Annotated in this window: 56 protein-coding genes, 1 tRNA gene and 2 pseudogenes (2 of these 59 running past the window's edge); 33 read left to right on the top strand and 26 right to left on the bottom strand. The window is 61.2% G+C overall.

What is annotated here, in order from left to right; all coding sequences use genetic code 11:
* Together X744_RS152665 and X744_RS152660 are read right to left on the bottom strand one after the other, a co-directional pair.
* A protein-coding gene (locus X744_RS152665) for a DUF6504 family protein (protein WP_031260518.1) crosses the window boundary here: on the bottom strand, nt 1-730 show its 5' end (the start). Its footprint begins 794 nt before the window's first position; only the first 730 of its 1,524 coding nucleotides appear in the window; the start codon lies at nt 728-730; the stop codon falls past the left edge of the window.
* Nucleotides 645-1,406, bottom strand: coding sequence for an ImuA family protein (locus tag X744_RS152660; RefSeq protein WP_023760209.1), 762 nt, complete (start codon nt 1,404-1,406; stop codon nt 645-647). The genes X744_RS152665 and X744_RS152660 overlap by 86 nt, the downstream gene beginning before the upstream one ends.
* Before the next feature lie 211 nt (nt 1,407-1,617).
* Here X744_RS152660 and X744_RS1000000171050 point away from each other — a divergent pair, with 211 nt between their 5' ends.
* Both X744_RS1000000171050 and dinB read left to right on the top strand, forming a co-directional pair.
* Nucleotides 1,618-2,232: a hypothetical protein gene (locus tag X744_RS1000000171050; RefSeq protein WP_050589550.1), complete on the top strand. Its 615-nt coding sequence runs from the start codon at nt 1,618-1,620 to the stop codon at nt 2,230-2,232.
* Nucleotides 2,233-2,357: 125 nt separating this feature from the next.
* Nucleotides 2,358-3,449, top strand: coding sequence for a DNA polymerase IV (gene dinB, locus X744_RS152655; RefSeq protein WP_031260522.1), 1,092 nt, complete (start codon nt 2,358-2,360; stop codon nt 3,447-3,449).
* Nucleotides 3,450-3,462: 13 nt separating this feature from the next.
* Here the strand turns inward: dinB and ligD are convergent, their stop codons facing one another.
* The gene (gene ligD / locus X744_RS152650) at nt 3,463-5,541 is read right to left on the bottom strand and encodes a DNA ligase D (RefSeq protein WP_245266692.1); all 2,079 of its coding nucleotides are present in this window, start codon (nt 5,539-5,541) and stop codon (nt 3,463-3,465) included.
* A gap of 222 nt (nt 5,542-5,763) precedes the next feature.
* On the opposite strand from ligD, the gene X744_RS152645 reads away from it, so the two are divergent.
* On the top strand, nt 5,764-6,744 hold the full coding sequence (locus X744_RS152645; protein WP_031260525.1) for a hypothetical protein: 981 nt from the start codon (nt 5,764-5,766) through the stop codon (nt 6,742-6,744).
* A 29-nt stretch (nt 6,745-6,773) separates the two neighbouring features.
* Here the strand turns inward: X744_RS152645 and brxL are convergent, their stop codons facing one another.
* The 12 genes from brxL to X744_RS0137325 all read right to left on the bottom strand — a co-directional run bounded on the left by brxL (nt 6,774) and on the right by X744_RS0137325 (nt 23,141).
* Nucleotides 6,774-8,816: a protease Lon-related BREX system protein BrxL gene (brxL, locus tag X744_RS152640; protein ID WP_023760214.1), complete on the bottom strand. Its 2,043-nt coding sequence runs from the start codon at nt 8,814-8,816 to the stop codon at nt 6,774-6,776.
* A 2-nt stretch (nt 8,817-8,818) separates the two neighbouring features.
* Complete coding sequence (locus X744_RS152635; protein ID WP_198032238.1) at nt 8,819-11,221, bottom strand: PglZ domain-containing protein; 2,403 nt, start codon at nt 11,219-11,221, stop codon at nt 8,819-8,821.
* Nucleotides 11,222-11,370: 149 nt separating this feature from the next.
* Complete coding sequence (locus tag X744_RS152630; protein ID WP_023760216.1) at nt 11,371-12,444, bottom strand: RelA/SpoT domain-containing protein; 1,074 nt, start codon at nt 12,442-12,444, stop codon at nt 11,371-11,373.
* Nucleotides 12,444-14,450, bottom strand: coding sequence for a hypothetical protein (locus X744_RS0137315; protein WP_050589552.1), 2,007 nt, complete (start codon nt 14,448-14,450; stop codon nt 12,444-12,446). Before X744_RS0137315 ends, X744_RS152630 begins: the two co-directional genes overlap by 1 nt.
* Nucleotides 14,447-16,369, bottom strand: a complete 1,923-nt coding sequence (locus X744_RS152625) for an SAM-dependent methyltransferase (protein WP_023760218.1) — start codon at nt 16,367-16,369, stop codon at nt 14,447-14,449. The genes X744_RS0137315 and X744_RS152625 overlap by 4 nt, the downstream gene beginning before the upstream one ends.
* Before the next feature lie 12 nt (nt 16,370-16,381).
* On the bottom strand, nt 16,382-19,924 hold the full coding sequence (brxC, locus tag X744_RS152620; RefSeq protein ID WP_023760219.1) for a BREX system P-loop protein BrxC: 3,543 nt from the start codon (nt 19,922-19,924) through the stop codon (nt 16,382-16,384).
* 13 nt (nt 19,925-19,937) lie between these two features.
* Nucleotides 19,938-20,513: a BREX protein BrxB domain-containing protein gene (locus tag X744_RS0137320; protein ID WP_031260531.1), complete on the bottom strand. Its 576-nt coding sequence runs from the start codon at nt 20,511-20,513 to the stop codon at nt 19,938-19,940.
* Complete coding sequence (locus tag X744_RS152615; RefSeq protein ID WP_023760221.1) at nt 20,510-21,295, bottom strand: BrxA family protein; 786 nt, start codon at nt 21,293-21,295, stop codon at nt 20,510-20,512. The genes X744_RS0137320 and X744_RS152615 overlap by 4 nt, the downstream gene beginning before the upstream one ends.
* A complete protein-coding gene (locus tag X744_RS152610) occupies nt 21,292-21,858 on the bottom strand; it encodes a BrxE family protein (protein WP_023760222.1) in 567 nt (188 codons plus the stop codon). Before X744_RS152610 ends, X744_RS152615 begins: the two co-directional genes overlap by 4 nt.
* A gap of 93 nt (nt 21,859-21,951) precedes the next feature.
* The gene (locus X744_RS152605; protein WP_023760223.1) at nt 21,952-22,146 is read right to left on the bottom strand and encodes a helix-turn-helix domain-containing protein; all 195 of its coding nucleotides are present in this window, start codon (nt 22,144-22,146) and stop codon (nt 21,952-21,954) included.
* A gap of 313 nt (nt 22,147-22,459) precedes the next feature.
* A tRNA-Arg gene (locus tag X744_RS152600) sits at nt 22,460-22,536 on the bottom strand.
* A 236-nt stretch (nt 22,537-22,772) separates the two neighbouring features.
* Nucleotides 22,773-23,141 (bottom strand): hypothetical protein, encoded by a 369-nt coding sequence (locus X744_RS0137325; RefSeq protein ID WP_156938572.1) that lies wholly within the window; start codon nt 23,139-23,141, stop codon nt 22,773-22,775.
* Nucleotides 23,142-23,280: 139 nt separating this feature from the next.
* Between X744_RS0137325 and X744_RS1000000175245 the strand changes: the two genes are divergently transcribed.
* The 3 genes and pseudogenes from X744_RS1000000175245 to X744_RS1000000175255 all read left to right on the top strand — a co-directional run bounded on the left by X744_RS1000000175245 (nt 23,281) and on the right by X744_RS1000000175255 (nt 25,479).
* Nucleotides 23,281-23,733: a DEAD/DEAH box helicase family protein gene (locus X744_RS1000000175245; RefSeq protein WP_023760225.1), complete on the top strand. Its 453-nt coding sequence runs from the start codon at nt 23,281-23,283 to the stop codon at nt 23,731-23,733.
* 167 nt (nt 23,734-23,900) lie between these two features.
* Nucleotides 23,901-24,143: pseudogene (locus X744_RS1000000175250) on the top strand (hypothetical protein); the annotation flags it as partial.
* 391 nt (nt 24,144-24,534) lie between these two features.
* Entirely contained in the window at nt 24,535-25,479 is a 945-nt protein-coding gene (locus X744_RS1000000175255; RefSeq protein WP_245266694.1) for a type I restriction-modification enzyme R subunit C-terminal domain-containing protein, read from the top strand.
* A 4-nt stretch (nt 25,480-25,483) separates the two neighbouring features.
* Here the strand turns inward: X744_RS1000000175255 and X744_RS152595 are convergent, their stop codons facing one another.
* From X744_RS152595 to X744_RS152585, 4 genes and pseudogenes are all read right to left on the bottom strand, one after another.
* Complete coding sequence (locus X744_RS152595) at nt 25,484-26,407, bottom strand: DUF1003 domain-containing protein (protein ID WP_023760228.1); 924 nt, start codon at nt 26,405-26,407, stop codon at nt 25,484-25,486.
* Between the two features lie 448 nt (nt 26,408-26,855).
* Nucleotides 26,856-27,650, bottom strand: coding sequence for an ISAs1 family transposase (locus X744_RS1000000175260; RefSeq protein WP_023760229.1), 795 nt, complete (start codon nt 27,648-27,650; stop codon nt 26,856-26,858).
* Nucleotides 27,627-28,241 (bottom strand): annotated as a pseudogene (locus X744_RS1000000175265) (ISAs1 family transposase); the annotation flags it as partial. The gene X744_RS1000000175260 and the pseudogene X744_RS1000000175265, both read right to left, overlap by 24 nt.
* A gap of 428 nt (nt 28,242-28,669) precedes the next feature.
* Complete coding sequence (locus X744_RS152585) at nt 28,670-29,560, bottom strand: D-alanyl-D-alanine carboxypeptidase family protein (protein ID WP_023760230.1); 891 nt, start codon at nt 29,558-29,560, stop codon at nt 28,670-28,672.
* 224 nt (nt 29,561-29,784) lie between these two features.
* On the opposite strand from X744_RS152585, the gene X744_RS1000000175270 reads away from it, so the two are divergent.
* From X744_RS1000000175270 to X744_RS152570, 5 genes are all read left to right on the top strand, one after another.
* Nucleotides 29,785-30,882 (top strand): hypothetical protein, encoded by a 1,098-nt coding sequence (locus X744_RS1000000175270; RefSeq protein ID WP_032907623.1) that lies wholly within the window; start codon nt 29,785-29,787, stop codon nt 30,880-30,882.
* Nucleotides 30,883-30,927: 45 nt separating this feature from the next.
* Nucleotides 30,928-31,599: a hypothetical protein gene (locus tag X744_RS1000000175275; protein ID WP_245266696.1), complete on the top strand. Its 672-nt coding sequence runs from the start codon at nt 30,928-30,930 to the stop codon at nt 31,597-31,599.
* A 286-nt stretch (nt 31,600-31,885) separates the two neighbouring features.
* Nucleotides 31,886-32,986, top strand: a complete 1,101-nt coding sequence (locus X744_RS152580; protein WP_023760231.1) for a hypothetical protein — start codon at nt 31,886-31,888, stop codon at nt 32,984-32,986.
* 130 nt (nt 32,987-33,116) lie between these two features.
* Complete coding sequence (locus tag X744_RS152575) at nt 33,117-33,737, top strand: nucleoside triphosphate hydrolase (RefSeq protein WP_023760232.1); 621 nt, start codon at nt 33,117-33,119, stop codon at nt 33,735-33,737.
* Between the two features lie 85 nt (nt 33,738-33,822).
* Nucleotides 33,823-34,164, top strand: a complete 342-nt coding sequence (locus X744_RS152570) for a hypothetical protein (protein ID WP_023760233.1) — start codon at nt 33,823-33,825, stop codon at nt 34,162-34,164.
* A gap of 30 nt (nt 34,165-34,194) precedes the next feature.
* Here the strand turns inward: X744_RS152570 and X744_RS152565 are convergent, their stop codons facing one another.
* From X744_RS152565 to X744_RS152555, 3 genes are all read right to left on the bottom strand, one after another.
* Complete coding sequence (locus X744_RS152565; protein WP_023760234.1) at nt 34,195-34,899, bottom strand: glutathione S-transferase N-terminal domain-containing protein; 705 nt, start codon at nt 34,897-34,899, stop codon at nt 34,195-34,197.
* 172 nt (nt 34,900-35,071) lie between these two features.
* Nucleotides 35,072-36,280 carry a beta-ketoacyl-[acyl-carrier-protein] synthase family protein gene (locus X744_RS152560; RefSeq protein WP_023760235.1) on the bottom strand — a complete coding sequence of 403 codons (1,209 nt, stop codon included), beginning with the start codon at nt 36,278-36,280 and terminating at the stop codon, nt 35,072-35,074.
* 5 nt (nt 36,281-36,285) lie between these two features.
* Complete coding sequence (locus tag X744_RS152555; protein ID WP_023760236.1) at nt 36,286-36,540, bottom strand: acyl carrier protein; 255 nt, start codon at nt 36,538-36,540, stop codon at nt 36,286-36,288.
* Nucleotides 36,541-36,754: 214 nt separating this feature from the next.
* On the opposite strand from X744_RS152555, the gene X744_RS152550 reads away from it, so the two are divergent.
* From X744_RS152550 to X744_RS152530, 5 genes are read left to right on the top strand one after another with little or no spacing between them, the layout of a single operon-like run.
* Entirely contained in the window at nt 36,755-37,588 is an 834-nt protein-coding gene (locus tag X744_RS152550) for an urease accessory protein UreD (protein ID WP_023760237.1), read from the top strand.
* 28 nt (nt 37,589-37,616) lie between these two features.
* Nucleotides 37,617-37,919 (top strand): urease subunit gamma, encoded by a 303-nt coding sequence (locus X744_RS152545; RefSeq protein ID WP_023760238.1) that lies wholly within the window; start codon nt 37,617-37,619, stop codon nt 37,917-37,919.
* 10 nt (nt 37,920-37,929) lie between these two features.
* Nucleotides 37,930-38,184: a DUF1272 domain-containing protein gene (locus X744_RS152540; RefSeq protein WP_023760239.1), complete on the top strand. Its 255-nt coding sequence runs from the start codon at nt 37,930-37,932 to the stop codon at nt 38,182-38,184.
* A gap of 31 nt (nt 38,185-38,215) precedes the next feature.
* Nucleotides 38,216-38,809, top strand: coding sequence for a HupE/UreJ family protein (locus X744_RS152535; protein WP_031260534.1), 594 nt, complete (start codon nt 38,216-38,218; stop codon nt 38,807-38,809).
* Nucleotides 38,810-38,811: 2 nt separating this feature from the next.
* Nucleotides 38,812-39,117: an urease subunit beta gene (locus X744_RS152530; protein ID WP_023760241.1), complete on the top strand. Its 306-nt coding sequence runs from the start codon at nt 38,812-38,814 to the stop codon at nt 39,115-39,117.
* 20 nt (nt 39,118-39,137) lie between these two features.
* On the opposite strand, the gene X744_RS152525 is transcribed toward X744_RS152530, so the two are convergent.
* Together X744_RS152525 and X744_RS152520 are read right to left on the bottom strand one after the other, a co-directional pair.
* Nucleotides 39,138-39,632 (bottom strand): hypothetical protein, encoded by a 495-nt coding sequence (locus tag X744_RS152525; RefSeq protein WP_023760242.1) that lies wholly within the window; start codon nt 39,630-39,632, stop codon nt 39,138-39,140.
* A gap of 126 nt (nt 39,633-39,758) precedes the next feature.
* On the bottom strand, nt 39,759-40,136 hold the full coding sequence (locus X744_RS152520) for a hypothetical protein (protein WP_023760243.1): 378 nt from the start codon (nt 40,134-40,136) through the stop codon (nt 39,759-39,761).
* Nucleotides 40,137-40,342: 206 nt separating this feature from the next.
* On the opposite strand from X744_RS152520, the gene ureC reads away from it, so the two are divergent.
* The 9 genes from ureC (at nt 40,343) to X744_RS152475 (ending at nt 46,972) form a co-directional block, all read left to right on the top strand.
* The gene (gene ureC / locus X744_RS152515) at nt 40,343-42,058 is read left to right on the top strand and encodes an urease subunit alpha (protein ID WP_023760244.1); all 1,716 of its coding nucleotides are present in this window, start codon (nt 40,343-40,345) and stop codon (nt 42,056-42,058) included.
* A 33-nt stretch (nt 42,059-42,091) separates the two neighbouring features.
* Nucleotides 42,092-42,526 carry a hypothetical protein gene (locus X744_RS152510; RefSeq protein WP_023760245.1) on the top strand — a complete coding sequence of 145 codons (435 nt, stop codon included), beginning with the start codon at nt 42,092-42,094 and terminating at the stop codon, nt 42,524-42,526.
* Nucleotides 42,527-42,557: 31 nt separating this feature from the next.
* Nucleotides 42,558-43,151: a hypothetical protein gene (locus X744_RS152505; RefSeq protein ID WP_023760246.1), complete on the top strand. Its 594-nt coding sequence runs from the start codon at nt 42,558-42,560 to the stop codon at nt 43,149-43,151.
* Between the two features lie 45 nt (nt 43,152-43,196).
* Nucleotides 43,197-43,802: a glutathione S-transferase family protein gene (locus tag X744_RS152500; RefSeq protein WP_023760247.1), complete on the top strand. Its 606-nt coding sequence runs from the start codon at nt 43,197-43,199 to the stop codon at nt 43,800-43,802.
* A complete protein-coding gene (gene ureE / locus X744_RS152495) occupies nt 43,799-44,383 on the top strand; it encodes an urease accessory protein UreE (protein ID WP_023760248.1) in 585 nt (194 codons plus the stop codon). Before X744_RS152500 ends, ureE begins: the two co-directional genes overlap by 4 nt.
* Nucleotides 44,376-45,047, top strand: coding sequence for an urease accessory protein UreF (locus X744_RS152490; protein ID WP_023760249.1), 672 nt, complete (start codon nt 44,376-44,378; stop codon nt 45,045-45,047). The genes ureE and X744_RS152490 overlap by 8 nt, the downstream gene beginning before the upstream one ends.
* Complete coding sequence (locus X744_RS152485) at nt 45,044-45,484, top strand: DUF3995 domain-containing protein (RefSeq protein ID WP_023760250.1); 441 nt, start codon at nt 45,044-45,046, stop codon at nt 45,482-45,484. The genes X744_RS152490 and X744_RS152485 overlap by 4 nt, the downstream gene beginning before the upstream one ends.
* Nucleotides 45,481-46,122, top strand: a complete 642-nt coding sequence (gene ureG / locus X744_RS152480) for an urease accessory protein UreG (RefSeq protein ID WP_023760251.1) — start codon at nt 45,481-45,483, stop codon at nt 46,120-46,122. Before X744_RS152485 ends, ureG begins: the two co-directional genes overlap by 4 nt.
* Before the next feature lie 82 nt (nt 46,123-46,204).
* Nucleotides 46,205-46,972, top strand: coding sequence for a class II aldolase and adducin N-terminal domain-containing protein (locus tag X744_RS152475; protein WP_023760252.1), 768 nt, complete (start codon nt 46,205-46,207; stop codon nt 46,970-46,972).
* Between the two features lie 4 nt (nt 46,973-46,976).
* Here X744_RS152475 and X744_RS152470 read toward each other — a convergent pair whose 3' ends face one another.
* Nucleotides 46,977-47,609 carry an HAD family phosphatase gene (locus X744_RS152470; RefSeq protein WP_023760253.1) on the bottom strand — a complete coding sequence of 211 codons (633 nt, stop codon included), beginning with the start codon at nt 47,607-47,609 and terminating at the stop codon, nt 46,977-46,979.
* 255 nt (nt 47,610-47,864) lie between these two features.
* Here X744_RS152470 and X744_RS152465 point away from each other — a divergent pair, with 255 nt between their 5' ends.
* Nucleotides 47,865-48,824, top strand: a complete 960-nt coding sequence (locus X744_RS152465; protein ID WP_023760254.1) for a sugar-binding transcriptional regulator — start codon at nt 47,865-47,867, stop codon at nt 48,822-48,824.
* 41 nt (nt 48,825-48,865) lie between these two features.
* Here X744_RS152465 and X744_RS152460 read toward each other — a convergent pair whose 3' ends face one another.
* Nucleotides 48,866-49,051: a hypothetical protein gene (locus tag X744_RS152460; RefSeq protein WP_023760255.1), complete on the bottom strand. Its 186-nt coding sequence runs from the start codon at nt 49,049-49,051 to the stop codon at nt 48,866-48,868.
* Nucleotides 49,052-49,161: 110 nt separating this feature from the next.
* Here X744_RS152460 and gcvA point away from each other — a divergent pair, with 110 nt between their 5' ends.
* The 7 genes from gcvA to X744_RS152425 all read left to right on the top strand — a co-directional run.
* Entirely contained in the window at nt 49,162-50,067 is a 906-nt protein-coding gene (gene gcvA, locus X744_RS152455; protein ID WP_023760256.1) for a transcriptional regulator GcvA, read from the top strand.
* A gap of 224 nt (nt 50,068-50,291) precedes the next feature.
* Complete coding sequence (locus tag X744_RS152450) at nt 50,292-51,602, top strand: sugar ABC transporter substrate-binding protein (RefSeq protein ID WP_023760257.1); 1,311 nt, start codon at nt 50,292-50,294, stop codon at nt 51,600-51,602.
* A 124-nt stretch (nt 51,603-51,726) separates the two neighbouring features.
* The gene (locus tag X744_RS152445; RefSeq protein ID WP_023760258.1) at nt 51,727-52,599 is read left to right on the top strand and encodes a sugar ABC transporter permease; all 873 of its coding nucleotides are present in this window, start codon (nt 51,727-51,729) and stop codon (nt 52,597-52,599) included.
* Nucleotides 52,600-52,610: 11 nt separating this feature from the next.
* Nucleotides 52,611-53,435, top strand: a complete 825-nt coding sequence (locus X744_RS152440) for a carbohydrate ABC transporter permease (RefSeq protein ID WP_023760259.1) — start codon at nt 52,611-52,613, stop codon at nt 53,433-53,435.
* A gap of 50 nt (nt 53,436-53,485) precedes the next feature.
* Entirely contained in the window at nt 53,486-54,484 is a 999-nt protein-coding gene (locus tag X744_RS152435) for an ABC transporter ATP-binding protein (RefSeq protein WP_023760260.1), read from the top strand.
* 2 nt (nt 54,485-54,486) lie between these two features.
* Nucleotides 54,487-55,257 (top strand): L-iditol 2-dehydrogenase, encoded by a 771-nt coding sequence (locus X744_RS152430; protein WP_023760261.1) that lies wholly within the window; start codon nt 54,487-54,489, stop codon nt 55,255-55,257.
* 158 nt (nt 55,258-55,415) lie between these two features.
* Nucleotides 55,416-56,577 carry the 5' portion of a mannitol dehydrogenase family protein gene (locus X744_RS152425; RefSeq protein ID WP_023760262.1) on the top strand. It continues 317 nt past the right edge of the window, so the window shows 1,162 of its 1,479 coding nt (coding positions 1-1,162); the start codon lies at nt 55,416-55,418; its stop codon lies beyond the right edge, outside the window.

The raw sequence follows: 56,577 nt of genomic DNA on the forward strand, positions 1-56,577 counted from the left end.
TGATGTCCGGCGGGCGGATGGGATCGATCGGTTCGCTGAGCCGGCCCATCGCCTGGTCGAGACGACGACCCAGTTCGGGTCCGAATCTCAAAGCGAGCGGTGCGCGCGGCTTGGCGACGAGGTCTAAGATGCGGTCCAGGCCCAGCTTGCGGAGGCTATCTACCATGTCGGCCGGCAGCCGGAGCGCTGCGATCGGCAGCCTCATGATCGCGTTGGCGTTTCCGGCAGGGGGAACGACAATCACCGGCCCGGCGACAAAACGTGCCAATGCATGGGCGGCGCCCCAACTGTCGGCGATTGCCGCACGCGCGGCAAAGCCGGCCGCAGCAAGGCGCTTTACCATATCGGTAAGCATTGCGCTTTCACCCCCATGCAAATGGTCGGCGCCGGTCGTATCGACGACCAGACCATCGGGCGGATCCGGGGCAACGATCGGCGCATAGCGCCGGAGCGCCCATAGCGCGAGACGATCGAGTGCCTCGGCGTCGCCTTGTGGATCCGCGTCGTTGACGATGAGATCCTTCACCAGGGCCTGCGCCTTGGTCGCCGGCATGCCGATGCGCAGGCCCGCAGCAATTGCTGCGGTATCGGCGGCACGCACAACACGCCGCCTACCGTCTCGGCCAGTCAGGACGAGCGGGGTCTCAAGCGGAGGTGCGGCGTCGCCCAATTTCCTTCTGAGACGATCGGTAGACCACATTGGAAGGAAGAGCGAGACGACCCTCGTCATCGCAACCCTCCACTTCGAAATCGGCGCTTTCGGCCCCGCGGCACCTGATCAGTTCCAGCTGCCACCGGGCGCGTCCAATGCCCGGAACTGGCAGGGGAGTTGAGGGAAGTACCGACACGCGCCATCGGGTGACCGATGCCGTCGGCTGTCCGAAATCGACGGCTTCTGTCTGCCTTCGCCAGCGGCGGATGGCGATCCCGATCGATCCGGAGGTTTCTGCGGCAAGCTGGAGACGGCGCGAAGCCGTCATGGAGAGCCGGGCGACCTCGGCGACAACGGCACCCAGCCCTGGATGCCGAAGCCCCTCCTCGAAACACGCAAGGATCGATTTCTCGTCGCCGGCCTCGACATAGATCACCCGATCGGGCGGCAGCCCGGCTTGGGCGATTGCCGGCGCAAAAAGATCCGGCTTGGTCACACACCAGAGCACCTTCCCGCGTGTTCGAGCAGCGATTCCAGCCGCGAACAGCGCCGCGGCCGCGCCATCGATCGCTCCATTGCCGCCTCCGGCCACCTCATGCAGGCTTCCAACAGCCAGTCCTCCTCCAGGCAAAACCCGGTCGATCTCTCGGATTCCGAACGGCAAAACCGTGCGCCGGCGCGCGATTGAGCCTTCCAGACGCTGAATGCGCTCTCGGAGATCGGAAATGACAGCAGGTGGCGCCGGTGCACTCATCTGTCCCTTGAAACACTGAAAGCCTGTGATATGTTCTACATTTGTTCTCATGGCGACAAAGAGTCAATCAGGATGATGTGAGTGCCGTAGCGNAGCCTGTGATATGTTCTACATTTGTTCTCATGGCGACAAAGAGTCAATCAGGATGATGTGAGTGCCGTAGCGGAAAGGACCTGATGGGCTCGGAGCACCACGAAGCAAGGAGACGAAGATGACGATTACGATCCGAGTGGAAGGAGCACAGCCGGAAGACATAATCCGTGGTTTGCTGGCCGCGCAGGAGGTGTTCGACAAAGCCGGCGTAACGCCTGACGAAGCGGCGACGGCGCGTTTCGTTGTCGAAGGCTGGGATATCCGTGGTTTCGTCGGTAAGGTTCCGGAGGCAGAGCTTGCCATTTGCACCGTTTGGGACGAAGCCGACCAAGCGGCGGTCCAAGCGTGTTGTGCCGGCTGGGCCACCGACAAAGTGCCTAACTCGGCCGAACTCGAACTTGTTCAGGAGCCACAGCGGTTTAGGTTCACATCGGAGAAAGAGCGCAGTGAATGGCTTTTCCAAACTGCTAATGCCGGCATTCTCGAAGAGATGTGCGAGGAAGGCTACTTCGACGATGGCCGGCCCGAAGATAAGGTGGCCTTCCTGCTCGACGATTGGGACTTTGATCGGCTAACCGAAGAACAGCGGCGGCTCTATGACGAGCGCATTTATCCCTTGATGCGCGTGTGGTTTTTCGAGCGCGAACGCTTCGAGGGCGAATACGTTCGACACCGCGCCGAATGGCCGTGCGATAAACCTGACGACCGCCAGCTCAATCTTTTCGCGGCGTAGACGCCATCTAGTGATTCATTCGCTCTTTCGTTTCTCCAACCGATTCGCAGCCGATGTCAGTCGCCAATCTCTTGAATAACGTCGACACTGGCGCACGCGTGCGGGCATGTGGCGTTAGGGCGGCCGTGGAGAACGCAGAGCAATCCACCGGCCAGCGCAAGATCATTCATATCGACATGGATGCGTTCTACGCTTCAGTCGAGCAGCGCGATAACCCCGACTTGCGTGGCAAGCCTGTCGCCGTTGGTAGCGCGCGCGAGCGCGGCGTTGTGGCCGCTGCGAGCTATGAAGCCCGCAAATTCGGGGTGCGATCGGCCATGCCCTCGATCAGCGCGAAACGCAGATGCCCTGAACTGATCTTCGTGCCGCCGCGCTTCGACGCCTATCGGGCCGTCTCGCAGGAGATCCACGCGATCTTCGCCGAGCACACGCCTTTGATCGAGCCGCTGGCGCTCGACGAAGCCTATCTCGACGTCACCGATAATCTGCAGGGCATCCCCATCGCCACGACGATCGCCGAGATGATCCGCGCGAAGATCAAGGCTGAGACCAGTCTGACCGCTTCAGCCGGGATCAGCTACAACAAATTTCTCGCCAAGCTCGCCTCCGGCCAGAACAAGCCTGATGGGCTTTTCGTCATCACCCCGAGGATGGGGCCAGCCTTTGTCGAGGCTTTGCCCGTGCGGAAGTTTCACGGCGTCGGCCCCGCGACGGCCGAGAAAATGGCCCGGCTCGGCATCGAGACCGGGGCAGACCTGCGCGCACAGAGCCTGGCCTATCTGCAGGAGAAGTTCGGCAAGTCGGGCCCGTACTATTACTGGATTGCCCGCGGTATCGACGAACGCCCGGTCCGGGCAGACCGCGAACGCAAGTCGGTCGGCGCCGAGGACACTTTCGCCACCGATCTGTTCGACGTCGAAAGCGCTCGCGGCGAACTGCGGCCACTGATCGAAAAGGTCTGGCGCTATTGCGATGAACGCTCGATCCGGGGCCGCACCGTGACTCTCAAGGTGAAATTCGCCGACTTCCAGCAGATCACGCGCAGCCGCACGGTCGAAGGCGTCATAGAAGCCGAGGAGGACCTGGTGACCGTCAGCGGCGCGCTCCTCGATCAGGTATTCCCCGTCACCAAGGGGATACGCCTGCTCGGAGTGACAATCTCGAATTTGAGCGAAATGCGATCCGAGCCAGATCGGCAAATGTCGCTGACGATCTAGGACGGCAGCGTCTCTACTGGACTGCTTTGCGGATACGGTCAGTGAGCGTTTGTTCGACGTCGAAATAGCCCTTCCAAGCGTCGGGCCGCTGAGCCCGGGCTGCGGCCGCGAAAACATCGAAACCGTTGGCGCTTTCGAGCGTAGGCAACTCGTCCCAAGTGACGGGCACGGCGCACGACGCACCCGCGCGCGCTCGAGTCGACCAGGGACAGATTGCAGTAGAGCCCTGGCCGTTGCGCAAATAGTCGAGGAACATCCGGCCCTTGCGCTTCGCCTTGCTCATGTTGGCGACGAACCGCGACGGATCGGTGCGGGCCAATAGTTCGGCAAAGTCCTGGCAGAAGCTCTTGACCTCTTCCCAGTCTGCCGCAGGGACGAGCGGCACGACCACATGAACGCCCTTGCCGCCGGATAGCAACGGCCAGGACTGCAGCCCGAGGGCTTCCAAAATATCCCGGATATCGAGCGCTGCCTGCTTCACGTCACTGAAGCCCAGGCCCTCGTCGGGATCGATGTCGAAGATCATGCGGTGCGGCAGGGTCGGCTGCTGGCGCAAACTGCCCCAGACGTGGAACTCGAGCACGTTCATCTGGACGCCGCTGATCAGTCCCGCGAGGTTGTCGACCCACAAGATTCGACTTTCCTTGCCGGACATCTTCTCCAACTGGCCGTCATGGATGGCCTTGGGCATGCCTGGCAGCTTGTGCTTCTGAAAGAAGGTCTGCTGTAGGTCGCCATCGGTGTCCCGCACTAGAGAAAGAGGCCGATCCTGGATGTGGGGCAGCATCTTCTCGGCGACCGCCGCGTAATAAGCGGCGAGCGTGGCCTTTGTCACCTTGGTGCCGGGGTACATGATCTTGTCCGGATGCGTCAGCTTGACGCCGACAGCAGCGGCAATCTCCATGCCGATCCCCGGATCGAGATCGGCGGAGCCAGGTGCCGCGGGCGTCTTCGGCATTTCCATCACGACCTGGTCGGCTCGCTTGTCTTCGCGCATGCCCTCAAAACTTGGATGCCGCAGGCTGCCGTCCGGTGTCACCTCGGCATACGTAACCTCGGCAACAAGCTCGGGCTTCACCCACCGGGCACGGCGCGCGATGTCTCTCGGGACGGAGGCGAAGGGAGGTTTCTCCAGGGGCCGCTTCTCGAGCTGCTCGAGAATGTTCCTGCGCATCGCCTCGGTGAAGCCGGTGCCAACGCGGCCCCGGTAGATCAGCTTGCCATTCTCATAGGTGCCAAGGATCAGCGAGGCCATACCACGGCCGCTGTCGCTTGGGCGGTAGCCGCCGACTACGAATTCCTGTCGTTTCGTGCACTTGATCTTGAGCCAGTTGGCGGTGCGGTCGCCGACATACCGACTGTCTGCACGCTTGGCGATGATGCCCTCGTGGCCGCTGGCGCACATGGTATCGAAGACCTTCTTGCCATGGTCGGCGATATGGCTGGAGAACTGCAGACTGTCTTCGGGATCCCGCTCGCCCAGAAGGTCCGCAAGCCGTTCCTTACGCTCGAGGAGTGACTGGTTCGAAAGATCGTTGCCATTCAACTCGAGCAGGTCGAACGCATAGAACTTGAGCGGCATGCCTGCCGCAATGCCGGTCTTCAGCATGGAGAAGTTGGCGCGGCCTTGGCTGTCGATGGCGACAATCTCGCCGTCGATCAGCGCCGAGCCCTTGGTCAGCGCTTGAAGCGGCGCAAGGATGACCTTGAACTGGCGGGTCCAGTCGTGGCCATTGCGGGTGTAGACTCTGACCTCCGAACCGGAGATCGCGACTTGGGCGCGATAGCCGTCGAACTTCATCTCGAAGAGCCAATTGCTACCCGCCGGTATGTCGTCCGTCAGCGTACAGAGCTGAAAAGGACGAAACTCCGGCAGCGGATATGTAGGGATAGATTCTGAGTCTCTGCGCCGTGTGCGCCTTTTGCTGAGGGCAGCCTCTACGGCCGACATGCGGAACTCGGATACATGGTCGGAATCAATACCCTGTCTGGGATTCGGTTCCATACCTTTTGTGTGGAAGGATCGAACCGGACGAGTCCGGCCGCGTTGTTGGGGACTGGAACGGCAATTCTTGGAGGACGAAATGGCCAATACGGAACAACGCGTGGACGCAACCAGGACCGCCCAAAGGTCGCGTGAACGGCGTCAATGATCGGAGAGTTCTGGGCTTCGGATGGACCATCTTCTCGTGAGCCCCTCCCTTAAGCCCCGGCTCCGCGGGGTCGGGGTGGATCCCGAGTTACGAGGGTGGGACAAGCCGAGTACCATGCGCAGGCCTGGATCGGGTTCGAGTAGCCACCAACTGGGGGACGCGTGAAAGCGAAGGAACGAAAACGGCTGCACGCGGCTTGCCGGGCCATGGCAGCGGGCAATCCTGAATTGCAACGAAATCAAGGTGAGTCGCCGGAGGAAAGCGCTCGCTCGATCGAGACCGAGATGGCGGGGTTCCTCGGTGCGGTGCTCAAGGATCGCGAGAGCATGTACCGGTCTGCTGGCGAAGCGCTGCAGCCGCTCATGCTGCTGTTCGACGTCGCGCTACTGCAAGTCTGCGACATGTCGCATTTCAGCTTCCAACACGCTGGAGGTCGAGCAAGGATAATCTGGCCCGGTGTGCATCTCCCAAAGCGGCCGCGGCCGAATGACGTATTCTACGTTTTGACGTCTAATCTTGCCCAAGCCATGCAGGCGTTTCGGCTGCTGATCCTGCATGGGTTCGAAAGCCAGGCGCGGGCCGCTTTCCGCGGTGTGGTCGAGATCGCCGACCTAGTGATCATGGTTCTGGCTGACGAGGTCACCTACCGCGCTTACGTGAAATCGTTCGAAGATGGCAAAGCCAGCTACCAGCATTGGAAGAAGCATCTGTCGCCGGGGGTCATCCGGGCATCGCTCTCAAAGTTTGAGGCCGACGATCGCATTGCCATTCCGATTGACATGACGCCGGAGGAGCTACGCAAGGACAACTATGCGTGGTTATCGAGGTTCGTTCATGTCGATTACGCCGCTCATGTGGTGGCGGCGCATCCGTCGCATCCGGATGGCCAATGGCAACGGTTGGCGATGCTGGGCAACGTCGGGGAGATTTCTAAGGCTACCCTTGCGCATTCGTTGATCTATCTATGGATTAGCCTGCTCAGATTGGAGAAGCTGCTTTTCGCGAAGCACGGTTGGGATCGGCTGCGAGGGGATCGCAACCGCACATGGTTCCGCTATCGGGCGCGTGCGCTCGACGAGCTTTTCCTCGCATATTTGCCGACGTTCTGGGAAGAGGATCCGCCGCTGGGTCTTGATGGCTGATCATCCTCCTTCGGTACGATAGGGAATGCCTACGGGCTTCCGAGCACCTTCAAGGCGGCTGTCTTGGGGTCGCCGTAGAAGATCGGGTCGACCTGTTCCATGATATCAGCGCTCACATCTACGAAATTTCGCTTGTTCTCGATCGGAATGAGCGCGCGCTTTGCACCGTTGTCCTTCGCCATTTGAAGCGGCTCTGTCAGGGATCGTAGAGGTTTGATGTTTCCTTGGACGCTCATGTCTCCCAACACAAGTAATGCCGGGCTGACAGGCGCCTTCCTGAGTGCGGAATAGCATGCCACAAAGAAGGCGACGCCAACTTCAGCCTCGACTCGGTTGCCAAGCAGGTCAATTACCTCGACATGTATGTCTGAGGTATCCAACTCGCGCCCGATTCCGAACTCGGTTTTTTTCGCTTGGACATAGCTGAAAGCTCGTTGGACCGATTCCTTCATCGCTCCCGAAACGCCACCAGCCATCTTCAGCTTTCCAGCTCCGTTCGAAACTGAAACCTCCAAGCGGTAGAGGCCGACTGTTCCGTCGGACGTTACGCCTGCCGTGTATACTGTCCCCGGCGAAAGGGGATCCGCGGAGATTAGGTCGCGTCCCCCTTGTTCGGGTACACCTACGAACCTTTCCTCTCCAGTCTCTTGGAGAGTGTAGCTGAACGATGTCTGATAATATTCAAAGGAGCCCATCTTCTTGAGCTGCTCCTTCACGCGGCGGCGTCCTTCAAGAGCCAGTTCCAGGATTTCCGAGAGTTCTTCCTGGGTTACGTCGCCATGCGGGAATAGGATCTTCATCAGACCCGAAACTGTCTTCCGGACGGCTTTACGATCGCGGGCGTTGAGGTGAGCGCCCATCGAGAAGTATCTGTCGATGATCTCCGTGAAATTGTGTTTGCGCATCTCGCGCAGTGCTTCAGCGAGATAATCAACGACAAACCCATAGTGGTCTGTGAACAGTTCGTTCCGCATCTGCGGAATTTCCCAGCCCGGAAGATAAAAATGTAGTCGATCGATGAACGCCATATCGTCGCGAATGGTGTCGGGCATCGGCGCGAAAAGGTGGCCGGTCTGAACCATGACGTCGATAGGCTGATTGGTGTTGCCGAACATCGCAATACTGGCGTCCCCTGCGACGGCCTCCTGTCCCCGCTGAAACGTGCCGGACTCGCAGTAGGTTTTCATCGTCGTGATGACTTCTTTCGGCATCTTCTGGAGGTCAGCAACCTCGTCGAAACCCACAACGTCCCAGATCTGCACCATGCCCTTCTGTCGGCCCGACATGTGACCAAACAGATTGGCGACCGTGGTCCCACCCGTCAGAAGCGCGGTGTAAGGCGAAACTTCCTGGACGACATAGCTCTTGCCGGTGCCGCGGGGTCCGAGTTCCACGAGATTGTAGTTTCGCTCCGCCAAGGGGATCAGCCGCACTAAGAATAACAGCTTCAGCCGTCGAGACATCTCGCCAGGCTCATACCCCATGCTTCGGACGATGAGATCGATCCACTCGTCTGTCGTAAACTGCTTACGGACATTGCGGTACTCATCAAGGTCGAAGGTTGCGATCTGGATAGGGACCAGTTTATCGATCCAGAACGGATTCTTCCCTCTCGTCTCCTCGTCGGATTCAAACCGCATGTCGACTTGAGCCCAGACACCGCCCATTAGCAGGCGTTCATAGTCACGCACGTACTGACTGGGGATATGAAGAAACTTGTTGTTGAAATTAACACCCTCGCCCCAGTAGTCAGAATCCACCAAGCGAACCTTCACCTTGTCGATGAAGGAGTACTTTCCGTTCTCTTTGACCTTGCTTTGCGCCTTTGCAGACTCATCTGGTCGAATGTAATTGTTGGCCAACGTGTCGTTGACAACCTGCAATCCCATCTGAATCGCAATTTCATCTGACGAAGCGCAGTATTTTCCTAGCAGGAACTCAAGGACGAACACGGGAACGTTCGCTCCGACCTTGACCTTCCGGACGAGATCCTTGCGGACGACCTTTCCAGCGAAGAGTTGGTTCGCCTTGTTGTCGAGTGCGTCGCGGGTCGGCGGTGATCCGTTGCTCATGCTCAAACTCCGAGGCGAACCGGGATGTCGACGGGCGAGCGGTACAGTTCGGCATCTGTTGTCGGATCTTGAATGACTACGCGCAGCGACGGTGAACTCTCATCACTCAACAGGAACGCGACGGTGACGCGCTTCCCAGCCTGAAGCTTCACGCAGCCTGTCGCGCGATCAAAGTCGCCATCGACTGCCATGCCTACACCGCCAACTTGCTTTCCGGCTGAAACCAACAGGGGTCGAACCACCAGCTCGTTCGAAAAGAGCGAGAGGTTTCTCCCGTCGAGTTGGATCGTCACGCTGAAAATGCGGTTCGTCACTGCGTCGGGCAGACCTGTCGCTGTCACTGGCCCCGCAGTCGATTTCTCTGCCTCTCGCGCCTTCATACGGACTGTGACCACTGGTATGATCATTTCTTGCAATGATGGGCCGCCGTGGTGAAAGGCGAGATCCCCGCCCGCTTTGAAGACCCCGCTCCCGAAAGGAAATACGAAGTCCAAGTCAGATTCATACCCGAGTGCCGAGGCGGTGACCCGGACGCAACCTGGCGGCGTCGCTCCGCCGCGCCCGATCCAACACCTGCGATGAAGGTCGATCTCGTCGCCCCCCGGTGCCTCGATCCGCATCGACTCGTCGCGGTCCGATGGGAAGAACAGATGCCCGTGATCAGCGGTTAGCACGCAATGCTCGACGCCGGCCGCGGCGAGCTTGCGGATAGCCCGGGCCAGATTGTCGATAACCGTATCCATTACTTGGCGAGCCTGGAATGTAAACCCGCGCTCACCGGCATGGTCGATCTCCTGGGACCGCACGATGATCACCTGCGCGCCCTCGATCCTCTTGGCGAGTTTCGACGGCTGAAGACTCAGCAGCTCATCCAGAGCGACGTCGGCCAATCTGGGCACGCGTGAGGCTGCAAATTTCTTCCGTGCCGCCAAATCGGGAAGGAATGCATCGTCGATTCGTACTCCGAGCGTGCCTGTCTGTTCGGTGACGCTGAAGCTGGAAGATGCACCGGGCTGTAGCGCGGCCATGCCAATCGGAGTGATGCTGGGTAGCGCGCAGACAGCAGGGCGCACGCTCACCTCGGCCGACTTGGGAAGCCGCTCCGTGAGTTCGACGCCCATCTCGAAACGCATCGCGTCAACGAAGAAGTACGCCACTGGCTTGGGCTGCTCTGAGACGACCTCGCTGTAGATACGCGTCTGGTGCAGGAAGGCAGAGACGGTCCACTTGGCCGCGACGAGGGCCTTGGTAAAGCCATCAGCCATAGCGCGGCATGCGTCTTCGTAAACGCCCCGAACGACGCCCAGCGGGCGCTCCTCTGGTTCATCGTCGAGGTTGGCGACCCACGCCTCAAGACGGCGTTGAGCCTGGTCCAATCGGAACCACCCATCTTTGGTGGCGTAGGCGTCAATCCAAGCATTGGCGTCGCCGCCGGCTTTCCCGACCGCTGCTCGCACAGCCATTCCGAGGCTTCCCAACTCCGCCATGCGGCGGCAGGCCTCCCACTGGGCCTTACGTCCCACATCACGATCAAGCCAAAAGCTATGCTCCCGCCCACTGATGACATCGAGGGCCTCGTCGAACTTCTTCGCCGCGACCAGATCCCCGCAATGCGCCAGCAGCACGCGCTCCTCAAAACGGAAAGTGTCGATCGACCCGAGAGTCCCGGCTGGGACGGCGACGTCGCGAAGCCCCAGCTCGGCTTCCACGCGATCCGCCATCGCGGGATAGCCGTCGGAGAACTTGGTGCGAAGCTGGTGCGCGAGTTCCCGAACCGCCGCTTCCTCATCCTTCGTCTTCGGAGCTGGTATTGCGTCAAGAGCCGAAGGTGGGGCACTACCGAGGTCGCTGCGGAACTCACCCGCCAGGACGTAACGAAGCGTGATGGATCGAAGCTTTGGCGACGCCGCATCCTCTGGCAGCTCCAGGCCGAGCTTCGAGCGTACGAGCTTCACCAGCTCACGAATCGCCTCTTTCACCTTGATTTCGGCATCGCGCTCGTCGCTTGCGAGCCAGGACGCGATGATGCCATCGTTCCCTGATGTGCTGTGGAAGATTGACTTCAGAACCGATGGCGGCTCGGTTGACGATGTGTCCGACGATGCGCGCGCAAGGTCCTCATAGGACACGCGCTCTGGCGATAGCATGTCATCGATGACGCCGTCAGTGTAACGTTGACGGAGGACGTTGCGCGCGAGCCGCTTCAGCTGCGGCTCATAGCAATCTCCAGCCTTTTCGAGTTCCATCAGCACCGAGCCATGGCGATCGCGTTCGCAGCCTGGCAGGTAAACGATCATGCACTCCGCCGGCGCATCCCCGCATACAAAGGGTTCCGCCACCGCGCGAAGCTCGAACATCGAGCCGTCATATTCGGTCAGCCGCGCCGCCATGCCGCCGACGGTCACGGGCACAGCCTCATCGCTGGTCCGCGCGCTACCCCGTAATTCAGTGACGAAGGACGCGAACTCGCGACGAGCGTCGTACCAAACGACCACCTTCCTGGCCTTAAGCCTCTCAGCAAGCTGCTTCGAAATATAGTCATGCAAGGGGTGCATCAGCTGAGACCTCCGCTTTCCACCTTGGATAATTCTTGAAAGCGGGCCGCGAACCAGCGAAGGCGCGAGACGCCGTCGGAGACGGCATCGCCCGACGACGACACAACGTAATTTGCGACCTTGGGTAAAAGCAGAATGAGCAGAAGGTCGGAGGAATTTCGGTCCAGCGTGAACCGCGCATCACCTTTGGCCGTCAGTTTCCCTGCGAACTCATCGAGCGCGTTCTGAGCGGCTGCCGTCATCGGCTCGGCAACGGTGATCAACTTTCTGATGCTTTCGGGCGATACGAGTCGAACTGGTTGTAGGGCTTCGTAGAGCGGGCCGGCGTTTCGTCCAAAATCAATACCGGGAAACCAGCCACGGACCCGTGCCACAAAGTCATAGACGTCTGTAAACACGCCACCATGTTCGCGCTGCCGCCGCTCGGTCTCGGAGAAGAGGCTTCCTATTGTCATGTCGCCCTGCCGAACTGCATGGCCCAGCATGACAAGCAGATTGCGCTCCTGGTCTGAAAGTGACCCGGTGAGAGGCTTGTAGCCAAGATCGTGCTCAACCTCGTTCCAGACATGGGCCATCATACTGCACACCTGGACCTCGCAAGGGACGTCCGAGACGTTCGCGTAGGTGCCGATCACATCGCCTTCCGGCAGAAATGCCTCGATATGGGTAGCGCGATAGAAGTTGTTGTTATCCGCCGCGTTCTTGTCCTTCCGCTCGTTGCTCGGCGGAGCGCCACGCAAATCCACGAACCGGTTGCAGACCAGCTGAACGACCTGGTCCTCATGCCTTTGTTCGTAGGTCGCTATTCGAACAGCGGCGAGATCCCGCACCGCCTCAAACACCGACTGCACATTCGGCAGGTCCTTCTTCCCAGAAGCAGCGAAGCGACGGAGCTTTCCCTCAAGGCTCTTGGGACTCTTTGCACGAAATGTGACTTGCGCTCTGATAGCGTTACCTTCGACAATTTCAAACCTGCAGATCTCGGCGACGCGCGCAGAGAGTTTCAGATACCGGTCGTATTCGCGGTGATAGCGAAGAACGGCGTTTTTGATCGTGTCTTCGGAGATCGTCACTATGATAATCTCCGTGGCGCCCTGAGGCCGCTCGATGCTGAGGCTTCGGTAAGATCCTTCAATGCCGATTTGACTGCAACTGAGGTCCGTTCGCGGACAAGCTCATCGATAGGGCGCTTCGGAGTTGGTTGCGGCTTCCACCTCCCATCATCCGAATCGTCCCATAGAACATCTTGAAGTCCGTGAGCGATGGCGAGGCTGCGGTCTGCCGCGCATTTCGGCACCACACGCTCAGGCCACAGGTGCATGGCGATGTGCGACCAGTCGAATTTTCCGGCCGCCAGATCTTCCCATTTTGCCTTCAGCTCCTTCTGCCAAGGCTTGTGCTGAGGCGTGAGCCGCCAGAGTGGAGACATTGTCAGCATGATGCCATCGTCAAGCATCGGGTTCCAAAGCGGAGCCACACGCTTTAGCTCCTCCAGGAGGCTCTGCAATTCCCCAATGAAGCTTTGTTGCGCTTCGATGACCTTGCGCTGTGCCGCATTCGGATGCTGCCCCGCGTCACTCAAGAGGCTCTCAAGCTGGCGATGCTCGTGGACGAGCTTTGGCGCCACATAGTCGGTCTGGACCCGAAAAAAAGTGTCCTTATTTAGGTCCTGAAGGTAAAGCCAAACGGAGTAGCCGCCTGAGGGCGTGGAAAGTTGGCAGTAGATAGGCGCCTTCCGGCCGCTCTTAGTGTACATCTTGAGATGCGAAGGGAAGAATTCGCGAGCGAGGCTGCGTCGTAGGGTAGCCGCCTCCGACGCTGGCTGGCCGACACGTTCATAGATCGCGAGGACTCGCGCTGTGAGGTCGTCTGCGTGTCCGGGATCGTCCACCAGCACACCCATGCATGGCATGAACGGACCTTCGCCGTTCGGCAACATTCCCGGACTCGTGTTCGGTAAGGGATCAAACGGCTCCGGCTCAGCTGGAATTGCGCGTTCACCTGTCGCAAGCCGAATATCGAACCTTCCGAATGCGACGCCGACAGACCAAGATTGCAGAAAGAATGGGTCATTCCCGGCGCTTGTGTTTTTATCTTCGTCCTCGCTTGCTTCGATACCTTCAACAATTTCCGCTGAAGCAAAAACCGATGCTCCCTCAATCTCGGACCTGTCACTCTCGTCCAGTCCAAACAGGTCAAAGGCAATTGCGTCAATCTTTGATTGCAGGTGGACCAAGGCAGGCCCAGTGGCGGCATTAGCGTCAGCGTTAAGCGGCTTTGGCAACGTGAAAGCGAGAGATGTCTCAACGCTGGTGTCGGCCGTCCGTGCCGCGCTCCAGGCACTTCGGGCAAGAGATGACAAAGCTTCGGCTTGTTCGACAGACGGTTCGGGCCAGGGAAGCTTCTGTAGAACTCCCACAATGAACTCGGGATAACCGAATCGGCCGAGCAAGGCCTTGAAAAGGTAATCAAATGGTTTGCTATTAAAGAGCGCGAGACCGGCCAGCAGCATGGCCTCTGGTAGGAAGACCGAATATCCCCGCACCGAAAATATACAACCTGAGGGCAACGGCTGCGGGGCGAAACGGCTGGCTCTAAGAGGCCATGTCATTCCCGGTTGAAAATAGTATTCCGAGCTAGCAATCCTCCGAGACCAATGTGCAGTTCGTGGGTCCGTAGGATTTGACACCACCCAACCCTTCAGCTCTTCACCTTCTTGGTCCCAATTGATGACAAGATGGATCGAGGCGTAGAACGGGGATAGCTCACCTCCTTTGGCAAAAGGGAACCATTTCTTTCCTCTCGTTTTCGGATCGACTTCCCACTGTGCTCGCAAGAAACGAAAGTCGTCGGAAGTCGCCAAACCCTGCCTTACGGCTCTCCCATTGCCCTCGACTGAGGGGAAACGCTGGAAGGCGGCGCGCACACCAGTTCCAATCCAGTACGCGAATGGAGTTCCGGGTAATTCCTTGAATTGAGAAAGATTCGGTGTGAACCTGTCGGTCGGCTCACCAGCGATCGCTCGTTTAATGGCAGAGGCTTTATCCTCAACAGCAACGGCCCGGATAAAGAGCGTCATGGGACTGCCTCCAAGCAATAGGCCGCAGTCTCAACCATAGCACCATCAAGTACTCCGACTCCCAAATCCGCAACGACTGCGGGCGGAGCCTTAGGTATCAGGATTTCCTCGCGCCATTTTCGGAAGCTCGACAGAAAGAAGCCAGTTCTTGAGGTGATGGCTCCGAGCCGACCGCGTGGGTGAAGAAGCTCGATGCCGCGCTCAACGAACGCGGCATAAACGTCATTCTTTGTCCGAGGGTAGCTGCTCTCGAATTCCTTCTTGGCGGGAAGGCTGCATGCGCCAAAGGGCGGATTCATCAAAACTACGTCGAACCGTGTCCGAACTATGTCGATCAGGGCAATCCCTTGGGCAGCATCGCCCGAAAACAACCGCCGTTTTACGCTGGAATTGCCGGATGCCGTCTCAGCGAATGCGCGTAGAGCCTCGACGATAATAGCTTCAGCATCGTGGAAAAAAAGGTCGTCGTCGATGCCCGAAAGGTTCAGAGTCCCTGGTTGCGCCTCAGGCTCCATGCCTGGCAAGAATCCGGTGGTCTGGCGCTGCTTCACGAATTGCTCGCGAGCGCGAAGGAGCTCAGCGGCGACGCCATCCTCAACTCGAAGGAGGGTGCCAAGCTCTCCGGCTAGGCGACTTTCGCCGACCATCTTCTTGAACAGGTCGCGCAGTAGCGGAGGATCGAGACGAGCGGCGAATTCGTCAACCAGCACCGCATCGCCGGGCATCGGTTCCGCCACCACGATATGCGTGCGCTGGATGCGCGGCCTATCGGCTGCGGCAATGCCAAGGTCTTTCCAAGCCCGCTGCGCCCGCAGCCAGAGCGCTAAGGCCGCGATCTGCGTACAGCGTGGGTCGATGTCCACGCCATGGAGATTAAACTCAACGATGAGCCTCGGCACTGCTCGGCATAGGTCAGTGAGGTTTGGGTAGTCGTCGCGGAGCGAGCGGCCCGTTGCCTCGCCGATCGGAGCGGGTCCGTCCGCTGACCATGCCTCCTGGTAGATCAGTAGAAGAAGATCAAAGCTGTAAAGCAGGAAGTGTCCCGAACCGCAGGCGGGATCTAGAATGCGAAGGTCTCGTGGATCCTTCCGCGAACGTGGTTGGATGGGCTCATCACCAACGCGTACGAGGTATTCGCACAGCGCAGATAGATGTCCCCCTTCGCCGTGCATCTCCAGCCAGAGGCGGCCGAGCGTGTTGTCGACGAGAAACTGGACGACATATCGCGGCGTGAAGAACTGGTTGCGCACTGCCAATTCGCGGCTGTTGCGCGGTGCTTGGCTTTCGTCGCGCATCTTTCGGCGCTCTTCGCCGCTATTGAAGAACTGATATACCCAGCCGATCGTCTCATCCTCGCCCCAAATCTCCAACAAATCGGGCGCATTGAGGATGTTTAGCAGCGCCTCGAACGTCTGCCGTTTGGGCCACAGCACAGAGGCGGCATCGCGGCGGTCAAACAGGACCTTTATCTCTGTTGAGAACTCGTCGAACAGGCTCTCAATATACAGGCGATAGCCTGCGGCATCGGGGAGCAGCGCTACCCCAGGCGCCATGCCGCAGAATTCTCGGTAGCCACCGGACTGTTCGCCCTTCGTAATGCACTCCTGCACCAGTTGTCGCGCTTCGAGCATTTTGAGCGCCACAAAGCGGTTCAGTGTCGTGAAGGCGGCATCCCGCACATAATCCGTGACCGCCTCTACGGGAGTCGTTCCAGCGGCACGCTTATGTTGTATGGTGGCAACAACTTTGTCGCGCTGAAACTGCTGGCGGGGCGACAGATGGACGCCACCCTTTGGGGCAATGACACCACTTCTCAGTACGTCGAATGTCCCTTCGAGCTGCGATGAGAAATCCTCATCGAGCAGCTTCCGCGCCTGCTGGGTCGCGCGTTCAATGGCGTTGCGCGTCGTCTTATCCATGGAGCGCGCCGATCACTGGACTATCACCTTTTTCCCGGTGCCGATCAGGCGCGAACATTCCTCCCGGATCCCGGCGAGGGCGGCATCGAGCTGTTCCTCGGTCTCAACCCCTCCAGAGAAATATCCGCCCAGCCTCACCGTAGCGACACGATCACCGTCGACAATGCGGTGAAGCTCCGCGATCGCGTCCTGAAGACGAGTCTCGCAGGCATCCAACTCCGAGCGGAGCTGAGGAACCGGCACCCGCTCCTGGTCTCGCGTCTTTCCGCGCTCCAAGGGCGCCGCCAGCCTCTGCTGCTGGTCCGGATCGATGCCGTCCCAGCCGGGAGTATTTGCAAGTCGGTCGAGCGCTTGAGTGTAGGCCGCAATCCGAACTTCCAACGCTTCGTCAAACCGACGGGTGTACTCGGCGTCGATGGCCGACGCGTTTTGCTCGATCGTCGGCAGGTCCCGATAGAAAGTCTCACGGGCCAGGAGGTCTTCGAGCTCCGCCGCCCTTGCTCGGAGATATTCGCTCACGTCAGGCTCGCCGCTTAGGAAGGGCCAAGCCGTCTTTAGTGCCTCTCGTGCACGGTCTAGATCCCGCAGGCGTGGTTCCGACAGTGCTTGGTCAAGCTCTGTGGCGCGCTTGATGGCCTCCTTGATCGAGCGATGCGACGCATTGAAGGTTGCGATCGCGTTGTCCTCTGAACCGCGAAGGACGGCTTTCATTTGACCGATCGCACCCTCGAGGACCGCAGCGCCTGGAAGTCGATATGCAATGAGCTGGCCGTGTGCTGAGGCAACCGGGTCCTCGTGCCGCGCGACTTCCTTGCGAAGCTCAGACACGATGGCTCCCGCGTTGAGCTCCCGGACTTCGCTTCCAAACGTGTCCCGAAAGGCCTCGGATGCCTTTACAAGCTCCTCGAACTCGATGCCCTTCTTGGGTCGGAACGAGGCTTGACGGAAGAAATTGTTGTTCGAGAAAGTGTCACGTGCTTCGATCCCTGTCGCGGAGTCTATTGTCTGACCTTTGCTGGTCGCCTGAATCTTCCCGGCGCGCAGCAGCGAAAGCACAAGCAACCGAACGATTTCGAAGTCCCAGCCGAATGGCTCCTTCGCTAACTCGTCGGCCAGAAATCGGCCGCTGGCGGTCTCACCGTAGTTGGCGCGCTCCTCAATGCGGGACAAGACCTCAGCTAAGATGCCGCTTTCAACACGAAAGACAGTCTTCCCTTTTTCGTCACGCAAGAGGCCAAGGCCACTGAACACTGGCGGAAGGCCTTGAAGGTTCTCGGCGATGAACAGCGCATCGACGCCCTTCTTTACGTCGGCCAGCCGGGCGGCGGCTTCCTTGAAGCGATCAAACACCTCTGGCAGTACATCGTTTAGAATGTCGGCAGCGCTCTTGCCCATGTCGACGGCCCGATCGTCTGGACTGCGATCATTGCCACGGAAACTGACGCTACCCGCCAAGCAAGCCGCCCGAATGAGCCGGCGCAGTTCATCCTGGTGTCGCCTCTGCCGGATTTTCTCTTCGCCGATGAGCGCGGTTTCGTCAGCCGTCTTGGCTTCGCGTTCCTTTCTTGCCAGCATCTCCTTGGACCGGAAGAGCTCGACGGTCTCGCGATCTATGGCCTCGTTGAGAGCGACAGCCCAAAAGACGCTCTTGCGTTCCTGCTGACTACGGGCACGGAGCTCAGTTGCGACTGCCTGAAAGGACGCCCCAACTTCGGCGAGATGTACGTGAAACATCAGGTCGCCGTCCACGATCTCACGACCATGGATGGAGAGGCCTGCTTTGAACGTCTTGGTGTCAAAGAGAGTATGGCTAGGCTGCGGCTGCCAGAACGAGGCCAGCACCTCGGAGTAGATCCGATGCGCGTCGCCCGGCTTTGGACTGATCCCATTGCGAACGCGTTCCCAGTCGTCTTCCGCCGGCGTCGGAATTCGGTATCCGTCGTCGCCCAGGCGAACCTTGTTAGCTGCCTCAAGCTGACGCAGAGCGTCTTTCACCGCAGCGAGCTGTGAATCCCCGACGACACTGGGATGCAGCGCGGCGGTAATGTTCTCTGTCGTGCGGTGAACGCTCTTCACGTACTGCAGCAGGCAGATCACCTTCGCGACTGGCTGTGCCAGGGGGTGTTCAAGTTCCTTGGAAATGGCTGAGATTTTCGCCCGCACCTCAGAGCCAATGTTGCCTTCGACGAGATCGTAGACCTGATCGAGTCGGGCCACGGCGCCGATTGGCTGGTCGGCAAGGTTGACGGCAGGGTTGATCAGCAGCTGCTGCGCGAGCTTGATGATGGTGCGGTTTGCGCCGCCCACGTGCTTACTCGCTCCACCTTGCGTGCGGAGCCCTGAGACGACCTGGATAATTAGATCAATCTGATAGGGCAGAAGCGGATAGAGATCGACGAAACTGTCGCGAGTCAGTTCTGGCAGCCTGATGTCGGCAGTGAGGCGGGTATGCTCAGTGAATCTTCCTCGGTGCTGGTCGAAGAGCTCACCTAACGCTTTCTCAGCGGGAGCGTTCTTGGATAGAACGCGCCGGCTGGTGACCTCCGAAATGTCTGAAGGTTCTAGGTGAACCTGCAGAGGGAAGCGGTCCATCAGGCGCGCAAGCTCGATCTTCTTGTCATCGAGGCCGCTGACGAGCTCGCCAAGCTTCTCTTGCGAGGTGACAACGATCCAGTGTTTGCCGCGGCCTTTGACGCCGAGGCTCTGAACAACCGCCTGGAGATCGAGCATCTTTTGTATGTCGCGAGCGACGAACTGGCCGACTTCGTCGATGACGAACATAAGGGCCTGGCCAGGTCGCCGGCGCTTCATCAATTCATTCGCACGTTCCGCTAGCTTTCCAGGTGAGATGTCAGCCTTGTTCTTAACAGCCTTTACCCATGAATCGGCCATCGGATATGTCTCGGGATCAAGGTTGTGGAGAACCCGGCTAGCCTCGCTGAGAGCGAACGCAACTTTTCCCTTCTCGCGAGACCATTGCTTCTTGAAGATGCGCTCGTACTCAGCTTCAAACTCCTCAAGCTGTCCCTTCTCCTCGATGGCGATTTCCAATTCGGAGAGGTCGAGATCTTTGGCATAGCCGAGGCTCTGTAGGAAAAGCCCATACATAATCTCGGTGAGAGACTGGTTTCCGCTTCTAATCCCCCGGTCAGTCGAGACATCGAAGATCACGGCGTGTGTTGGAATTTGTTCGTTTATCGCCTTCAGCAGCACCTGAAGCTTGTTGTCACCGGCTCTCTGGGCGAACCGGTCACCGGCGGGAATTCCGGCCACGACGCGGTTCTCGATCGATAGACCCAGCATCTTTGCGAAGCTGGACTTACCCGAGCCGAAGAAGCCTGACACCCAAATAGCGATACCCTCGTGCGGCTTGTTCGGGGTCTCGCGAAAGGCGTCGAATATATTGGTGTAGTGGGAGCGAATGGCGTCGGTCACCACGTACTCATCGATTTCGTCGCGTAGGATGTCATCGCTGGTCTGATCGACCTTGATGACTTCCTCGATGCGACGATGAATGTCATTTGCAAAGAGGCTTTTGATCGGTTCGTTGGCCATCATTGAAATCCCGTCAAAAGATTTTTGGGCGATAGTTGTGCTCGGCTGCGAGCACGCCCATGAACCGGAGCCCTGCGGCACCGTCGAGATCGCCTGGATAGAACAAGACCGTCGGCACGGTGACGCGTCCCTTCAGCTGTTCCAACAATGAGAATGTGCGGTAGACGGGGAACAAGGCGCCGGTCCGCACGATGAAGACGATATCGCGAGGCGGATCGGCATCGTCTGGCATCCGCGCAGCGACGAGATCAACAAGGGGTGCATACTCAGAAAGGACCGAGTGCACCGTCTCAATTATGGTTTCCGTGCCCTGCTCACGCTCCGCCGCGAACCAATCTTCGATTGGTCGTTGAGATTGCATTGCCTCGTCCAGGCACTCGGCCAATGATATTCGGCTGACGCGCTTTCCTTTTTGGGTAAGCCGGGTCTCGAGCAGAGTGATTTGCTTGCGTAACTCAAACTCCTCTTCGGGCTCATAGCGGAAGAGCGCATAGGGCATGTCGTGGTATGCACTTATACGTTCACGCGGATCGGCCAAGTCGAGTATAGGTTCTAGAGTAGTTTTGATGCGGTGTACAAGATCGCTCATGCCACCATCCTTTCCGCATACTCCCAAGCGTTGGCACAGGGCAGTGTGAGTTGCACGATGCTGCCAGCAATCTGGTAGTCCAATTTGTGATACTGATGAAGCCGTAGGAGTTCCCGCTCTACATCCGTCGAAAGCATCAGAAACATCTGCCAGTCCGTCGATTCGAGAACTTTGCGTGGGCTATTCATCTCGTCGCGAAAGGCATAGAGAAGGTAAAGAAAGCTTCGCTCCGGCAGATGGTAGCTCGCGAATTCCTTGGCGATGCTTCCCCGAAGCAGGCCAAAGTCAACAGCCATCTTTAGCAAACCGGCGGCCACGCGATGTAGAGTCATCTCACTCCAAGCATGTTCGGTCGTGCCACCCCTGCGCCCGACACTGAGAAGGTGATCGTGGAGGTCTTCTGTGCGAACGCGATACGTGCCGGATATGAAGGTTGGGAAAAGCCAGTTGATCAGAAAATCACGAAGGAGGAATTCGTCACGAGTGATATGCCAGAGGAGGATCGGTTTCCATTCTTCGATGGGGCAACCGTGCTTTGCCAAGAGCACGAGCGAGCGATCACGGGCATTTGGATCGAACCGCCGGTTCAGCACTTTGGCCACATCTCGGAGCCAAGTCGTCGTCCTTGCGCCGATGAAATTCTCGCGCCTCAAGCGGTCCAGATTTTCTTTCTTGGAAGAAGCAAAATCCCACGCTGCGAAAACTGCATATGTTTCGTCGATCATCGCGCCCTTAATGAGGGTAAATGACGAAGCAATGTGGGATCGGGCCGCCGGCTTCATGCGTTTTCCAAGCGCGCGTATGGGACGGCCAATGCGCCTGGCTCACCGCGCGCGAATCCCAGAGCAAGAGATAGGATGTCCTGATCTGTGCTAGTGAATGGCGTAGGCAAGGGCACCGCGCGGCCTTCAGCGGAGCGCCGGAGCCGGGAGAGCAGCTCTAAATCGTCGTCGGTGATCAGATTGAAAGATTGGAGAGCTGTCTTAACTTCCGTCTCTTTCAACGCCTCCAGTTCCAAAAAAAATGGTTTCCATGCGCCAGCCTGATCAAGGCAACGCTCCCAATGCGTCTCGAACTCCTCCTCCAAGGTCTCTGTAAGGTGCCAGAGCGTGACGCTCTGTGGCGGATCGAAGACTTCACGACAGCGGAAAGCTGCGACAGCGAATACGGAGCGAGCCTGCGCAAAATAATGGGTGCGTGGAAACCCTCGCCGGATAGCAGCAGCGCCAAGTCGGCCGAGTTGGCCGCGAGTATTCCACCATTTGGCGAGATCCATCTCACCAACTCGGGCGACGACCAACCGCAATTTCAACAGTCGGTCAAAATCGATTCCTCCCTTCGTCATCGGCGGGACCACGTGATGAAGCAAGCGACTGAGTGCGGGCTGAAACCGATCTGCGGTGGGTTATGTGGACTCGGGAATAAGCGGACAGCCATTTCAGCTCCTGCCCTCATCTCGGGAACTTGCCTTCTGCTGCTCAATCCAATGATCAATATCGATGCGCTGAAATCGCCACTGCCCTCCCACCTTGAAAGCGGGAAGCTGGCCCCTCTGAGCCATAGTGTAGACGGTCTTCTCCGCGACCTTGAGCAATTGGGCCACCTCCGGCAGCGTTAGGATCTCATCCGGCATAGACCGGTCCCCTTTCAGGAAAAGAGGGCAACAGATGCCAGAGTTTGCCAGGACTCACCAGATGAGATCGTAGGGCGGTGTCGATTTCCACCGACATCTCGGGGGTTCAAGGAGATGCGAATGGGATTTGGGCATTCCCGCTGACGAACCAACCCGACACGGACTGGAGAACATCTTCCGGGGTGGAAAGGACGGGCGTTTGGCCACGATCTGGTAGCCGAAACTAGCCGGAAGCTCTCTCTGAGTTGGTGAGTTTCTGGTGAGTTTGTTCAAACAAACTTACTGCAGAAATTGCATAAGCAGTTGATTTAATTGGCGCACCCGACAGGATTCGAACCTGTGACCTCTGCCTTCGGAGGGCAGCGCTCTATCCAGCTGAGCTACGGGTGCTTCCCGGAATCCGGAAAACGTACCAGCCGGTGAACCGGCAAGTCACGGCTTCTTAGCGGAAGCCGCGGCGGGCTTCAACGGGCAAATGGATAGCGGCTGCGGCAAAGGCAAAACCACAGGCTCGAATCGAATGCTGCTCGTTCCAGATGGAGTGGAGGTTGAATTTAGTATCTCCGCTTCCAATAGGTGCGGCTGCCGATGTCAACGCCGTTAGTTCAAAGTTTCCAACCAACCAGTCATCGGAATGGCGTTCGAATGCTTCCCAGACCATCAACCCTGGCCCAAGTGATATCGCGTTGCGCGGGACCTACGCATATCGGCCAAAAAGGAGTGTTGATCCAGTTCTTGCCAGGCATCCAGCCAGCCGTAAAGATATTATCTCCGTCGATCTTCGCATCGAGAGCCGCCCTCACGCCTTCCAATTCCGGCGACGTGAGACCCGTCAAGACAGCTTGATAGCGGCGCCCTCTTTCGCCCCTTTGCAGAACGCCGGCGATAATTTTTTCGGACACAAAATCCAAAATGGGAATCAACGCTGTCCTCCGCCGCGACCTATGCAAAGTGAAGGGCGGACTCAAAGATGCAAGGCCGAGCTGCAAAATCATTTGGTGCTCTATCGGCACTTTGATCGTGAGCCGACCTGCCTTACGGTCGCGACGAAATCACAGTCAGTATTCGAGGAATGAATGATCACAGGTGAACTTCGCTCAAAAATCGACGCCGTGTGGAATGCCTTCTGGGCGGGTGGCATCGCCAAAGCGCGTGCTGTTCCTCGCCGACCGTGTCGCGCTGGTCAACCAGGCCGCCGGCGCGTTCAAGGCACATCTGCCGGATTCAGCGCCGGTCAACCTCGTCACCGAGCGCACCAGCGATGGCCGCGTTTTCCTGTCGACCTATCCGACAATGATGAATCTGATCGATGGCAAGGCCGACGAGAAGCGCAAGTTCGGACCGGGCCATTTCGACCTGATCGTCATCGATGAGGCGCATCGCTCTGTCTACCAACGCTATCGGGCGATCTTCGAATATTTCGACTCTTTCCTCGTCGGATTGACGGCGACCCCCAAGGACGAAATCGACCATAACACCTATTCGCTGTCGACCTTGAGGATGGCATCCCGACCGACGCCTATTCGCTCGACGAGGCGGTGGCCGATGGCCATCTGGTGCCGCCCAAGGCGATTTCCGTGCCGCTGAAGATCGTGCGCTCCGGCCTGCGCTACGACGATCTCAGCGATGAAGAGAAAGACCGCTGGGACATGCTGGAATGGGGCGAAGAGGAGATCCCCGACAGCGTCGATGCCGCGGAGGTCAACAAGCGGCTCTTCAACACCGACACCGTCGATCTCGTCATCGCGCATTTGATGACCAACGGACTCAAGGTCGAAGGTGGTGATCGGCTCGGCAAGACCATCATCTTCGCCAAGAACCAGGCGCATGCGGTGTTCATCGAGGCGCGGTTCAACGCGGCCTATCCGCATGAGAGCGGCGCTTATGCGCAAACGCTGATCGACGATTTTTCGAAGAAAACGAAGGCCCCTCATATCGCCATCTCGGTCGACATGCTCGACACCGGTATCGACGTGCCGGAGGTGGTGAACCTCGTCTTCTTCAAGCAGGTGCGCTCGAAGACGAAATTCTGGCAGATGATGGGGCGCGGCACCCGGCTGTGTCCCGACCTGTTCGCGCCGGGCCAAGACAAGGAGTTCTTCCGCGTCTTCGACTACTGCCAGAACCTTGAATTCTTCGGCGCCAATCCGGAACTCAAGGATGCAAGCACCGCGAAGTCATTGTCGGAACGGCTGTTTGCAGCGCGGCTCGACCTGGTGCGCGCGCTTGACGAAAAGAAGCGCAAGTCCGATGGCCTAGCCGAAGATCCGACACCTTTCAAAGCCTCGACCTATGTCGCCTCGCCGCTGACCGAGGAAGATATCAGAACCGATGCGGTCGAAGTTCTGCGCGACACCCTAGCCGGGCTGAACCCTCGAGAATTTCATCGTGCGTCAGCGTCGTCGCGCGGTGGAAAAATACCAAAGACCGGAAGCCTGGATCGCGATCGACGACGAGAAGCGCAAGGAGCTTGTCGACGAGATTGCGCCTTTACCTTCGGCGAAGCAGTTTGGAACCGAGGAGGCGAAGCGGTTCGACCTGTTGATGTTTTCGCTGCAGCTTGCGCTGCTGAAGGGCTCCAAGCGGTTCGACACGCTGAAGAAGCAACTGCTGGAAATCGCGTCAGCGCTGGAGGACCAGACTGGCATTCCGGCGATCGCTCATCGGGCCGTCCTGATCGAAGAGATCCAGACGGACATCTGGTGGGAGGGTGTCAACGTTCCTTTGCTCGAACTGGTTCGGCTACGGCTGCGCGATCTCGTCCAGCACATCGAGAAGGGTCGGAAAGCGATTGTCTATTCCGACTTTGCCGACGAGATCGGCGATGGTGTTGAAATCGATCTGCCCCAAGTTGGCGAAGCCGACTTCGCTCGCTTCAAGCAGAAAGCACGCCACTTCCTCAAGAGGCACGAGGACCATCTCGTCTTGCACAAGCTGAGGCAGGGAAAGCCGCTGACGGCCATCGATCTGGCCGCGCTGGAAAAGATGCTGCTCGATGCAGGCATTGGTGACGCCGGCGATATCGAACGAGCCCGCGAGACCAGCCGTGGCTTCGGTCGGTTCGTGCGTTCATTGGTAGGGCTCGACCGTGCCGCCGTTTCGGAAGCCTTGGGCGAATTCCTGTCTGCGGGAACAGCTTCCGCCGCCCAGATCGAGTTCGTCGGCATGATCATCGAGCACCTGACCGACCAGGGCACTATGGACCCGAGCTTGCTCTATGAGCCACCCTTTACCGATCTAGCTCCTACGGGGCCGGAGCAAGTATTCGACGAGGACAGAGTTACCAGACTCGTCAGCCGTATCCGTGAGATCAGCGACAGCGCGGTGGCCTAGCCGCTCACTGCGCCGCCTCGCTCTTCACCGCCCTCTTTCTCCGCACCGCCCGCTTCGGCTTCCTGGCACCCGTCAGTTCGTGCATCGCGTCCAGCTGCATCTGCTGCATTTCGGCCAGGCGGGTCCATTGGCGCGAGATGAGGTAGTCGAGTTTTTCGTGCAGATGGCGCACTTCGAGCTCGGCCTTGAGGTTGACGCGGTAGTCGTTGAAGGAGCGCAGGCGGTCCTTGGATTCCTGCCGCCTCTGGCTCATCATGATGATCGGCGCCTGGATGGCGGCAATGCAGGAGAGCAGCAGGTTCAAGAGGATAAAGGGGTAGGGATCAAAGGCGCCCGCCATGCCGGCGAACAGGTTGATGCCGATCCACACCAGAAGCACGCTGGCAAACGAGATCAGGAACCACCAGCTGCCGCCGAAGGAAGCCATGTTGTCGGAGACGCGGTCGGCGAACGTCCGGTGCTCCTCGAACTCTTCCTCCGAGTTTTCGGAAATGGTGTCCTGCCTGGCGATCGATTCGACCACCTGGCGGTCGAGTTCGGAGAATTCGCCGTGTTCCTGCTGGAGCAGCTCCTCCATGTAGCGCATGCGGTAGCGGCCGAGCTCGGCGCGGGTGATGCGGGCGCCGGCCGGCAGGTCCGGATGATCGGATCGAATGCGGTCGGCGAGGCTCGGGCGCAGCGTGTCGATGCGCACCAGATCGCGCTTGCGGAATTTGCGGCCTGATATCGCCGATGGTTTTTTCTTCGGCTTGCCGCGGTGGGCGCCCGGAACGGACGGCTCCGAATCTGGCACGTCGGGCGTTTCGAGGTGCTCGTCCGAAGTCTGGTCGGCCTCGAGCTCCCCTGTGGTCGGCGCCTCGAAATATTCGCCGCCGCTGTCGTTCTGATTGTCTGGCGGCTGCTCGGGCGTTTTCGGGACGGTGCTCATGGTGGGGGCTCCTGCTGCGGTGCTGGGCGGGACGATAAACAGAGGTGGCGGCGCATAGCCAGCGCGGGGCACGGATTTCGCGGGCCGGACAAGTGGTTTTGATCGATCGGAGGGGGTCGGTGTGGCTGGCTGCGGCCCGCTCTTCGCGGCCTCAGGGCGGGTGGGGACATTCGAGATTGGCCGAAGCCTCACCAACTTCGTCATCCACGGGCGAAGCGGACGCGTAGACCCGTGGATGACGAAGCGATGAGGGTTTGCGCTGATCGCCTACCTTGCTCGAACGGCATTGCGAACCAGGGCGTACATGGCTGCGGGAGGGTGACGGCAACAAAAAACCGCCTTGCGGCGGGTCACTGGCGCGACTCAGCACCATGCTTGGATATGTAGCATAGTTGCCCTCACCGGGCAATGCGCCACGCGCAGCCGAGCAGGGCCAAATCATGAATCGTTAACCTGCAAGGACGGCTTGTCGGTAGGTCGGGTTCATGAGGGCTTTGAGGCGCTTACGCTTGAGCGAGGTCTTTGAAGGCTCGCGTCGGAGCATGTTGAGCACCGCGCGGCGGATCATGGCGAGGTTGCGCGCCGAATGGTCTTTACGGACGCGGCACTCGTCTTCGCGGAACGCCACGTCCAAGACCCAATGCAGATTGTTCTCCACGCTCCAGTGGGCGCGCACGGCGGCGGCGAGGCGGACGGGGTCGGGCGGCAGCGAGGAGATGAAGAGCCGCGTCTCGATCGAGACCGCGCCGGTCTTCTTGATCGTGCGACGCGTTGTGACGGCGAGAAAGCTCGCAAGCCCCTTCCAATCGGGATGACGCTCGGCGAGCCAGGCGGCATCGGCGGCGCGGATCGTGCGCTCCTCGATCCGGCCGTGGCCGGCTTGCGGCTCTTCTTCATGACACGAACAAGCGGCCGCAAGCACGGGATCGTCGAAGAACAGCGCGACATCCTCCTCGAGAGTTCCCTGATTGCCTTTGAGCGCCAGGACATAATCGGCCTTCTTGGAGACGATTTTGGCGGCGATCGGCCTTTGCGTTCCCATCGCGTCGATGGTGACGATCGCGCCTTCGAGGGCGAGCATGTCGAGAAGCTCGGGAATGGCGGTGATCTCGTTGCTCTTGGTGTCCACCGCCCGCTGCGCCAGCACGAGGCCCGCCTCGTGCGCCCAGGCCTGAACGAGATGCAACGCGCCTGTCCCGTCGGCGTCCTGCTTNTCGGCGGCGCGGATCGTGCGCTCCTCGATCCGGCCGTGGCCGGCTTGCGGCTCTTCTTCATGACACGAACAATCGGCCGCGAGCACGGGATCGTCGAAGAACAGCGCGACATCCTCCTCGAGAGTTCCCTGATTGCCTTTGAGCGCCAGGACATAATCGGCCTTCTTGGAGACGATTTTGGCGGCGATCTGCCTTTGCGTTCCCATCGCGTCGATGGTGACGATCGCGCCTTCGAGGGCGAGCATGTCGAGAAGCTCGGGAATGGCGGTGATCTCGTTGCTCTTGGTGTCCACCGCCCGCATAGCCAGCACGAGGCCCGCCTCGTGCGCCCAGGCCTGAACGAGATGCAACGCGCCTGTCCCGTCGGCGTCCTGCTTGGAGCCGCGCACGGTCTTGCCGTCGATGGCGACGACGCCGCCGATGCGCCCGGCGAGGCTCTTCACCCAGGCGGCGAACGCCGTCTCCAACTGTCGCGGATCGAGCCGTGCCAGCGTCCGCTTTAAGGTCTGCGCCGGCGCAACCCCATGCGCGAACGGCAAGATGCGCCGGAGCCAGTCGAGCAGTTCGACGCCCACGTCCTCGATCTCGTCGAAATCCTCCGCTCGGCACAACAGGCCCACNGAGCCAGTCGAGCAGTTCGACGCCCACGTCCTCGATCTCGTCGAAATCCTCCGCTCGGCACAACAGGCCCACCAGCACCGTAAGCAGGATCTCGTCGAGCCGATAGACCACCATTCCGGGCACGCGAGGGTCTTCAATGTCGTCAATATGATCGAGAAAGCTTGCGTCCATCGCCGGTCTCCTTCCCGGCCAACAGAATCCCGCTTGGTTACCAGAGCGTTAACGATTCATGATTCCGCCTTGCGCAGCCGAGCGCGATGCTTGCTACCGGCAGCTCGCCCTTCGCAGGCTCCCTGCCCTTCGGGCGTTCAGCCCCTTCAAAAGGTCCACTGGACCTTTCGATCCGCCCGAAGGCGGACCGGGGCTTCACCGGTCGTCGTTCAAAAAGCCAAGCAATTGGCTTTTTGTCCGCTGCGCGTACCACTCCTCACTGCTTGGCGAACATCAGCCTGGTCTTGGTGTCGGCCATCGCGGGCGACAGACTGCGCTGGATCAGCGCTTCGACATGGTCGTTGCGCTGGCGGGCGCTGTCGGCGCCCATCACCACCACGATCAGATTGCGGCCGTCGGCATTGTAGGAGGTGACGATGTTGAAGCCCGAGGCCCTAATGTAGCCGGTCTTGATGCCGTCGACGCCGTGCACGCGACCGAGCATGTCGTTATGGCCGCGCACCAACCTGCCGCGGAACATGAAGTCGCTTTCGGAAAAGTAGTGGAACTGCTGTGGAAACCGCCGATGCAACGCCATGCCGAGCACCGCCATGTCGCGCGCGGTCGTCATCTGGCCATCGTCGGGCAGGCCGGACGCGTTGCGGAACGAGGTGCTGGTCATGCCGAGCTGGCGCGCCTTGGATGTCATCATGGCGGCGAATTGATCCTCCGAGCCGCCGAGATATTCGCCGACCGCCACCGCCACGTCATTGGCCGATTTGACGACGATGGCGCGGATCGCGGAATCGACGTCGATGCTCTCGCCGCGCCGGAAGCGCATCTTGGTCGGCGGCTGCGAGGCGGCATGGTCCGAAACCGGGATCTGCGTTTCCTTGGTGAGGCGGCCGGCATCCAGCGCCTCGAACAGCAGGTACAGCGTCATCATCTTGGTCAGCGAGGCCGGATAGCGCTGCGCCGTCGAGTTGACCTCGAACAGCTGCTTGCCGGTCCCGGCGTCGACGACGATGGCGGCATATTTCTGCGGCGGCGCCGGTACCGCCAATACGGCGTCCGGCGGCGTCACGGTCGTGCAGCCGGCAAACAGCAGCAACAGGCCAAGGACCGCAAAAACGCGCTGGATGAGCGGAAGGGGACGCAGGTGGGGCAAGGGCAAGTCTGTTCGGTCAAGCTGTTGCTGAGATAAGGCGAAGCTAACGTAACGCGTCAGCTGCGTCCATTTGGTTAATGGAGGTTAGCCCCAGGATTGTCGAGGCCGCGCAGGACCTGGTTCCTCCGAAAAGCGCCCCGAAACGGCCTGTTTCCCGTGTCTTTCCTTGCCAAAACCACGTTTCCTGTGGGAAGTCGCGGTATCTGGCGGCTTGGGGGCTTGGCATGATTGACATCGGGGCCGGGGGCGCGGCGCCCTCGCTTATCAGGGCATCGCTCAGCCGCACCGGCAAATGGGCCGGCAGCGTCGCCTTTATCGGAGGTGCGGCTTCCGATATCCTCAATCCGCTGGCGCCGTTCGCCGCCTATATCGCGCTGGCCGCCTCGATCGCGGCCGTCATCATCGCCATTGCCATCGTGCTCAGGCTGGTGCTGGCGGCCAAGGCGCTGCCGGCCTTGATCTTCGCCACAAGTGCTGCCGCCGTCGCCGGCGGCGTCTACGGCCTGCAACAGCAGACCAACGCCCAGAACGGGGTGATCGCCAGCCTGGTGCCAGCCATCGCCGGGCTGCAGCAGTCGCTGGGCATCGTTTCGGCCAAGGTGGCCAAGATCGAGCAGACGGTCACGCAGACGCAGAAGACGGTCGAAGCGGTCAAACAGTCGACCGACACGGTGGTGAAGAAGACCGACGAGATCGCCAACGCCCAGCAGCAGCAGACGCAGCAGACCGCGCAGGTGCAGAAGACCACCGAAGAGGTGAAGAAGCAGACCGAGACGCTGGCCGCCGGCCAGGCGCAGCAACAGGCCCAGACCGAGAAGCTGCAGGCGACGATGCAGCAGATCGCCGCCTCGATCGACACCATCGCCAAGGGCTTTGCCGCCCTTGCCGCGCAAGGCGGGGCGATCGCCGAGCCGAAGCGGCCGGACGAGTTCTACCACAATGCCCGCGTCTACGAGCTTTCGGGCGACATGCTCAACGCGCGGCGCTCGTATCTCGCCTTTGCCGGTTTCGATGTCGATGCCATCGACCCCTACACGCGCTTTGCCACGCTGCTTCGGGTCCAGGACGGCAAGGCCGGCGCCCGCGAGGTGTTCGGCGCGCTTGCCGACAAGGGCAAGGCGCTGTCGATCAAGCTGGTGCATATATTGCAATTCGACGACGCCCAGCGCCTCGAGAAGCTCAACGCTTTCATCGCGGCCAATGCGGATTTCGCGCCGGCCTATTTCCTGTTGGCGCAGGAGTTCTCGGAAGACCGTCTCGGCGCCCAGACGCTGGCCGACAAGCGCAACGAGGCCAAGGCGCTGACCAAATTCGTTTCCTAGGAAAAGGATGGCGGGCTGCTCAAATATTTCGTCGACCAGACGCAGTTGGCCGACTGGCTGGACCGCAGCCGCAGCCGGCTGGCAGCCCTCGGCGACGTGCTCGACCCAGCCCGCTTCGTGCCTTCGCTGACGCCGATGCGCTCCAACCAGGGCTGGTCGATGACCATCTCGCTGCCGGAGCCGGCGACCGCCATCTCCTGGCGCATGGGCGACAGCGGTCCGTTCACCGACACCGGTTTTCTGGCGATGAACGACCAGACCACCGGCAAGCCGATGGCCAATCCGAGCTTCGAGATGCCCGACAGCACCGCGGCCGGGATTATCGCGATCAAATATCTCGACATCAGGGGCCGCGAAACTGGCCCGTTCGACATCCGTTTCGATCCTGAGACAGCACTCCAGCAAGGCAACAAGCAGATCCTCGACCAGTTCTGGACGTCGTGGATCGCCTTCGATGCCGGCGGCAACCACGGCCTGGTCTATTTCACGCAGATGCTGTCCTACCGCTGCGCCATCAAGGAGGTGCACTACAGCCTGAACGGTGCCGCGCTCGACAAGTCGCTCGAGATACCGCCTTGCGACAAGAAGGACCCTTACGCCATCCCTTACGATGCCAAGGGTTATTTCAAGGTCGCCGACAGCGTGAAATCGATGTCGGTGCAGGTCACCTACACCGACGACACCAAGTCGCCGGTGCGGGAGTACAAGCGGCAGTAGAGGGGGCGGTGCCATTCCCCTCTCCGTCTCGGCTTCGCCGAGCCACCTCTCCCCACTTTCGTGGGGCGAGGAACCGCCAACTTCGAAAGGCCAGTCTTGCAGAACTTGGGTTCCTCGCCCCCGCAAAGCGGGGGAGAGGTGCCTCGCGCAGCGAGGCGGAGCGGGGGCAGCGCCGACGTTCGGCGATCAGTCGCCACCCTCCTTTTGATACGAAATGCCCGACATCATCCTTGCGCAACCGGCGCCGAAGGGTTCTGGTTGCGCATTCAGAATCGGTGAGAGCGCAATGACTGTCAGCACCATCAAGGCCAGGGATATTTCGGTTTCTCTCGACCTCACCGTCGGCCACATCGCCGACATGGTCGTCGAGGGCGGCGGGCGGCAATTAAGGCCGCTGCACCGCGCACCTTGGGTCGACGCGGGCGAGACGCTGCCGGATGATCTGCCTGAAGGCACCGTCCGGCTGTCCGGCGATTTTCTCTGCGCGCCGTTTTCACGCAGCGATGTCGAGGAGGCGCCGCTGCATGGCTGGCCGGCCAACAGCGCCTGGGACGTCGTCGAGAGTGCCGCGACGGAAGATGGCTGGCGTGCGGTCTACCGCTTGCGGCACAAGGTGATGGGCGCTTTAGTCGACAAGATCCTGACGCTGCGCGACGGCCATCCCTTCCTCTACCAGGAGCATGTGTTTTCCGGCGGTCATGGCGCGATCTCGGTCGCCCATCACCCGATGACGGCGATGACGGGCGGCGGCAGGCTGGCCTTTTCGCCAAAGCTGTTCGCCGCGACGCCGGACGATCCGCTGGAGCCGGATCCGGCGCGCGGCCGCTTCATGCTGGCTTACCCCGGTCGGTCCGCCGATCTCGGGCATTTTCCCGCCGCCGGCGGCGGCACGCTCGACCTGACGGAATATCGCATGGGCGACCGCCGCGAGGATTTCCTGACGCTGGTCGAGGCCGATCATGGCGGGCCGGGCTGGACCGCCCTGGCGCGTGAGGCCGAACAGGACCTGGTGCTGGTGCTGAAGAACCCCTCCGAGCTGCCGATCACCATGCTGTGGTTCAGCAATGGCGGACGCGACTACGCGCCCTGGAGCGGCCGCCACCGCGGCGTGCTCGGCATCGAGGATGGCCGAACGGCGATAGGCCATGCTGCCTCGATCGCCGACAACTGGCTGACGCGCGAAGGCGTGGCGACCGCCTTTGCGCTTGGCGAAGGCCGCAGCGTTTCCTTTCGCCATGTGATCGGCGCCATGCCGCTGTCCGGCGGCGGGCCGCCGCAGGAGGTCACGACTAAGGATGGCCGAATGCGGCTGGCAACCGGCAGCTCGGCCTGGGAGGTTCCCTTCGACAGCGACTTCCTGCGCATAGGGCGAACGGCGGCAGCTTGATCGGATGGCTTCCTGTTTGTTCTCAAGGAACGTTGGCGCGCAAATTCCGGTTTGAAATTTCCGCTTGCTGCCGACAAGATGCCGCGATTGTGGTTATCCTGGCGATCATGCAGGCCAGAGAGAGGCTCCAATGTCCGAAATCGCCCATCTCGCCGCCACCATCTTCAAGCGTGCCGGCAAGGCAAGCCGCTTCATCGTCGCCATTGCCGGGCCGCCTGGCGCCGGCAAGTCGACGCTGTCGGCGAGGCTGCGTGAGCTGTTGCCCGAAGGCACTTCGGAGGTCGTGCCGATGGACGGCTTCCACTATGACGACGCCGTGCTCGAGCAGCGCGGCCTGCGCGCGCGAAAGGGTGCGCCGGAAACCTTTGACTTTGCCGGTTTTGAGGCCCTGCTGAAGCGCATCCGGGCCGGCGAACCCGATATCGCCATACCGGTCTTCGACCGGAGCCTTGAACTGTCGCGCGCCGCCGCCTCGATCGTCGCCACCGAGACCAAGTTCATCCTGGTCGAGGGCAATTACCTGCTGCTCGACGAGGAACCGTGGTCGCGGCTGGCGCCGCTGTTCGATTTCTCGATCTTCGTCGACGTGCCGCGTGACGAGCTCGAGCGCCGCCTGCTGGAGCGCTGGCATGGGCACGGCCGCTCCGATGAGGATGCGCGCGCCTGGATCGCTTCAAACGACATGCCCAACATCGACCGGGTTATCGCTCGCCGCCGCGCTGCCGACCTAGTGATCGGCCTTTCCGCTTGATTCTACGGATTGCGCAAGGGGAACCTTAAGACTTTCAGGCCGTTATCGCGGACAAGGCAATTCTGCCAAGAAGGGAGTCCGTCCGATGGCACAGAAGGCAAGAAAGCCCGCGCCCTCCAAGGGCAAGGCAACCCAATCCAAGGCAGGCGCCGGCCCGGCAACCACGGCGCGTTCCAAGGATACCAAGCCGGCCTTCGGCAAGGCAGCGCCGAAGAAAGTGGTGCCGGCGGCCGCGAAAGCCGCGCCGAAAACCGCAAAGCCCAAGAAACCAGCAGGCGCTGACGGTTCTATTTCGAGCAGCGCATTGCGTACGGTCAAGGCTGCGGCCAATGTGGCTGCAGGCGCCGTCGTCGCCGCCGCCAGGAGTACTGCATCGCTTGCAGCATCCGTGGTGGGCAAGGGCGATTCGAAAGCCAAGGCGAAGTAGAGCCTTCTCAAAGCTCGCAGGTTTGGGGGGTCAGGCTCTGGCCGGGATGGTCAGGCCCTTCTGCACGGCAGGCCGCGCCAGGCCGCGTTCCAGCCACGCCGCCACATTGGTGAAATCGTCGAAACCGACGAGGTCGCGCGCTTCGTAGAAGCCGATCAGGTTTCGTACCCAGCCGAGCAGCGAGATATCGGCAATAGTGTAGTCATTGCTCATGATCCATTTGCGGCCCTTCAGCCTGCTATCGAGGACGCCGAGCAGCCGCCGCGATTCATCGCGATAGCGCTCCAGCGGGCGCTTGTCGGCGATCTCGCGGCCGGCGAATTTGTGGAAGAAACCGACCTGGCCGAACATCGGCCCGACCGAGGCCATCTGAAAGAACACCCACTGGATGGTCTCGTAGCGGCGCGCCGCGTCCACGGGCATGAGCAGGCCGGTCTTTTCGGCGAGGTAGAGCAGGATGGCGCCGGATTCGAACAGGCCGATCGGCTTGCCGTCCGGACCGTTCGGGTCGATGATCGCCGGTATCTTGCCATTGGGATTGAGCGACAGGAATTCCGGCGTCCAGCTTTCGTTCTTGCTGATGTTGACCAGATGCGGCTCGTAGGGCAGGCCGATTTCTTCCAGGGCGATCGATATCTTCACGCCGTTCGGCGTTGTCGCCGAGTAGAGCTGGATCCGGTCCGGGTGTTTGGCTGGCCAGCGCGTTGCGATCGGGAAGGCGGACAGGTCGGCCATGGGAAACTCCTGAAGGGGATTTGCGCCGAGCGGCACGATTTGGCGGGGGCGGCCAAGAATTAGATGCGCCAAACGTCACGATCAATATGGCGGTGAACGTTTCATCGTGCACGGACGGTCAACTCTGGGACGACCGGGATCGCCCCGGGTAGCTGTAACGGCCGATGCAGGATCAGACGGCCTTGAAGGCCAGCACCGCATTGGTGCCGCCAAACGCGAAGCCGTTGCTGATCGCGGTGCGCACCTTGCGCCCGCGCGCCACATTCGGCGTGACGTCGAGATCGCAATCGGGATCGGCCTCGCGAAAATTGGCCGTCGGCGGCACGATGCCTTCGCGGATCGCCATCACGCAGGCAATCAACTCGAGCGCGCCCGATGCGCCGAGGCAATGGGCATGCATCGACTTGGTCGACGACATCGAGAGCTTGTAGGCATGGTCGCCGAAGACGCGCTTGATCGCCGCCGTCTCGATCTGGTCGTTGGCCTTGGTGCCGGTGCCGTGGGCATTGAGGTAGTCGACATCCTCGGGATTGAACCCGGCGTCGGCCAGGCAGGCGCGCATGGCGGCCGTCGGTCCTTCGATGGTCGGCGCGACGATGTCGGACGCGTCGGCGGAAAGGCCGGCGCCGGCAATCTCGGCAAGAATGGTGGCGCCGCGCGCCATGGCGTGTTCGTAGCTCTCCAGCACCGCCATGCCGGCACCTTCGCCAAGCGACAGGCCCTGGCGATCGGCCGAAAATGGCCGGCAGGTGTCCGGTGCCAGAACCCGCAGCGCTTCCCATCCCTTCAGGACGCCCCAGACCAGCGGCGCATCGGTGCCGCCGGCAACCATCACGTCGGCGCGGCCGAGCCTGATCTGGTCGACGGCCGAGGTAATGGCGTGATTGGACGACGAGCAGGCCGACGTGACGCCGAAGACCGGCCCGCGCAGGCCGAGATTCATGCTGACATGACCGGATGCGGCACTTGGCATCACCTTTGGCACGGTGAAGATGCCGGCGCGATTCCTGCCCTCGATCAGGATGGCGCGATAGTTCTCCTCGATCGCTTCCCAGCCGCAGACGCCGACACCGACGACGGTGCCCATCCGATAGGTGGTGGCATCATTCGAAACCAGTCCGGACTGCTGCATGGCTTCCCTGGCCGCGATCGTCGCCAGCAGGCTGAAGCGGTCCATCGACACGGTCTGCTTGCGGTCGATGCCGTGATCGGGAAGCGTCTTGATTTCGCAGCCGACCTTGACCTTCAAATCATGCAGTTGCGGACTTGTGATCTGGCCTATGGCCGAGCGGCCGGCGCGCATCTCGTTCCAGATCGCAGGCGCGCTGGTGCCGAGCCCGCAAATGCCGCCCATGCCGGTAATGACGACGCGCTGCCGCATTCAGTTCAGGCTTTTTTCGCGATCAGCGCGCGGACAGCTTCGACCATATCGCCGACATTCTTCAGATTGCTCCAGGCGTCGACCGTGTTCATCTCGATCTCGATGCCATACTCTTCCTCAAGATCGAAGATGATCTCGGTCAGCTCGAGCGAATGGATACCAAGCGAGGTCAATTCGGTGTTGGTGGTGATTTCCTCGCCACCCGGCTCGGCATGAGCCTTGATCTTCGCGATGATATCCGTTGCCAGCTGGTCGGCCATTCGGTTTCTTCCCCACTGTGTCGCGTTTCCCGACGCCAACTGAGCAGCGCCCCTATTCTCCTGGTATCAAGCCGCCGTCGTCGTTTTATACCCCCGCCAAGCGCTCTGTGACCGTACCAAGGTGGTTCCCTCTATAGAAACCGAAACGTTGTCAAGCAACAAGCTATATCGAACTCCATATCGACAAAGCCGCCGGAGTGCTTAACGTGCAGGCATGGATACGGCTGAACATGGCGGGATTTCGACGCAGCGCGTTGCGGGCGTGGCGCGGCTTTCCTGCGCACTCAGTGACGGTCGCACGCGCCTGCGGGGCCTCTATCAGGACGGTGCCGCCAAAATAAGGATGCCGGCCGTCTCGGCCGATCCGCTCGAAGCGGTGCTGATCAACACCGCCGGTGGAATGACCGGCGGCGACCGGATCGCCTGGGACGTGGATGTCGGCGCGGCCGCATCGGCATCGATCACGACCCAGGCTTGCGAGAAGATCTATCGGGCGGCATCCGATCGTGCCGAGGTGCGGGTCAATTTGTCGGTCGGTGAAAACGGCCGCGTTGCCTGGCTGCCGCAGGAAACCATCGTCTACGACCGGGCGGCCTTTGCCCGTAAGCTCGACGTCGAGCTTGCCGCTGGCGCCGAGGCGCTGGTGCTGGAAGTCACCGTCTTCGGCCGCCTGGCAATGGGCGAACGTGCCACGCAGGGCAACTTCCATGACCGCTGGCGTGTGCGCCAGGACGGATGCCTCATTCATGCCGAGGATTTCCGCATCGGACCCGATATCGCCGCCACGCTCGACCGCCCGGCGGTTGCCGGCGGCGCGATCGCGATGGCGACGCTGCTGCTGGTTTCGCCGCGGGCCGAAGCGCTGCTCGAACCGGTTCTGGAGATCGTCGGCGACCACGGCAGCGCCAGCGTCTGGAGCGTCAAGAAATCTGGCAAGCTTCTTGCGAGGCTCTACGCCGGGGATAGCTACCGGCTGCGCCAGCGGCTGGTTCCACTCATCGAATTGCTCAATGGAAGGGCGGGGTTGCCCAAATTATGGTCACTGTAGGCCTGTCGCTACCAGTCTGGGAAAACGCATGAACCTGACGCCGAGGGAAAAGGACAAGCTGCTGATCGCCATGGCGGCGATCGTGGCGCGCAAGCGGCTCGAACGCGGCGTCAAGCTCAACCATCCGGAAGCGATCGCCCTGATCACCGACTTCGTCGTCGAGGGTGCCCGCGACGGCCGCCCGGTCGCCGACCTGATGGAGGCCGGTGCCCATGTCGTCACCCGCGCGCAAGTCATGGAAGGCATCGCCGAGATGATTCACGACGTGCAGGTCGAGGCGACATTTCCCGACGGCACCAAGCTGGTGACCGTGCACGAACCGATACGGTGAGGAAGAAAAGATGCTTGAGCTGCGCCCCAACTGCGAATGCTGCGACAAGGGCTTGCCGCCGGAGGCAACGGATGCGTTGATATGCACCTTCGAGTGCACCTTTTGCGCCGACTGCGTGGAGCATGTGCTGGGTGGCATCTGCCCCAATTGCGGGGGCAATTTTTCCGCACGGCCGATCCGCCCGGCGGCGATGCTGAAGAAATACCCTGCCTCGACCAAACGCGTTCTCAAGGCCGAAGGCTGCGGCCCTCGCAAGGCTGCTTGAACACCGCGCCCCTTAACCAGAAGGCATTTCGATGATCCCTGCTCCGATGAAACGCGCTTCGCTTTCCACAATTCCACTTCTGGCGGCGTCCATGCCGGCCTATGCCCATGTCGGCATCGGCACGACCTCCTCCTTCACGGCCGGCTTCATGCACCCGCTCACCGGTCTCGATCACATGACCGTGATGATCGCGGTCGGACTGTGGGCAGCGCTCAAGGGCGGCAAGGCGGTTCTTGCCTGGCCGGCGGCCTTTGTCGGCGTCATGCTGGCCGGCGGCGCGCTCGGCATGCTGCATATGCCCCTGCCCTTCGTCGAACCGGGCATTCTGGCATCGGTCGTGGTGCTCGGGCTGCTGGTGACCCTGGCGGTCGATCTCCCGGTCTCGGCAGGCATTGCCATCATCGGCCTGTTCGCGCTGTTGCATGGCCACGCCCATGGCACCGAAATACCGGAGAATGCCGGCGGGCTCGAATACATGGCTGGCTTTGCGATCGCCACCGCGCTCCTGCATGCCACCGGCATCGCCGCCGGGCTCGGTCTCGGCAGCCGGTCCCGTGGCCTGTCCCGCGCTGCCGGTGCCGCTTGCGCGGCGATCGGTATCGGCCTCGTTTTCGGTGTGCTGTGAAGATGATCCCGGGCGAAATCATCACAGCGGGTGGCGACATCGAACTGAACAAGGGCCTGCCGACGATCACCTTGAAAGTGGCCAATAGCGGCGACCGGCCGATCCAAATCGGCAGCCACTATCATTTCTTCGAGACCAATGAGGGTCTGAAGTTCGACCGCGAGCGTGCCAGAGGCATGCGCCTCGACATCGCCGCCGGCACGGCCATGCGCTTCGAGCCGGGACAGGAGCGCGACGTGACGCTGGTGCCGCTTGGCGGCAAGCGCGAGGTCTACGGATTTCAGCAGAAGGTGATGGGCAAGCTGTGAGATCTGCCAGCGCGGTCAGCTCAGTTCGACGGCTTGGCCGCGGCATAGATGACGACCTTTCCGGGATCGTCGAATTCGACGGCGAGGACATCCTGCACAAGCACGCGCCGCGACTCGATTGCATTGAACAAGAGCGCGTTGGCCTCGATCTCCTTGCGCAGTTCGGTAATGTCGTCCTGATGCTGCTTGATCTTGCTCTCTATTACCGCCGGTGGGCCGCCTTCGGTGCGCGCGGCGTCGGTCAGGAATACGATATCGACCTTGTCGAGCTTGGAGGTCTTGCGCACCAGGCCGATGTTTTCACGCGTCCGGTCGATGGCCGTGTTGACGTTTCCGGCTTCGGCCGTGGTCTTGGCCTCTTCCTGCTTGACCTCCGAGCCGACAATGCGGTTGACGGTCTCCGTGCTTTCAAGACCCTGCGCCTTCAGGCCGGCAACAGGATCGGCCGCCGCCAGCAACGCCATTGCGGCGACGGCCTGCAACCGTCTTTGGGCGGGAAAAGGAGTGATCGCCATCGCTCGCTCCTGAGGGAATTCGTTTCGGGACGCGGTCTAGCGCGAGAACAAAACGAATCCCGCCCGGCGAAGGTTCCCGTCCCGATGCGGCCGGCGGACCGAATGCCGGCCCACCCAGCCCGTCTGTCAGCTGGCCTTCTTGGTAATCAGGGTCAGCGCGCCATTGGGTTCCATGCTGGCGGCGACGACCTGCGCCGAGCTGAGCCCTTTGGCCTCCAGCGCGGACTTCACCTTGGGCGTGGCGTCGATCGAGCTGCGCAGTTTCTTCAAGCCGGCGTCACCACGCTGGGCGATGACCTGATTGACCTGCGTCTGGGTGTCCTTTGGCAGTTCCGTGATGTCGACGATGTTGACGCTCTGGATCGTCGGTACGGCCGGCTGCGGGGTGGCCGGAGCAGGCGTGGTCGGCGCCGGAGCTGGCTGCTGCGCGGGTTGCTGCTGGGCACTGGCGGCGCCCGCCAGCATCAGGGTAGCGGCAGCGGCAAGAACTATGGTTTTGCGCATGGATTTTCCTTTCCATCGATTGGCAAACGGTCGTTTTGGGGTGACCCCCTAACCTCAAACGCCAAATGGGATCAGAAGGTGTCGCCCAGTGGGTCATTGCGTGACCATTGGATGGCAGCAATGTGCCGGACTTCAATCAAACTGCATTTCGGCAAACTACATTTCGGCAAACCGCATTTCGGCAAACCGCATTTTGGGAGCAATCGCTGATGGCCAGAATTACCCGCGCCGCCTATGCGCAGATGTACGGCCCGACGGTGGGCGACAAAGTGCGGCTTGCCGACACGGAACTGTTCATCGAGGTCGAGAAGGATCTCACCATCCACGGCGAAGAAGTGAAATTCGGCGGCGGCAAGGTGATCCGCGACGGCATGGGCCAGAGCCAGGTTTCCCGAGCCCAGGGCGCCGTCGACACCGTGATCACCAACGCGCTGGTGGTCGATGCCGGCGCCGGCATCTTCAAGGCCGATATCGGGCTCAGGGACGGGCGGATTGCGGCAATAGGCAAGGCCGGCAATCCGGACACTCAAGATGGCGTCACCATCATCATCGGTCCCGGCACGGAGATCGTCGCCGGCGAAGGCAAGATCCTGACCGCCGGCGGCTTCGACGCGCATATCCACTTCATCTGCCCGCAGCAGATCGAGGAAGCGCTGATGAGCGGCATCACCACCATGCTTGGCGGCGGCACCGGCCCGGCGCATGGCACGCTGGCGACGACGTGTACGCCTGGGCCTTGGCACATGGCGCGCATGATCCAGTCCTTCGACGCTTTCCCGATGAACATCGGCCTGTCAGGCAAGGGCAACGCGTCCTTGCCTGCCGCGCTCGAGGAGATGGTGCTGGGCGGCGCCTGTTCGCTGAAGCTGCACGAGGACTGGGGGACGACGCCGGCGGCCATCGACTGCTGCCTGTCGGTTGCGGACGCGTACGACGTGCAGGTGATGATCCACACCGACACGCTGAACGAATCCGGCTTTGTTGAAAACACCGTCGCCGCCATCAAGGGCCGCACCATCCACGCCTTCCACACCGAGGGTGCCGGCGGCGGCCATGCGCCCGACATCATCAAGGTCTGCGGCTTGCCCAACGTCATCCCGTCCTCGACCAATCCGACACGGCCCTACACGGTCAACACGCTGGCCGAGCATCTCGACATGCTGATGGTCTGCCACCATCTGTCGCCGTCGATCCCCGAAGACATCGCTTTTGCCGAAAGCCGCATCCGCAAGGAGACCATCGCGGCGGAAGACATTTTGCACGACATCGGCGCCTTCTCGATCATCTCGTCGGATTCGCAAGCCATGGGCCGCGTCGGCGAGGTGGCGATCCGCACATGGCAGACCGCCGACAAGATGAAGCGGCAACGCGGGTCGCTGCCGCAGGAAACCGGCAACAACGACAATTTCCGCGTCCGTCGCTATATCGCCAAATACACGATCAATCCGGCCATCGCGCACGGGCTGTCGAAGGATATCGGCTCGATCGCGGTCGGAAAACGTGCTGACCTGGTGTTGTGGAACCCGGCCTTCTTCGGCGTCAAACCGGATATGGTGCTGATCGGCGGCATGATCGCCGCCGCTCCGATGGGCGACCCCAACGCCTCGATCCCGACGCCGCAGCCGATGCACTACCGGCCAATGTTCGGTGCCTATGGCAAGGCAAGGACCAACTCGTCGGTGACCTTCGTTTCGAAGGCAGCGTTCGAATCCGGCCTGCACGGCAGGCTGGGCGTCGAAAAGCAGTTCGTCGCCGTCGAAAACACCCGCGGCGGCATCGGCAAGCACTCGATGGTGCTCAACGACGCCACGCCGCATATCGAGGTCGACCCGGAAACCTACGAGGTCCGCGCCGACGGCGAATTGCTGACTTGCGAGCCGGCAACGGTGCTGCCGATGGCGCAGAGGTATTTTCTGTTTTAGGATTGGTGCGCCTGCGAAGTATCGGACCCCATCATGGATGAGCAAAAGAAACTTGCCTTGATTTCGAGAATGGGCGCGCTGCAAAAATACAATGGCGGCGTTGCTCCCCTCACTATGCCACTTGTTACATTGGAAGAATATTTCGATGGAGCTGAAGGTGAAGCCGGATTGCTGTGCAACAGTCCGGAAGCGCTGAACAATGATACGGTTCTGGCCACATTTCAGTCGATACGGAAAAGGCCTGAAGTTCATGACGTCCGGATAGCCATCGTGCAGTGTGATGATGGAGAATGGCCGTTCTCTGACAAGGTCGTCATCACAACGCGCGTCAGCGAAGAACATGTGACTGGCTGGCTGCCATCAGGCTTTGAGCCGGACGAGACCTGGGAGGGAGATGTCGATCACCTACCCGCCGAGCAGGTTGAAATTCCAGCCGGTTACCGAAAGCTATGGCTTTGGTATGATTAGCCGCAACTTTCCAAGCTTCTAGAACAGACAAATGGCCACCGAAATCGCCTCCGCTCACGACATCTTCCCGCACATCCGCATCGTCATGGGCATGGTGATCGGGCTTGGTGTCGCCCGCCTGCTGTCGGGTGTGGCGCGCATCGTCCAGCATCCCGGCCAGTACCGGCTCTATCCAGTGCATCTGGCCTGGGTCGCCTCGGTGCTTTTGATGCTGGTGCATTTTTGGTGGTGGGAGTTCGGTCTCTACGCCATCGAGACGTGGACCTTCGGCAAGTACCTGTTCATCATCTTCTATGCGATCACGCTGTTCCTGCTCTGCGCCCTGCTGTTCCCGGATTCGATGCTGGATTACACCAGCTACGAGGATTTCTTCTATTCGCGTCGGGCCTGGTTCTTCGGCCTGCTGGCGGCGACGTACCTGCTCGATGTGATCGACACGCTGCTGAAAGGGCCGGAGCATTTCGCCCGCTTCGGCAACGAGTACCTGTTCCGCACGCCGGTCTTCGTCGCGCTCTGCATTGTCGCGATCCTGGTGCGCGACAGCCGCTTCCACATCGCCTTTGTCGCGGCGGCGCTCATCTATCAGATATCGTTCATCCTGCGGCTCTTCGACACCATCGTCTGAGCGGACGCGATGGTCTAGGTTGCTCGGGAAAGGCAGGTTTCAACCATGTACAAGGCCATCGGATCGCGTGGGTCCCGGGTCAGCCGCGTTCTCTGGATGCTCGAGGAACTCGGGCAGGCCTATGAATTCGTCGAGGTCAAGCTGCGCTCGCCGGAAGCCTATGCGCTCAACCCGTCGGGCAAGGTGCCGATCCTGATCGATGGCGAGCTGACAGTGACCGATTCGGCGGCGATCTGCGTCTATCTCTCAGACAAACACGCCGATATGGGCATGGGGACCAACCCGGGCCTAGCCGGTCGTGCCGAGATGGATTCCTGGATGCATTTTGCCCAAAGCGAGCTGGAGGCGCCACTGTGGAACAAGCTGCGCCACCGCTTCCTGCTGCCGAAGGACATGCGCGTCGATGTCGGCCCAGCGGCGGTCTACGATTTTGCCTCGGAGCTCAGGGCGCTGGAGCGGCGGCTGGGTGACAGGCCCTTCGCGCTGGGCGACCGGTTCTCGGCTGTCGACGTGCTGCTCGGCGACATTGGCGGCTGGGCCCGCGCCGGCCGGTTCCCGATCGAATCCGACCGCATCAACGCCTATTTCGACCGCGTGCTGGCGCGACCTGCCCGCGCAAGGGCGCAAGCAAATGGGGGATCCATGAAATGAAGCTCAATCTCAACACCGACTTCACCAAATTCCCGCGTGCCGTCTCGGTGCTGTCCGCCGACAAAGCCGGAACCATCACGCCATCCGGGCAGGCTGTGCTCGCCCATGACGAGCGGCATCTGCGCCGTCGAGCCATCCAACTTGCCGACGGCAGCAAGGTGCTGGTCGACCTGCCTGAGCCCGTCGCCCTGAACGATGGCGACCGGCTGGTGCTGGAGGATGGCGGCCATATCGAGATCATCGCGGCGCCGGAAGAAGTCTACGACATCCGGGCTCGCGACACCGTGCATCTGGCCGAACTGGCCTGGCATATCGGCAACCGTCATCTCGCGGCCAGCATCGAGGCCGGGCGCATCCTCATCCTGCGCGACCATGTCATCAAGGCGATGTTGGAAGGGCTCGGCGCCACGGTGACCGACGTTTCCGAGCCGTTCAAGCCGGTGCGCGGCGCCTATTCCGGGCAAAGCCACGATCACGGCCATGCGCATGCCCATAGCCACGCGGAAGCGCATTCCCACTCACATGGCGAATCGCATTCCCATTCGCACGGTCACGCCGGCCACCACCACGACCATGACTGAACAGCCTTCGAACATCGCCCTGCTGCGGCTGATGGCGTGGTTGTCGCCGGCCTTTCCGGTCGGCGGCTTTTCCTACAGCCATGGCCTCGAGCGTGCGGTGCATGACGGGCTGATCGTCGACAGCGAAAGCCTTGCCGCCTGGCTGGAAACGCTGGTCGAGATGGGCTCGGGCTGGAACGACGCGGTGCTGTTCGCAGAAAGCTGGCGCCGAGCACGCGGCGCTGGTGATCTCGATGAAATAGCGGCACTCGCCGAGGCGCTCGCCAGCTCGCGCGAACGCTACATCGAGACGATGCTGCAGGGTGCGGCCTTCCTCAAGGCGGCAGCGGCCTGGCCAAATCCCGTTCTCCAGCGTTTGCCGGCCGAATGCGCCTATTGCGTCACTGTCGGCGCCATTGCCGGCGGCAATTCAATTGCACTTTGGGATGCGCTGTCCGCGTTCCTGCAGACCTTCTTCTCCAACCTCGTCCAGGCCGCGATACGGCTCGGCGTCGTTGGCCAAAACAGGGCAACCGCCCTGCTTGCCGGTTTCGAGCCGCTGGCCGTTGCGACCGCCGCCCGCGCTGCGCGCTCGACATTGGACGATCTCGGCGGCTGCGCCTTCGTCTCCGACGTCATGGCGATGAAGCACGAAACCCAGTATTCGCGATTGTTCCGCTCATGATCATCCTCGCCTTCGCGCTTTCGACCGTTCTGCTGCTGATCACCGCTCTGCATGTTTATTGGGGCATTGGCGGCATCTGGCCGGGCAAGGATGCGGCCTCCTGCGCCCACGCAGTGGTCGGCTTTCGCAGCGTCGACGAGATGCCGACGCCGTTCGCCAGTTTCGCCGTTGCCGCGTGCCTATGCCTGGCGACGCTATGGCCGCTGGCGCTTGAAGGCGTCTTTGCCTCGCCGTTTCCCAGGGAAGGCCTCGCCGCCACGTCGCTGCTCATCGGACTGGTCTTCCTTGGACGCGGCATTGCCGGCTTCACGCCGTGGTGGCGGCGCTTGACGCCGGAACAGCCTTTCGCGCGGCTCGATGTCCGTTATTATTCGCCGCTGTGCCTGCTGATCGGGCTCGGCTTTGCCATCCTCGCCATCACGGAGTTTCCCGCATGACACAGACAAATGGCCCGCTGCGCGTCGGCATTGGTGGTCCGGTCGGTTCGGGCAAGACGACGCTGACGGAGAAGCTGTGCAAGGCGCTGCGCGACGAATTCTCGATCGCCGTCGTCACCAACGACATCTACACCAAGGAGGATGCCATGATGCTGGCGCGGCTGCAGGCGCTGCCCGAGGATCGCATCATGGGCGTCGAGACCGGCGGTTGCCCGCATACCGCGATCCGCGAGGATGCCTCGATCAATCTGCAGGCGATCGCCGAGATGAACCGGAAATTTCCGGATCTCGATATCGTGTTCATCGAATCCGGTGGTGACAACCTCGCCGCCACCTTCTCGCCGGATCTCGCCGACCTGACGCTCTATGTCATCTCGGTCTGCCAGGGCGAGGAGATCCCGCGCAAGGGCGGGCCGGCGATCACCCGCTCCGATTTCCTGGTGATCAACAAGAGCGATCTGGCACCCTACGTGAACGTCAATCTCGATGTGATGGAGACCGACGCCGGCCGCATGCGCGGCAAGCGGCCCTTCGGCTTCACCGACCTGTCGCGTGGCAAGGGGCTGCAGGCGGTGATCGATTTCATCGTCGAGCATGGCGGGCTCAGGGCCGGCGCTGCTGCCAGCACCGCAGCGTGAGATAGCCATCGCTGCACCAACCAAAACCGGTTGCGGGCATGGGCTGGCCACGGCATTCTTGGCAAAACCGGAGGATTTTTCGATGAGCATCGCCCGCCTGCAGAAGGAAACGCTGACCAACCTGCCCTTCTATCAGGAGCGCGTCGACCTCGCCTGTGCCTTTCGCTGGACGGCGCGGCTCAACATGCACGAGGCGGTGGCCAATCATTTCTCGCTGGCCGTCAATGATGCCGGCACGCAGTTCCTGATGAACCCCAACCAGGTGCATTTCTCGCGCATCAAGGCGAGCGACCTTTTGATGATCGACGCCAACGATCCCGAAACGCTCTCCGGCCCCAACGCGCCCGACCCGACGGCGTGGGGCCTGCACGGCGCCATCCATCGCAATGTGCGCCACGCGCGCTGCGTCATGCATGTGCACTCGATCCACGCCACGGTGCTGGCGTCGCTGGCCGACTCCCGCCTGCCGCCGATAGACCAGAATTCGGCGATGTTCTTCAACCGCCATGTCGTCGACGCGCATTATGGCGGGCTGGCCTTCGAGGAGGAGGGCGAGCGCTGCTCGCAGCTTCTCGTCGATCCCAAGGTCAAGGTGATGGTGATGGGCAATCACGGCGTGCTGGTCATCGGCGATACGGTCGCCGATGCCTTCAACCGCATGTTCTACTTCGAGCGCGCCGCAGAAACCTACATCAAGGCGCTGTGGACTGGCCGGCCTCTGCGCATGCTGTCCGACGCGGTCGCCGAGAAGACGGCAAGCGAGATGGACGACTATCCCGGCCAGGCCGAACGCCATCTCAGCGAGTTGAAGGCGATCCTTGACGAGCAGGAGCCGGTCTACCGGAACTGATCGCCTACAGGCCCAATTCTGCCCGCAACTCCTCGGCGCTGTTGATGACGACGGCACCGGGCGGTCCGCCCATAGGCTTTTCCGGCCAGAAGATCGTCTTCATGCCCGCCGCCAGCCCCGCCATGGCGCCCGGCCAGCTGTCGTCGATCGCTATCGCCTGCGCGGGATCGACATCGGCCAGATAGGCGGCGCGCAGGAACGGTTCGGCCTGCGGTTTGCCTTCGCGCACATCGTTGCGGCTGATCGTCTTCATGCCGGGATAAATGAGGCCGACCATGCTCAGATTGGCGTCGACGATCATTCGGTCCGAATTGGACACCACGGCCTGCGCCACGCCTTTTTCGCGCAATTCGGTGAAAATCTCGATCGCGCCGGGGCGTGGCTTCAAGCCCTCCACCAGCGGCAGATAGTGCTCGTATTTGCGCATGATCCAATCGTCGAAAGGCAGAGCAAGGCCGAACTCGTCGCGCATCATCTCGTAGACCGGCCAGGCGGCGACGCCGAGCACACGCTCATGCAGATTTTCAGGCGGCACAAGGCCGGCACTGCGCATTGCTGCCACAAGGGCTGCTTCGTGCAGCGGCTCGCTGTCGACCAGCGTGCCGTCCATATCCCAGAAAACCGCTTTCGGTGTCATGCAGCGCTCCTTTTTGCGATCCATTAAAGCCTTTGCGCCGGGAGATAAACCTTCGGGACCGAAGAACGTGCCGCAGGTCGGGACGGCAACCGCCCTTCTTTGCCTGATGCGGGCATTGCCGGAAGCGCAAAATCCGGCTGTGTGCGCCGGAAGTTGGCAAGCAATTGCCCTTGCGATTGACAATTGCGCAGCAGGCCGTTCCCTGCGAAACTAGGCGCGGACCGCTCTGGAACCGGCGGTCCTGGGAGGCAGGACGTGAATACCCGGCAGGATGGTAGCAGCAACAGGCTGGACGACGCGGCGCGTGCCGGCTGGCTTTATTATGTTGCCGGCAACACGCAAGACCAGATCGCCGCCACGCTCGGCATTTCGCGGCAGACGGCGCAGCGGCTGGTGTCGCTGGCCGTGTCGGGAGGATTGATCAAGGTTCGCGTCGACCATCCGATCGCCAACTGCCTCGATCTGGCGGCACGGTTGAGATCCCGCTTCGCGCTCGATCTGGTCGAAGTGGTGCCGAGCGATCCCAATTCATCCTCCACCACGATCGGCATCGCCGAGGCGGCTGCCGCCGAGATCGAGCGGCGGCTGCGGTCACCGACGCCGATCGTCATGGCGATCGGCACCGGCCGCACGCTGAAGGCGGCGATCGAGCAATTGCCGCCGATGGAATGCCCGCAGCACAAGGTGGTGTCGTTGACCGGCAACATCTCGCCGGACGGCTCGGCCGCCTTCTACAACGTCATCTTCACCATGGCCGACAGGGTGAAGGCGCGATCCTTCCCGATGCCGCTGCCGGTCATCGCCTCTTCGCCGGAGGAGCGCGAGATGCTGCTCAACCAGCCGATGATCCAGCCGACCCTGGCGCTGGCGGCCGAAGCCGACGTCACCTTCATCGGCATTGGCGACCTCGGTCCCAAGGCGCCGCTCTACGAGGACGGCTTCATCTCTGAAAGCGAGTTGAAAGCCCTGCAGAAGGCCGGCGGCATCGCCGAGATCGTCGGCTGGGTGTTCGATCGCGAAGGCCGCATGATCGAGGGCATCACCAACGACCGAGTGTCGTCGGCCTCACTGCCGTCGCGCGAAAAGTCGCTGGTCATCGCATTGGCCATGGGCGAACGAAAGCTGCCGGGCATCCTGGCGGCCGCCAACCGGCGGCTGATCAACGGCCTCATCACCGATGAACGGACGGCTGCCGCGCTGCTGGCCAGCATCTGACGGCAGGTAGCGACGCCTGATTTGCAATAAAGCGGGCCACGCTACCCATGCCGCCCGAAAGGGTCGTTGCCATCGAGGAAACCGAGGTCGCGCTGCAGATGCGGCGACAGGTCCCTGATGTCGAGATATGCCTTCTTTTTTATCGCGAACAAGCCAAATCCGTCCGTGAGCCACGAAATCCAGCGGTGATCCGGAGCGGGAGTGCATCTTTGCTGCGCCATGGTCATGATCGTCAACCTTCGCTATCCTGAACCCGAATGACGGGTTGATCAGGAATGTCGGTCTTACCGGCCGCCTTTGCCAATCGAACGTCTGTTATGACCCATAAGGAGGCCTTATGCCGGACCTCAGCTCGCGACAGGTTTCGCAACTCCCGCCGCTGCAGGCGATCAGGGTGTTCGACGCGGTGGCGCGCCATCTTTCCTTCACCAGGGCCGCCGGCGAACTCGCCATGACGCAGGCGGCGGTCAGCTATCAGATCAAGGTGCTGGAGGAACGCATCGGCGCGCCGCTGTTCCTGCGCCGGCCGCGCCAGATCGTATTGACCGAGGCCGGGCAGCGTCTGGCGCCCGCCGTCGGCGAGGCCTTCGCCATTCTTGGCCAGGCCTATGCCGCGGTGCGTGGCGGGGCCGACGGGTTGCTGTGCGTCACCACCGTGCTGACCTTTGCCTCGAACTGGCTGGCGCACCGGCTGGGGTCGTTCCAGATCGCCCATCCGGCGCTTGCCGTTCGGCTTGAGACGTCGAGCCGCCTGACGGACTTCGCCCGTGAGGAAGCCGATATCGCCATCCGCTCGGGCGCCGGCAAATGGCCGGGCCTGGAAGCGCACAAGCTGTTCGATGCCGATTTCACGCCGATGCTGAGCCCCAAGCTCGCGGCAAGCATCGGTGGCGTCAAGGAACCGGCCGATCTCTTGCGGTTGCCGATCCTCGATCCTGGCGACATCTGGTGGAACGAGTGGTTTTCGGCTGCCGGCGTGCACTCGCACGATCTTGCCAGACGGCCCGGCAGCAGCATGGGTGCGCAGGCCTATGAGGCCAATGCGGCAATCGCCGGCCATGGCGTGGCGATCCTGACCAGGGCGCTGTTCAAGGCGGAATTGGCGGACGGCCGCCTGATCCAGCCCTTCGACTTGGTCGGCGACGACGGTCATGCCTATTGGCTGGTCTATCCGGAGGCGCGCCGCAACGTGCCGAAGATCCGTGCCTTCCGCGACTGGCTGCTGGCCGAGATCGCCTGCTGACAGGCAAGCCTCAGCAACTGCATTCAATTCCGCAAGCCGTTCTGTCCGGTCGTCTGACGTCCGGCGGGGCGCGGTTTGCCTTCGCAATTTCCACCCACCCAGTATCCGTCAGCCACGCCGAGTGCTGCGCTGCAGCATCGAATCCGGCTTGACATAATTGACGCCAAGTGAGTAATTGCTCAAAGCCAAGGCAAATGCTCATCTTGGTTCAAGGGAGGAATTTCATGAAACTTCGCACGCTCACCCTGGGCTTGTTGTCGGCCAGCGCGCTCGCGTTCGCCGCACACGCCGAATCCATCACCATCGCCACCGTCAACAATGGCGATATGGTCCGCATGCAAAAGCTGACCGATGACTTCACCAAGGCGAATCCCGACATCCAGCTCAACTGGGTTACGCTTGAAGAGAACGTGCTGCGCGAGCGCGTCACCACCGACATCGCCACCAAGGGTGGACAATATGACGTGATGACCATCGGCACCTATGAAGTTCCGATCTGGGCCAAGCAGAACTGGCTGCTGCCGCTCGACAAGCTTGGCGACGACTATGACGTAAAGGACATCATCCCGGCCATCGCCGGTGGTCTTTCAGTCGACGGCAAGCTCTATGCCGCGCCCTTCTACGGCGAAAGCTCCTTCGTCATGTACCGCAAGGACCTGATGGACAAGGCCGGGTTGAAGATGCCCGATGCGCCGACCTGGGACTTCATCAAGCAGGCCGCCGACAAGATGACCGACCGCGCCAATGGCGTGAACGGTGTGTGCCTGCGCGGCAAGGCCGGCTGGGGCGAGAACATGGCGTTCCTGACGGCGATGTCGAACTCCTTCGGCGCACGCTGGTTCGACGAGAACTGGAAGCCCCAGTTCGACCAGCCCGAATGGAAGAACACGCTGCAGTTCTATGTCGACCTGATGAAGGCCGACGGCCCCGAGGGCGCGTCCTCCAACGGCTTCAACGAAAACCTGGCGCTGTTCCAGCAGGGCAAGTGCGGCATGTGGATCGACGCCACCGTCGCCGCGTCTTTCGTCTCCGACCCTAAGGCATCCCAGGTCGCCGACAAGGTCGGCTATGCGCTGGCGCCCGACAATGGCCTCGGCAAGCGCGGCAACTGGCTGTGGGCCTGGTCGCTGGCCATCCCGGCCGGCACGCAGAAAGCTGATGCCGCCGAGAAGTTCGTCTCCTGGGCGACCAGCAAGCACTATGCCGAACTGGTTGCTTCGAAGGAGGGCTGGGCCAACGTTCCTCCGGGCACGCGCTCCTCGCTCTATGCCAATGCCGAGTACCAGAAGGCGGCTCCGTTCGCCAAGATGACGCTCGACTCCATCAACGCAGCCGATCCGACGCATCCGACCGTCAAGCCGGTGCCCTATGTCGGCGTCCAGTTCGTCGCCATCCCGGAGTTCCAGGGCCTTGGCACCACCGTCGGCCAGCTCTTCTCGGCGGCTCTTGCCGGCCAGTCGAGCGTCGACGATGCCCTGAAGCAGGCCCAGGACGCTGCCACCGCGACCATGACCGAAGGCGGATACATGAAGTAAGGCTCCTCCCGGTGCCGAATGCCGGTCGCCTTCTTGACCGGCAACGGCCGCCCGAGTTCCCAGTTCGGGCGGCCGCCTTTAACGCCTTTTGAAAATTCAGCCTGACCAGTGAAGGGTGACCGTCATGGCTACTCAGCAGACCCGTTCGCTTGCCCGTTTCATGATGGCGCCATCCGTGGTGCTGCTGTTCGTCTGGATGATCGTGCCGTTGGTCATCACCATCTGGTTCTCCTTCCAGCAGTACAATCCGCTCAATCCGATCCGCGACGGATTCGTCGGCTTTTCCAACTACGCGCTGTTCTACTCCAACCCGGCTTTCCTGCAGTCGATCCTCAACACGCTCACCCTGGTGATCAGCGTGCTTTTGATCACGGTGATCGGTGGCATCCTGCTGGCGCTTCTGATCGACCAGCCGATGTGGGGCCAGGGGATTGTGCGCATCCTCGTCATCTCACCCTTCTTCGTCATGCCGCCAGTGGCCGCATTGGTTTGGAAGAACATGATCATGCACCCGCAATACGGAGTGTTCGCCGACATGGCGCGCTTCTTCGGAGCGCAGCCGATCGACTGGTTCGGGCAGCATCCGATGCTGGCCATCATCATCATCGTCGCCTGGCAATGGCTGCCCTTCGCGACGCTCATTCTCTTGACCGCGCTGCAGTCGCTCGACGGTGAGCAGAAGGAAGCCGCCGAAATGGACGGCGCCGGCTTCATCAGCCGCTTCATCTATCTGACGCTGCCGCATATGTCGCGCGCCATCACCGTCGTCATCCTGATCCAGACGATCTTCCTCCTCTCCGTCTATGCCGAGATCCTCGTCACCACAAATGGCGGCCCGGGATACGCCTCCACCAACCTGCCCTTCCTCGTCTACCAGAAGGCGTTGCTGGAGTTCAAAATCGGTCAGGCGTCCGCCGGCGGCGTGATCGCCGTCATTCTCGCCAACATCGTTGCCTTCTTCGCCATGCGCGCCGTCGGCAAGAACCTGGACAAGTAAGGGAGGATACGATGGCACGCTCAGTCACCACCCGGCACAAGACGATCGCGACAATTGCCGCCTGGATCGTCGCGCTGCTGATCTTCTTCCCGATCCTCTACACGATCATCACCTCGTTCAAGTCGGAGCAGGAAGCCATCCAGGGTTTCAGCATCATCCCGTCGGGGACGTTCGAGAGTTATTCCGAGGTCCAGGCGCAGAACGGATATTTCAAGTTCTTCTTCAACTCGGTGCTGCTCTCGGTCGGCTCGACCATCCTGGCCCTGCTGGTCGCCATACCGGCCGCCTGGTCGATGGCCTTCTCGCCGACCAAGCGAACCAAGGACATCCTGATGTGGATGCTGTCCACGAAGATGATGCCCGCGGTTGCCGTGCTGTTTCCGATCTACCTGATCTTCCGCGACACGGGACTGCTCGACAGCCGTATCGGCCTGATGGTCATGCTGATGCTGATCAACCTGCCGATCGTGGTGTGGATGCTCTACACCTACTTCCGCGAAATCCCGGGGGAGATCCTGGAAGCGGCGCGGATGGACGGCGCATCGCTATGGAACGAGATCATTTATGTACTCACACCGATGGCCGTGCCCGGCATCGCCTCGACCATGCTGCTCAATATCATCCTGGCCTGGAACGAGGCGTTCTGGACAATCCGGCTGACAACCACGGAAGCAGCACCCTTGACCGCCTTCATCAGCTCGTTCTCAAGCCCGCAAGGCCTGTTCTGGGCCAAGCTTTCGGCGGCCTCGACACTGGCCATCGCACCGATCCTGATCATGGGCTGGTTCAGCCAGAAGCAGCTGGTGCGCGGCCTGACCTTTGGCGCCGTGAAGTAAGACCGCCGCAAGCAACAGACGCCGGACAATAACCCCCCGGGGAGGAAACCATGGGAAACATCACGCTCAAGAACGTCTCCAAATCCTTCGGAGCGACCTCCATCATCCCCGGCCTCGACCTGGTGATCGAAAATGGCGAGTTCGTCGTTTTCGTCGGCCCGTCCGGTTGCGGCAAGTCAACGCTGCTGCGGCTGATCGCCGGCCTGGAAGATACCAGCGGCGGCTCCATCAACATCGACGGCCGCGACGTCACCGGTGAGGCACCGGCCAAGCGCAAGCTGGCCATGGTGTTCCAGTCCTACGCGCTCTATCCGCACATGACGGTGGCCAAGAACATCGGCTTCCCGCTGAAGATGGCCGGCGAAGACAAGGCGACCATCGAAAAGAAGGTGGGGGACGCGGCGCGCGTGCTCAACCTGACCAACTACCTCGAACGCCGGCCGGGCCAGCTTTCCGGCGGCCAGCGCCAGCGCGTCGCCATCGGCCGCGCCATCGTGCGCCAGCCGACCGCCTTCCTGTTCGATGAACCGCTGTCCAATCTCGACGCAGCACTCCGCGGCACGATGCGGCTGGAGATCAGCGAGCTGCACCATCAGCTCAAGACGACCATGATCTATGTCACCCACGACCAGGTCGAAGCCATGACCATGGCCGACAAGATCGTCGTGCTGAACGCCGGCAACATCGAGCAGGTCGGCTCGCCGATGGAACTTTACAAGACGCCGAAGAACCTGTTCGTCGCCGGCTTCATCGGCTCGCCGAAGATGAACCTGATCGAAGGCGCGCCGGCTGCCAAATACAGCGCCAAGACCATCGGCATCCGCCCCGAGCATCTGGAAATCTCGACCACGGCGGGCGAATGGAAGGCCACCGTGGGCGTCGCCGAACATCTCGGCTCCGACACGTTCTTGCACGTTCAAGCTGATGGCGTCGGGCCGCTGACGGTGCGTGCCGACGGCGAACTGGCCGTCCATCACGGCGACACCATCTATCTGACGCCCGACAAGACCAAGCTGCATCGCTTCGGCGCCGACGGGAAGGCAATCTGAGCATGCGACTGGCCGGCAAATCCGCGTTGATCACGGGCTCGGCGCGCGGCATCGGCAGGGCCTTCGCCGAAGCCTATGTCGGCGAAGGCGCCACCGTCGCCATTGCCGACATCAATCTCGAGGCTGCGCGCAAGACGGCCGCCGAGATCGGCAGCAAGGCTTATGCGGTCAAGCTCGACGTCACCGACCTCGCCTCCATCGAAGCGGCGGTGAAAGCCGTCGAGGCGAAGACCGGCGGCCTCGATATATTGATCAACAACGCCGCCCTGTTCGACCTGGCGCCGATCGTCGAGATCACCAAGGCCAGCTACGACAAATTGTTTTCGGTCAACGTCGCCGGCACGCTGTTCATGCTGCAGGCAGCCGCCCGCTCGATGATCGCACGCGGCAAGGGCGGCAGGATCATCAACATGGCGAGCCAGGCCGGGCGGCGCGGCGAGGCGCTGGTCGGTGTCTATTGCGCCACCAAGGCCGCCGTCATCTCACTGACCCAGTCGGCGGGGCTCGACCTGATCAAGCATCGCATCAACGTCAACGCGATTGCCCCTGGCGTCGTCGACGGCGAGCACTGGGATCACGTTGATGCGCTGTTCGCCAAGTATGAAAACCGGCCGAAGGGCGAGAAGAAGAAACTGGTCGGCGAGGCAGTACCGTATGGCCGCATGGGCACGGCGCAGGACCTCACCGGCATGGCGGTCTTTCTCGCCAGCGCCGACGCCGAATACATCGTCGCCCAGACCTACAATGTCGATGGCGGCCAGTGGATGAGTTGAGGCGGGGACGGCCTCTGCTCCTCGTACCTCCGCGGGGGGCAGAGGCCGACATCGCAGGGCGCATCGACCTTGGAATACGTGCCGCCCCTTATCCTCTCCACGTGAGAAACGGGGAGAGGGAGTAACGAAGGCCGCAGCCCGGCCAAAGGGTAAAACAGATGACCGTAAAACTCTCGTCCGCAAACCTCTCCAATCTACCCGTCAAGGTCGCCGGTCCGAAATACGACCGCTCGGGGCTCAAGGCCGGCATCGTGCATTTCGGCGTCGGCAATTTCCATCGCTCGCACCAGGCCGTCTATCTCGACGATTTGTTCAACTCGGGCATCGGCCATGACTGGGCGCTGGTCGGCGCCGGGGTGTTCGAGGGCGAGAAGATCGGCCGCGCCAAGCTGGAAGAGCAGGATTGGCTGACCACGGTGGTCGAGCAGGACTCTGGGCATATGAGCGCCCGCGTGACCGGCGCCATGGTCGACTTCCTGATGCCGGGCGACGCGGCCGGCATCGTCGAACGGCTTGCCGACCCGGCGATCAAGATCGTTTCGCTGACCATCACCGAAGGAGGTTATTTCATCGACCCGGCCTCCGGTGTTTTCAACCCGACCCATCCCGACATCGTGGCGGACGCGCAGGCAGGCGCGACGCCGAAGACGGTGTTCGGCATCATTCTCGCCGGCCTGGTCCGCCGCCGCGACGAGGGCACTGTGCCGTTCACGGTGATGTCCTGCGACAACATTCCCCACAATGGCCATGTCACCTCCGACGGCGTCATTGGCCTGGCCCGTCTGATCGACGAGGATCTGGCGAACTGGGTCGGTGAAAAGGTTGCCTTTCCGAACGGCATGGTCGATCGCATCACACCGGCCACCACAGACCGCGAGCGCGGCATCCTGGCCAAGGATTTTGGCCTCGAGGACAACTGGCCAGTGTTCTGCGAGCCGTTCCGGCAATGGGTGCTGGAGGATCATTTCACCGATGGCCGTCCGCCGCTGGAAAAGGTCGGCGTGCAGTTCGTGAGGGATGTTGCCCCTTACGAGCTGATGAAGATCCGCATCCTCAATGGCGGCCATGCCACCATCGCCTATCCGGCCGGCCTGATGGACATTCATTTCGTCCATGAGGCGATGCAGGAGCCGCTGGTGAGCGGTTTTCTGGCCAAGCTCGAACGGGACGAAATCATCCCGACCGTGCCGCCGGTGCCGGACACGGTTCTGGAAGAATATTACCAGCTCATCGAGAGCCGCTTCTCCAATCCCAAGATCGGCGACACGGTGCGCCGGCTCTGCCTCGACGGTTCCAACCGTCAGCCGAAGTTCATCATCC

The sequence above is a fragment of the Mesorhizobium sp. LNHC252B00 genome (genome assembly GCF_000502955.1).
Classification (GTDB): domain Bacteria; phylum Pseudomonadota; class Alphaproteobacteria; order Rhizobiales; family Rhizobiaceae; genus Mesorhizobium.

What these genes read in the sequence shown, in the direction of transcription:
- X744_RS152660 (WP_023760209.1), bottom strand. Translation starts at nt 1,406, where the DNA reads ATGAGTGCACCGGCGCCACCTGCTGTCATTTCCGATCTCCGAGAGCGC.
- X744_RS1000000171050 (WP_050589550.1), top strand. Translation starts at nt 1,618, where the DNA reads ATGACGATTACGATCCGAGTGGAAGGAGCACAGCCGGAAGACATAATC.
- brxL (WP_023760214.1), bottom strand. Translation starts at nt 8,816, where the DNA reads ATGAGCAACGGATCACCGCCGACCCGCGACGCACTCGACAACAAGGCG.
- X744_RS0137315 (WP_050589552.1), bottom strand. Translation starts at nt 14,450, where the DNA reads ATGACGCTCTTTATCCGGGCCGTTGCTGTTGAGGATAAAGCCTCTGCC.
- X744_RS152625 (WP_023760218.1), bottom strand. Translation starts at nt 16,369, where the DNA reads ATGGATAAGACGACGCGCAACGCCATTGAACGCGCGACCCAGCAGGCG.
- brxC (WP_023760219.1), bottom strand. Translation starts at nt 19,924, where the DNA reads ATGGCCAACGAACCGATCAAAAGCCTCTTTGCAAATGACATTCATCGT.
- X744_RS0137320 (WP_031260531.1), bottom strand. Translation starts at nt 20,513, where the DNA reads ATGAGCGATCTTGTACACCGCATCAAAACTACTCTAGAACCTATACTC.
- X744_RS152615 (WP_023760221.1), bottom strand. Translation starts at nt 21,295, where the DNA reads ATGAAGCCGGCGGCCCGATCCCACATTGCTTCGTCATTTACCCTCATT.
- X744_RS152610 (WP_023760222.1), bottom strand. Translation starts at nt 21,858, where the DNA reads ATGACGAAGGGAGGAATCGATTTTGACCGACTGTTGAAATTGCGGTTG.
- X744_RS152605 (WP_023760223.1), bottom strand. Translation starts at nt 22,146, where the DNA reads ATGCCGGATGAGATCCTAACGCTGCCGGAGGTGGCCCAATTGCTCAAG.
- X744_RS0137325 (WP_156938572.1), bottom strand. Translation starts at nt 23,141, where the DNA reads ATGATTTTGCAGCTCGGCCTTGCATCTTTGAGTCCGCCCTTCACTTTG.
- X744_RS152595 (WP_023760228.1), bottom strand. Translation starts at nt 26,407, where the DNA reads ATGAGCACCGTCCCGAAAACGCCCGAGCAGCCGCCAGACAATCAGAAC.
- X744_RS1000000175270 (WP_032907623.1), top strand. Translation starts at nt 29,785, where the DNA reads ATGATTGACATCGGGGCCGGGGGCGCGGCGCCCTCGCTTATCAGGGCA.
- X744_RS152580 (WP_023760231.1), top strand. Translation starts at nt 31,886, where the DNA reads ATGACTGTCAGCACCATCAAGGCCAGGGATATTTCGGTTTCTCTCGAC.
- X744_RS152575 (WP_023760232.1), top strand. Translation starts at nt 33,117, where the DNA reads ATGTCCGAAATCGCCCATCTCGCCGCCACCATCTTCAAGCGTGCCGGC.
- X744_RS152570 (WP_023760233.1), top strand. Translation starts at nt 33,823, where the DNA reads ATGGCACAGAAGGCAAGAAAGCCCGCGCCCTCCAAGGGCAAGGCAACC.
- X744_RS152565 (WP_023760234.1), bottom strand. Translation starts at nt 34,899, where the DNA reads ATGGCCGACCTGTCCGCCTTCCCGATCGCAACGCGCTGGCCAGCCAAA.
- X744_RS152560 (WP_023760235.1), bottom strand. Translation starts at nt 36,280, where the DNA reads ATGCGGCAGCGCGTCGTCATTACCGGCATGGGCGGCATTTGCGGGCTC.
- X744_RS152555 (WP_023760236.1), bottom strand. Translation starts at nt 36,540, where the DNA reads ATGGCCGACCAGCTGGCAACGGATATCATCGCGAAGATCAAGGCTCAT.
- X744_RS152550 (WP_023760237.1), top strand. Translation starts at nt 36,755, where the DNA reads ATGGATACGGCTGAACATGGCGGGATTTCGACGCAGCGCGTTGCGGGC.
- X744_RS152545 (WP_023760238.1), top strand. Translation starts at nt 37,617, where the DNA reads ATGAACCTGACGCCGAGGGAAAAGGACAAGCTGCTGATCGCCATGGCG.
- X744_RS152540 (WP_023760239.1), top strand. Translation starts at nt 37,930, where the DNA reads ATGCTTGAGCTGCGCCCCAACTGCGAATGCTGCGACAAGGGCTTGCCG.
- X744_RS152535 (WP_031260534.1), top strand. Translation starts at nt 38,216, where the DNA reads ATGATCCCTGCTCCGATGAAACGCGCTTCGCTTTCCACAATTCCACTT.
- X744_RS152530 (WP_023760241.1), top strand. Translation starts at nt 38,812, where the DNA reads ATGATCCCGGGCGAAATCATCACAGCGGGTGGCGACATCGAACTGAAC.
- X744_RS152525 (WP_023760242.1), bottom strand. Translation starts at nt 39,632, where the DNA reads ATGGCGATCACTCCTTTTCCCGCCCAAAGACGGTTGCAGGCCGTCGCC.
- X744_RS152520 (WP_023760243.1), bottom strand. Translation starts at nt 40,136, where the DNA reads ATGCGCAAAACCATAGTTCTTGCCGCTGCCGCTACCCTGATGCTGGCG.
- X744_RS152510 (WP_023760245.1), top strand. Translation starts at nt 42,092, where the DNA reads ATGGATGAGCAAAAGAAACTTGCCTTGATTTCGAGAATGGGCGCGCTG.
- X744_RS152505 (WP_023760246.1), top strand. Translation starts at nt 42,558, where the DNA reads ATGGCCACCGAAATCGCCTCCGCTCACGACATCTTCCCGCACATCCGC.
- X744_RS152500 (WP_023760247.1), top strand. Translation starts at nt 43,197, where the DNA reads ATGTACAAGGCCATCGGATCGCGTGGGTCCCGGGTCAGCCGCGTTCTC.
- ureE (WP_023760248.1), top strand. Translation starts at nt 43,799, where the DNA reads ATGAAGCTCAATCTCAACACCGACTTCACCAAATTCCCGCGTGCCGTC.
- X744_RS152490 (WP_023760249.1), top strand. Translation starts at nt 44,376, where the DNA reads ATGACTGAACAGCCTTCGAACATCGCCCTGCTGCGGCTGATGGCGTGG.
- X744_RS152485 (WP_023760250.1), top strand. Translation starts at nt 45,044, where the DNA reads ATGATCATCCTCGCCTTCGCGCTTTCGACCGTTCTGCTGCTGATCACC.
- ureG (WP_023760251.1), top strand. Translation starts at nt 45,481, where the DNA reads ATGACACAGACAAATGGCCCGCTGCGCGTCGGCATTGGTGGTCCGGTC.
- X744_RS152475 (WP_023760252.1), top strand. Translation starts at nt 46,205, where the DNA reads ATGAGCATCGCCCGCCTGCAGAAGGAAACGCTGACCAACCTGCCCTTC.
- X744_RS152470 (WP_023760253.1), bottom strand. Translation starts at nt 47,609, where the DNA reads ATGACACCGAAAGCGGTTTTCTGGGATATGGACGGCACGCTGGTCGAC.
- X744_RS152460 (WP_023760255.1), bottom strand. Translation starts at nt 49,051, where the DNA reads ATGACCATGGCGCAGCAAAGATGCACTCCCGCTCCGGATCACCGCTGG.
- gcvA (WP_023760256.1), top strand. Translation starts at nt 49,162, where the DNA reads ATGCCGGACCTCAGCTCGCGACAGGTTTCGCAACTCCCGCCGCTGCAG.
- X744_RS152450 (WP_023760257.1), top strand. Translation starts at nt 50,292, where the DNA reads ATGAAACTTCGCACGCTCACCCTGGGCTTGTTGTCGGCCAGCGCGCTC.
- X744_RS152445 (WP_023760258.1), top strand. Translation starts at nt 51,727, where the DNA reads ATGGCTACTCAGCAGACCCGTTCGCTTGCCCGTTTCATGATGGCGCCA.
- X744_RS152440 (WP_023760259.1), top strand. Translation starts at nt 52,611, where the DNA reads ATGGCACGCTCAGTCACCACCCGGCACAAGACGATCGCGACAATTGCC.
- X744_RS152435 (WP_023760260.1), top strand. Translation starts at nt 53,486, where the DNA reads ATGGGAAACATCACGCTCAAGAACGTCTCCAAATCCTTCGGAGCGACC.
- X744_RS152430 (WP_023760261.1), top strand. Translation starts at nt 54,487, where the DNA reads ATGCGACTGGCCGGCAAATCCGCGTTGATCACGGGCTCGGCGCGCGGC.